Below are 56,834 nucleotides of genomic sequence, written 5' to 3'. Positions count from 1 at the left end.
TGCTCGGCATTCTGCTTCACGGTGGAGGTCAGCTCCTCCATCGATGCCGCCGTCTCTTCCAGGTTCGCCGCCTGCTGCTCGGTACGCCGCGACAGGTCGGTGTTGCCCGAGGCGATCTCACCTGCCGCAAGGTTGATGCTGGATGCACTGGCCTGGATGCGACCGACGATCTGCTTGAGCTGATCGACCGTGGCATTGCAGTCATCACGCATGCGCGCGAACACACCATGGAAATCGCCCTGCATGCGCACGGTCAGGTCACCGCGCGAGATGGCCTGCAGCAGGGTCGAGACCTGTACCAGGTTCTCGTCGGTGGTCTGCATCAGGCGATTGAGCCCCGCCACCATGTCGCGGAAATCGTAGGCGAAGCGATCCTCGTCACCACGCAGGCTGAAGTCACCTGCCGCAGCGGCGGTTGCCAAGCGGCGGATCTCGCTGTTGATCGCCGACAGGCTGCTCTTGGTCTCATCCATCGCCTGGGTGATCGCCGCCTTCTCGCCGGGCAATGGATCCATGTCCACCGACAGGTCGCCACGCGCGTAGTGCTTCATCACCTCGATCAAGCGGTTCTGCACCTGCACGTGCGAGCCGACCAGCGCATTGGTCTCGTGCACCATGCGCCCGTAGTCGCCGGGGAACGCGCTTTCATCCATGCGGTAGCTGAGGCTGCCGGCATCGTGCTGGCGGGCCAGCTCGCCCTGTGCCGCCATCACCGACTGCAACTGTGCCTGCATGCGCTGCATCGACTTCAGCAGCTGGGTCACCTCGTCATTGCCGGTGGCGTCGATGCTGCTGTCCAGACGGCCATTGGCGATGCCATCGGCCAGCTTCACCGCTCCTTCCAGCGGGCGGGTCAGGCTGCGGGTGATCGCCCAGGCCGCCAACGTGCCCAGCAACAGGCTCAGTGCCCCGAACGCGATCGATAGCGTGCCGGTCCACGATTCTGTTGCGCGGTACTCTTCGCGGCTGCGTTCGGTCAGCGTTTCCTGATGGCGCAGCAGGGCCGAAATGGATTCATTCCAGGCCGTTGCCAATCCGTGCTCGGCCAGCAGCTCCTTCGCTGCGCCATCAAAATCCCCGGACTTCATGCGCTCATGCAGTTGCTGGGTTGACGCATCGGTGGCCTTGCGGGCGGCCTCGATGCGTGCAACCAGGGTGTCGCCGGTAGCATCACGCGGAATCTTGATGTACTTGGCCCAGATACCGTCATAGGTCCGCGACAACTCCTGGGCACGCTGGTAATCCTTGTCGAACTCGTCACCACGCTTGATCACCATCAGGCGGCGATGCATCAGCACCGCGTTGTTGGTATCAAGCATGTCATTCAACAAACGCATCTTCACCATGTTGACGTCCACCACTTTCTCGAACTGGGCGGACTTCAGGTGATTTCCATACAGCACGAGGCCGACGATGGCCATGATGAACAGCAGCAGCAGACCGAAGCCGGCGCCAAGCCGGGATCCCACACGGAGATTACGTAAGGCAAGCATCTCAATTCCCTTGATCGTGGCCGTACGTTCGATGGCGGCGCAGCGACGGGAAACTTTACGGGACTTTATATATGGACCGATCCAAATACATAAAACTGTGCAGGTAGTCAGAAAATAAAGAAGCGGATAATGGCGCCATATCATTTATCGAATACCGCTGACACGCCAGCGCCCGATGAAAATCACATGGATTTAACGCCATAATCACGCCAGGCCCTGTGCACGATGACCCTGGATTATCTGCACATGACAGAACTGTCCCGGACCGGGCATGTCATGGCATGGCGACGCCCGGGACGGCTACAGTCGGCAGATGACCCGGATCCTGCACATCGAAGGCGCGTCCATCAACGACATCGCCAGTCTCTACGTGGAAATCAATCGCGTGTTCATGGCCGACGAAGACTGGCAGCTGGGACCCAGCCTGGACGCGTTGGATGATCTGCTGTGGGGTGGCTACGGCGCTCTCGCTGGTCATGCCTCCACCACGGTTGTGTGGCGCGACATCGAGCACAGCCGCGAAGCACTGGGCCGCAGGACCACCCAGGCCTGGCTGCAGTCAAAACTCGATCAGGCCGGCACCTTCAACACCGCGGTGATCGCCGACCAGCTGGCGGCGCTGCAACAGGGCCAGGGACAGACCTACTTCGAGATCGTGATGGAGATCTTCAACGGCCACCCGCAGGTCACGCTGGTCCCCGCCTGAGCACGCACCAACCACAGCGTGTTCGCCTCAGAGCTTGGCCAGGGCCTCACCCAGCCGCTTCGGGAACGCGACCTCGCTGGCCAGATGCCACGCGCGCGCATCCGCGCCCAAACGGCTCCACTCCAGCGCATCCATCGCCAAGGCACGCTCGATGGCCTGTTCCAGCGCCGCCTCGTCCACGTGCCAGGTCCTGGACAGGTGGCAGGGCTGGCCCTCATGGGCAGCAACGAGGATGCCACGACTGTCGTCGATCATCTGGTTCATCGGCGCGCCATCGCAGGTGATCACCACCGCCGCACAGCTCATCGCCTCCACCAGGTAGTGGCCCCAGCCTTCCGTCTGCGACAGGCACAGGTGGAACGCATGTTCGTTCTGCAGGCGCCGCACTTCCTCATCGAGCAGGCGCTCGCGGACGATCCGCAGGTTCGCGGCACCGCCCTCGTCCTCGTCCGAAGGACCACCCCGCAGGACGGTCAGCAACGGCCACTCCGGATGGCGCTTCCAGACCTCGACCAGCGTTGCCGTGCCCTTCATGCGACTGGTACCGGCTGCATGCAGGAAGCTGCGCGGCTTGCGCGGCACCGAAGGGTCGTGACGGTCACGACTGCAGAAGCCGACCTCCAGCGCGCGCAGGCCAAGTGCATTGAAGATGCGCGTGGCTTCTTCGGTCTTGGTCAGCAGTGCATCGAACCGCGGCAGGATGCGCAGGCTGCGTGCGGACACCCATTCCGGATTCGGAATCAGCAGGTTGACCTTCGCCAGGCCGAAGCTTGCCGGCCGGACATGCTCCAGCGAGATGTTGATGTCGAACCGTGCCGGCTTCCGGCCCAGGCTCAGCCACGAGGCCAGCAGCCTGCGCAGGCGCATCCCGCGCAGCTTCCAGGCGCCGCCATTGCGCACTGCATCAAGACGGCTGACGGTCACCTCGTGCCCGAGCTGCTGCAGCGAGCGCTCGATCACCTGGATGTCATGGGACAGGCCACGCTGGTTGTCGGCGGCCAGCAGATGGATATGTGCCATCAGCGGGCACTCCCTTCCCGGTGCAGGTTGCGCGCAGGCAATGCGGTCGCCAGCATGAAGCCCAGCACCAGGTAGAAATAGAACGAATGCGGCATCGCCCGGTAGAACACGTTGTCCGTGAACGCCGAGAGTGCGTAGACAATGACCACTGCGAGTCCTGCGGTGGCGATCATCGCGGTCGTCTCATCGGCATGGCCGAGACGTCGCGCGAAGTGGATGCCGGGCAGGATGAAGATCAGCAGCATGATCACCAACAGCGGCACACCACCGGTCGCCGCCGCTTCCAGGTATTCGTTGTGCGGGTGGTTGTAACGTACGATTGAATCGGAGACCTCGCCGCGGGCGATACCTTCGCGTGCATAGGTGCCGAACTGGTTCAGGCCGACACCGGCCAACGGGTGCTCCGCGAAGGCGTCGACCGCCACGCCCCACATTGCAATGCGCTCGCGGACCGAGCCGACCTCGTTCTCCTGGCTGAAACCGGAGATTTCGCCACTGACCTCACCGAAGCGCTGGATGACCTGGTGGTTCAGCACGCTGGTGGCACCGGCCACGCCGATGACCAGCGCCCCGACAAAGGCCAACGCGCCGCGCCAGCGCCGGGTGCGCCGGACGTGCACGGCGATCACCATCAGCATTGCGGGAATGAACGCCAGGATCGGCCCCCGGCTCTGCGCCAGGATCGAACCGTAGACGCCCACCGTGATGGCGATGCCGTGCAGCCAGCGCTCGGCCGGATGGACGTTCGGCTGGATCAGCCGGATGACCGAAAACAGCGCCATGCACAGCGTGACCATGGTGAACTCGATGGCCGTCCACTCACCACCGCTGAAACCATGTGCGCGTTCCAGCCCCATCATGTGGTGCTGCACGATGCACGAGCCACCGAAGATCAGGGTCGACAAAGCGAAGATCTTCCAGATCAGTCGCCAGTCCAGGGCGGTGGCGAACACCGCGGCCGTGCCCAGGTAGATCAGTGTCTGTGCCGGAAGGTCCAGTTCGTTCCAGCGCAGGCCGTGCCAGCCGATGCTGTAGAAGGCGTAGGCCAGGCGCAGCAAGCAGACGATCACGATGAACCGGGCGATGTGGTAGCGCAGTCGGACATCGGGCTGGCGGCGGATCAGGACCACGCCGGTGACCAGCAGGGCCAGCAGCAGCACCGCCTTCAGCAGGTTGTAGGGTGCGGATCCGGCAAGCGGGACAAGGGCGACCAGAATGCTGAGCAGGACGGTACGCCAGGTGTAACGAGGTTCGGCGGCCGTGCTGGCTGCAGTCATGCTTGTTCTTTCCATCAACGCCCGCCCGGGGATGAGTTGCCCCGGTTTCCATGGAGGCCGTTTGGCGGAAATCGCCGGGGCTGACACTACCGTGGGGGCCTACGGAAATCAACCAAACCACAGGTGTACGGGCGTGTGGCGTTGGCCTGCAGACAGCCCGGCCAACGGCCCTGCCCGGAGCACCGACGCTGCGGATCACCGACCGCCCCAGGTCGCTACACTAACGGCCCTGCCGGCCGTGGTCGCATGGCCACGCCCCGACGCCCTGCCCAAGACGCGAAACGCCCCAAGTGACTGATACAAAAGACAACACCAGCAACGCCAAGGCGTCCAAGGACCACACCCCGCTGATGAAGCAGTTCTTCGCGGCCAAGTCCGACCATCCGGACCTGCTGCTGTTCTTCCGCATGGGTGACTTCTACGAGCTGTTCTACGATGACGCCCGCAAGGCGGCACGGCTGCTGGACATCACCCTGACCCAGCGCGGCAGCTCCGGCGGCGCGCCGATCCCGATGGCCGGCGTACCCGTGCATGCCTACGAAGGCTACCTGGCACGGCTGGTGGCACTGGGCGAATCGGTGGCGATCTGTGAACAGATCGGCGACCCGGCCCTGGCCAAGGGCCTGGTCGAACGCAAGGTGGTGCGCATCGTCACCCCCGGCACGGTCACCGACGAGGCCCTGCTGGATGAACGCCGCGACACCCTGCTGATGGCGCTGTCGCGCAGCAAGCAGGGTTACGGCCTGGCGTGGGCCGACCTGGCCGGTGGCCGCTTCCTGGTCAACGAGGTGGAAACCGACGACGCACTGGAAGCCGAGCTGGCACGGCTGGAACCGGCCGAACTGCTGGTGCCCGACGAGGAAAACTGGCCGGAATTCCTGCGCCAGCGCACCGGCGTGCGCCGCCGCGCACCGTGGCTGTTCGACGCCGACAGCGGGCGCCGCCAGCTGCTGGCCTTCTTCAAGCTGCATGATCTGAGCGGCTTCGGCATCGATGACAAGCCGCGCGCCACTGCAGCAGCCAGCGCCCTGCTCGGCTATGTGGAGGAAACCCAGAAGCAGCGCCTGCCGCACCTGACCTCCATCGCGATGGAAACCGCCGGCGAAGCGATCGCGATGAATGCAGCAACACGCCGCCATCTGGAACTGGACACGCGCGTCGACGGCGATACCCGCAACACCCTGCTGGGCGTGCTCGACAGCACGGTGACGCCGATGGGCGGACGCCTGCTGCGGCGCTGGCTGCATCGCCCGCTGCGCCTGCGCGAGGTACTGGTACAGCGCCACCACGCAGTGGAAACGCTGATCGACCGCGGCAGCGATGCTGACATCCGCGAGCAGTTCCGTCGCCTCGGCGATCTCGAACGCATCCTCACCCGCGTCGCCCTGCGCTCGGCGCGCCCGCGCGACTTCTCTACCCTGCGTGATGGCCTCGGCCTGCTGCCAGCCGTGCGCGACGTGCTGGCACCGCTGGATTCGCCGCGCCTGCAGGCCCTGCACGCCGCACTCGGCGAGCACGACGAATGCGCGCACCTGCTGGCCAGCGCCATCGCCGAGATGCCGCCGCTGAAGCTGAGCGATGGTGGCGTGCTGGCCGACGGCTTCGATGCCGAGCTGGATGAACTGCGCCGCCTGTCCACCCATGCCGACCAGTTCCTGGTCGACCTGGAAGCACGCGAGCGCGAAAGCAGCGGTATTGCCACCCTGAAGGTGGGCTACAACCGCGTGCACGGCTACTACATCGAAATCAGCAAGGGCCAGTCCGATCGTGCCCCGGTGCACTATACCCGCCGGCAGACGCTGACCAATGCCGAGCGCTACATCACCGAAGAGCTGAAGGCTTTCGAGGACAAGGTGCTGTCCGCGCGCGACCGTTCGCTGTCGCGCGAGAAGTACCTGTACGAGCAGCTGCTGGATACCCTCGGCGGGCAGCTGGAACCGCTGAAGCAGTGTGCTGCCGCGCTGAGCGAACTGGACGTGCTGGCCGGCTTCGCCGAACGCGCGCAGGCGCTGGACTGGGCACGCCCGGAACTGCAGGCCGAGCCCTGCCTGAAGATCGAGCGTGGCCGCCACCCGGTGGTCGAGGCGGTGCGCGAGCAGCCGTTCGAACCGAACGACCTGGACCTGCATCCGGACCGTCGCATGCTGGTCATCACCGGCCCGAACATGGGTGGTAAATCGACCTACATGCGGCAGAACGCGCTGATCGTGCTGCTGGCCCACATCGGCAGCTTCGTGCCGGCCAGCCGTGCGCTGATCGGCCCCATCGACCGTATCCTCACCCGCATCGGCGCCGGTGATGATCTGGCACGCGGGCAGTCGACCTTCATGGTCGAGATGGCCGAGACCAGCTACATCCTGCATCACGCCACCGCGCATTCGCTGGTGCTGATGGACGAGATCGGTCGTGGCACCTCCACCTACGACGGGCTGGCCCTGGCCGATGCCGTGGCGCGCCACCTCGCCTATGAGAACCGCTGCTACACGCTGTTCGCGACCCACTACTTCGAACTGACCGCATTGGCCGACGAGCAGCACGAAGGCGGCCGCAGCGGCATCGCCAACGTGCACCTGGATGCGGTCGAGCACAGTGAGGCGCTGGTGTTCATGCATGCGGTGAAGGATGGCCCGGCCAACCGCAGCTTCGGCCTGCAGGTGGCCGCGCTGGCCGGTCTGCCGCGCGCCACCGTGGCGCAGGCACGGCGCCGCCTGGCCGAGCTGGAGCAGCGCGGCGGTGAAAGCCATGCCGCCGAGCTGGCGCCGCAGGCGCTGGATGCACCGCAGCAATTTGGCCTGTTCGCGGCACCGTCGAGCAAGGCACAGGAAGCACTGGCCGCGATCGACCCCGACGAACTGACCCCGAAGCAGGCGCTGGAAGCGTTGTACCGGTTGAAGGCGCTGCTGTAACCGCAGCGCACGCCCATGGCCTCCCGCCGCCTTGCGGGAGGCCCATCGAAAGGTTGCGCAAATCTGATTCTGCGTTCCAATTGACAGAATCTATCAACCTGAATGAATCATTCGATTATTCATTTCATCTGGCCATAGCTAAAGTCGAGTGAAGATGTTTCTCCCACGTCTTCACCGCCACCAGGAGCCAGCCGATGAGCCAGTCCGACAACAACAACGCCAAGTGCCCTTACCACAGCGCCCCGTCGCCTGAGGAAGGCGCCCAGCAGCAGCGCGAGCTGAGCACCACGCCGGAGCAGAAGCATGGTGACGATCCGGTCACGCCGATGACCACGGCCTTCGGCGCACCGGTGGTGGACAACCAGAACAGCAAGACCGCCGGCCCGCGCGGCCCGCTGCTGATGGAAGACGTCTGGCTGCTGGAAAAGCTGGCCAACCTCAACCGCGAGATCATTCCCGAGCGCCGCATGCACGCCAAGGGCTCGGGCGCGTTCGGCACCTTCACTGTCACCCACGACATCAGCAAGTACACCCGCGCCAGGCTGTTCGAGAAGGTCGGCAAGCAGACCGAGATGTTCGCCCGCTTCACCACGGTAGCCGGCGAGCGCGGTGCCGCCGACGCCGAGCGCGACATCCGCGGCTTCGCGCTGAAGTTCTACACCGAAGAAGGCAACTGGGACCTGGTCGGCAACAACACCCCGGTGTTCTTCCTGCGCGACCCGCGCAAGTTCGCCGACCTCAACAAGGCGGTCAAGCGCGACCCGCACACCAACCTGCGCAGCGCGCGCAACAACTGGGATTTCTGGACGCTGCTGCCCGAAGCCCTGCTGCAGGTGACCGTGGTGATGAGCGACCGCGGCATCCCGCGCAGCTTCCGCCACATGCACGGCTTCGGCTCGCATACCTACAGCTTCACCAATGCCGACAGCGAACGCTTCTGGGTCAAGTTCCATTTCGTCAGCCAGCAAGGCATCGAATCGCTGACCGACGCGCAGGCGCAGATCCTGGTCGGCCATGACCGCGAAAGCCACGGCCGCGACCTGTTCGCCGCCATCGAGAAGGGCGACTTCCCGAAGTGGAAGCTGTTCATCCAGGTCATGCCGGAGCTGGATGCGGAAACCTACCGCGTGCATCCGTTCGACCTGACCAAGGTGTGGCCGAAGAGCGACTACCCGCTGATCGAAGTGGGCCAGTTCGAACTGAACCGCAATCCGGTCAACTGGTACCAGGACGTGGAGCAGTCGGCGTTCGCACCGAGCAACCTGGTGCCGGGCATCGGCCCGTCGCCGGACAAGATGCTGCAGGCACGCCTGTTCGCCTATTCCGATGCGCAGCGTTACCGTCTGGGCGTGAACCACCACCAGATTCCGGTGAACGCGGCGCGCTGCCCGGTGCACAGCAACCACCGCGATGGTGCGATGCGCGTGGATGGCAACTACGGTGGCCTGCCGCACTACGAGCCGAACAGCTACGGCCAGTGGCAGGAGCAGCCGGCATACCGCGAGCCGCCGATGAAGATCCGGGGCGACGCCGACTTCTGGAACTTCCGTGAGGACGACGCCGACTACTTCAGCCAGCCCGGTGCGTTGTTCCGCAGCTACAACCAGGCCCAGAAGGACCGCTTGTTCGCCAACACCGCCCGCGCCCTTGGCGATGCGCCGGACTTCATCAAGCAGCGCCACATCGACAACTGCAACAAGGCCGACCCGGCCTATGGTGCCGGCATCGCTGCGGCCCTGAAGGCGCTGGCTGGCCAACCGTCCGACCCGTTCAAGCCTGCACAGCCGGACGCGGACTTCCCCGCTGCGACCCCGGGTGCGGAAGACATCGAGCTCTGATCGCCCTCCCCTGCGTACGGCACGCCGCCTCCCCGTGAGGCGGCGTCGCCGTTTTAACGGTCCGCGTCGTACCTTCTGCACGCCCAACCCCAATCGAGGATTCCCCAGATGAGCCTGACCGATGAACTTCTGACCAAGTTGCAGGGCGCCCCGCTGCAACAGGTGTCGCAGCAGCTTGGCATCAGCGATACCCAGGCTTCCGGCGCGATCAGTGCCGCGCTGCCGGTGCTGATGGGCGCGCTGGGCAACAACGCCTCGCAGCCACAGGGCGCACAGGCGCTGCTCGGCGCATTGCAGAACAACCACAGCGGCCTGGACCTGGGCAGCGTGCTCGGTTCGGTGCTGGGCGGTGGCGGCGGCGGTGCGGCCAGCGATGGCGCCGGTATCCTCGGCCACATCTTCGGCGGCAGCCAGCAGAAGGTGGAAACCGGCCTGGCCCAGGCCACCCAGCTCGACAGTGGCCGCACCAGCCAGCTGCTGCAGATCCTTGCTCCCATCGTGATGGCCTTCCTGGCACAGCGCCTGGGCGGCGGCCAGGCCGATGCCGGCTCGCTCAGCCAGGCCCTGGGCCAGGAAAAGCAGCAGGTGCAGCAGCAGGGTGGCCTGCTCGGCAGCCTGCTGGACCAGGACGGTGACGGTCAGCTGGGCGTGGGCGATCTGCTCAAGCTGGGCGGCAACCTGCTCGGCGGCAAGCGCTGACGGAAAGCCTCGCCGGGCATGGGCCGGCGCTATCGGCATCTCCATGGGTAGCGCCGGGCCATGCCCGGCGGCTTACTGGTTGCCCGCCTTCAAACGCTGCAGGATCGGTGCGAACAAGGGCGCCTGCATCAAGCGCGGCGGCTCGACATGGCGGCCCTTTTCCTGCGCCTGCCAGTACGACCACGGCAGCGGCTTGTCGCCCAGTTCGTAGTCCATGCCGTCCCAGCCATCCTCGCGGAAGGCGTAGAAGGCCCAGTGCACCTTGTCCTGTTCCAGCACCTGCAGCACATCCTGCAGGTAGCGGCTGCAGTCCGGCCATCGCCGCATGCAGCCGAATTCGGCCACCACCATGCGGTTGGCACCGACACCATGCGAGGCGGCCCACGTCATCGGCTGCTGCAGGTAACGGCGTACACGCGCCGCATCCCAACGCTCGCTGCCTCCACCGAACGGCACCTGTGCCGGATAACGCCAGGGCTTGGCGCGCGTCTGGTTCGGCGCACTGGTTGCCGCGTACGGCTCGTACATGTGCACGCTGTACAGCAGCTTCGAATCCGCCAACGGTGCCGGCCAGTAGTTGAAACCGTCGGCGGCGGCGTACCAGCCCGCATCCAGCATCAGCGGCATCGCGGCGTCGACCTCGCGGATGCTGGCGATCAACCCGGAATAAAAGCGGCGCAGGTCGCGTGGGCCGTCCTGCACACCGGCATACCACTGCTTCATCGCCTCGCTGGACGCATGCTCGGCCAGGCCTGCACCGTATTCGGGCACCGGTTCATTGATGAGATTGTAGGCGGCCAAGGCAGGATGATCCTTCAGCGCCGTGGCCAGATCGTGCCAGAAACGCCGGGCGGGCTCCTGGTTGTCGAAGGACTGCCACAGGCGCTGGTCGACCACATCGCCGTTGTGCTGCTTCCAGCGCAGTAACGGCAGCGACAGCGGCGTCAGCACCACTTTCAGCCCGGCCGCATCGGCGTCATCCAGCACCCGCCGCAGCGTGGCCAGGTCGGCCGGAACCAGTCCACGATAGTCATCGGCGTTGCCGATCAGAAAGTCACGACCGCCCTGCCCCTTCCACTTGTCCGGCACCAGCCGCACCCAGGTCGCACCGGTCGCACGCAGCGCCTCGAAGTATTTCCGGTCCGGAGGCGACATGTTCATGCTGTTGCCACCGCGTTGCGGTACGTCCCAGAAGGTGATGTCGGCAGCGTGCAGTGGCGCAGCAGCAAGCAGGGACAGGCATAACAGCAGACGCCGCATGGGCAGGCCTCCGATAGGTGAAAAACCAGCCTGCCCAGCGCAATCCGAACGCACCGTGACCGGCGCCCTCTTTCGCACCGCGATAGGAACAATCCGTTGGAATCAGGATTTCGCTACAGCGCGTCGATGTCGCCCAACGCCCGGATCAAACGCCGCGCGCGCTTGTCCGGCTTGTGTTCCGGCGGCTGGAAACCATCGCGTGCCGCGATGCGCAGTGCACGCTGTTCGGCACGGCGCGCCTTCGAAGCCTCGCTCTCGGCATACAGCTGCTGTGCCGTTGGCGCCGGCCCGCGCTGGTCGCTCAGGCCCAGCACCTGGATCTCGAAATGCTCCTCGCCACGATCCACCTGCAGCTGCTCACCCACGCGTACCGCGCGCGAGGACTTCGGGCGCTGCCCGGCCACGCTGACCTTGCCGGTCTCGATGGCCTGCTTGGCCAGGCTGCGGGTCTTGAAGAAACGGGCCGCCCACAACCAGATGTCCAGGCGGACACTGGGCGACAACGGGGAAAGCTCAGGCATCGGTGCGGACTACTCCGGTGGCTTGTTCAGAGGGCGCGGATGGTCGGGGTCGGTGCGGCAGCCGCTGCCCCCGATCAACGTGGGTACACCGGCGGACAGGTCCTGCCGCTGGCTGCCGACCAGGCACTCGGGACGGTCGGTCGGCCGCACCTGGGTATCGCCCAGCCGGTCACCTGTCGAACATGCGGCCAGTACAACGCCGATCAAGGCCAACGCCATGCTCCGCTTCACCCGCAGTCGTTGATGCATTGCCACATCCCGCAAACCGGCTTGGTGCTAGTGTGCGCCTCCCGGGATTCGATCACCACTCCATGGCCAAAGCGCCGCTTGACCTGACCTCCGGCCCGATCGGCCGCAATCTCCTGCTGTTCTCCCTGCCGATCCTGGCCGGCAACATCGCGCAGTCGCTGAACGGTTCGGTGAATGCGGTATGGGTGGGGCGCTTCCTCGGCGAGGCGGCACTGACCGCCACCGCGAACGCCAACAACATCATGTTCTTCCTGATCGGCTCGGTGTTCGGCTTCGGCATGGCCTCGACCATCCTGATCGGCCAGGCCATCGGTGCGCGCGACATCGCGCAGGCGCGGCGCGTGGTCGGTACCAGCGCCACCTTCTTCATCGGCCTGTCGGTGATCATCGCCATCGCCGGCTGGTTCATGGCGCATCCGCTGCTGGCAGCGATGGGCACGCCGGCTGCCTCGCTGCCGCTGGCCGAGGCTTACCTGCAGATCATCTTCCTGGCGATGCCGACGCTGTACGCGTTCGCCTTCCTCACCGCCGCGCTGCGCGGTGCCGGTGATTCACGCACGCCGTTCCGTTTCCTGATGGTGTCGGTGGCGCTGGACATCGTGCTGAATCCGGTGCTGATCTTCGGCATGGGACCATTCCCCGCGCTGGGTATCGCCGGATCGGCCTGGGCCACGCTGGTCGCGCAGACGCTGTCGCTGGCCGGCCTGCTGCTGTACATGCGGCACAAGCGCCACACGTTGTGGCTGGGCCGTGCCGACATGCGCCTGCTCAAGCTCGACCTGACCATCCTCAAGGCGCTGGTGATCAAGGGCGTCCCGATGGGCCTGCAGATGGTGCTGATCTCACTATCGGTGATCCTGTTGATGACCATGGTCAACCAGTACGGCACCGACACCGGGGCCGGTTACGGCGCCGCGCTGCAATTGTGGAACTACCTGCAGATGCCCGCGATGGCAATCGGTGCGGCGTGCTCGACGATGGCCGCGCAGAACGTCGGCGCACAGCGCTGGGACCGCGTGCGCGGCACCGCGCGGCAGGGCGTGCTGTTCAACTTCCTGCTGACCGGCGCGCTGATCCTGCCGCTGGTGCTGTTCGATCGGCAGCTGCTGGCGCTGTTCCTGCCGCCGGCCAGCGAGGCGCTGGACATCGCCCGCCACCTCAACCATGTGGTGATCGGTTCGTTCCTGTTCTTCGGCGTCAGCTTCGTGATCTCCGGCGTGGTGCGCTCCACCGGCGCGGTGATTCCGCCGCTGCTGATCCTGGCCGGCTCGCTGTGGGGCGTGCGCGTACCGTTCGCCGAGCTGCTGCAGCCGTACTGGGGCGCCGATGCGATCTGGTGGAGCTTCCCGGTCAGCTCGCTGGTGTCGATGCTGCTGTCGCTGGCGTATTACCGCTGGGGTGGCTGGCGCAAGGCCACGATGATCGGCAAGCCGTCGCATGCCGAAGAACTGGCCACGCCGTCGGAGATCCCGGCCTGCCCACCCTCGCCGGTGGCCGACCCGGATGCCGCACTGGAGTCAGCGCCGCCACGTTAGTACTGACCGCCGGTGATTACCACGGTAGTGCCGGCCGCTGGCCGGCAGCTTCATGCCTCTCCGGAAGCATCGCGCAACAGCCGGCCAGCGGCCGGCTCTACCGCTTCTTTTTCGCCGCGTTGAACTTAGCCGCTTCGCGCAGCAGCGCCTTCAACGCTGCGGCATCGGGCATCGCGCCTTCATGGATGTCGATCGCACGTCGCCTGTTGCCTTCCAGGCTGGCATTGAACAGGCCTTTCGGGTCGGCCAGCGCCGCACCATGGGCGAAGGTCAGCTTCACCGCCTGTTTGTAGGTTTCGCCAGTGCACAGGATGCCGTCGTGCTCCCACACCGGCGTGCCGCGCCACTTCCAGGTTTCCTGCACGTCGGGCAGCGCTTCATGGATCAACGCGCGCACGCGCGTCAGCGTTTCGCCACGCCAGTCGCCCAGCTCGGCGATGCGTGCATCGATCAGTTCGGCAGCCGGGGTTCCGGCATCATCAGGGTTCGGCGCGTGCGTGGCCATCAGCGGTTCTCGTCGGCAAGCAGATCGGAACGGTGGGCTTACATGCGCTCGCCGGGCAATGCCGCGGCCTGGCGCACCCAGTCAAGGAATTGGGCTTCATCCAGCACGCCGTCCTGTGCAATGTGCAGGTAGCGCGTGTCTGCGCTCCTGGACGGCTCGGGCGGTATCGGCTTCAGTGCGGCGCCCCGGAAAAATGCCACCTTGATGTAGCGGGTGAAGCAATGGAAGCTGAGGAACCAGCCCTCGCCCTTGGCAACCGCATACATCGGCGAATTCCACTTCACCGCCTTGTGCACGCCGGGCACGGCCTGCTCGATCAGCGCATCCAACCGCGCGCCGAGCGGTCGCTTCCAGTCCGGCATCGCCGCGATATAGGCCTGCACCGTAGCATCGCCCTCGCCCTTGGCGATCTGCGGGTTACCACCGGACAGCAGCTTGGGCGCGGTGGAGGGTGCGGTTCGCTTGGCAGGCATCGCACGGCACGTCCATCAGGATGAAGCGGCAGCCTAGCGCGACGGGTGCCTGTCGGTCATGGCGCGGTGCGCCATCGGCTCAGTCCGCCTGACGGGCCAGGAACTGCCGCCAGTCCGGTAGCTTGCGGTGGCGTCGCAGCGAGCGCATCAGGGCCGCCATCACGATACCGAACAGGGCACCGGCCAACAGACCGGCCAACAACAGCAGCACCAGCGGGCGCTCGCTGCCCTGCCACAACATCAGCCACATCAGTCCGGTCCAGAACAGCCCGAACAGCAGGCCCTGCACCAGTGCGTTGGTGGCGAAGCCGGCCAGGATCGGCGGCGGCAGTGCGATGCCCATGCGCCACAACAACCGGTGCAGCAACGGTGCCGACTGCACGCGCGCCAGCCCCTTGCCGTCAAGGAAGCGCAACGCCGACTGGATCACGGCGGGATAGCGTGGGTTGATCTCGTTCATCGCCTGATCGTGGCCGATGCGATGCCGGAAACGCAAACGGCCACCCGAAGGTGGCCGTCGCGGCAACAACCGAAGTTGTTTATCAGGCCTTTTCGGCCAGACGGGCAGCCTTGGCGGCAGCAGCGGCAGCCAGGTCTTCCTTGATGCGGGCAGCCTTGCCTTCCAGGCCACGCAGGTAGTACAGCTTGCCGGCGCGGACCTTACCACGACGCTTCACTTCGACCGAGTCGATGATGGCGCTGTGGGTCTGGAAGACGCGCTCGACGCCGTAGCCGTGCGAGATCTTGCGGACGGTGAACGAGGAGTTCAGGCCGCCGTTCTTGGTCGCGATGACAACGCCTTCATAGGCCTGCACGCGCTCGCGGGCACCTTCCTTCACCTTCACGTTGACGACAACGGTGTCGCCCTGGCTGAACTTCGGCAGTTCGCGGGTGATCTGGGCGGATTCGAATTCCGCGACGATGGACTTGTTCAGCTTGCTCATGGGTTACACCGATTCTTGTTCGGGTGGGCGTGTCGTTTCGACAACGTAGGCTGATGCAGTCACTGGACTGTGCTGCACGTTTGTTGTGGGTACTGCGCGCGCCGGCCGAAGCTGGCGGTAATTGCCCATGATAGCCGAAAAAGCCAGCCCTGCGCTAGGGGCTGGCCTTCTGTTTCCGGGCTTGGCGGGCCTGGTCAAGGAGTTTTCGGTCGGCCTTGCCCAGTACCTGTTCATCCAGCAGGTCCGGGCGCCGCTGCGCGGTCCGGACCAGCGACTGCTGGCGGCGCCAGGCGGCGATGGCCGCATGGTTGCCCGAGCGCAGCACCTCCGGCACGTCACCCAGCGGATGCTGGGCCGGCTGGCTGTAATGCGGGCAGTCGAGCAGGCCCAGGTCACCTTCGAAGCTGTCCTGGGCGGCCGATTCAGCATCGTTCAGGGCACCGTCCTGCAGACGGGCCACGGCGTCGATGATCACCGCCGCGCCCAGCTCACCGCCGGACAGCACGTAATCGCCAAGGGAAATCTCCTCGTCGACATTGGCTTCCAGGAAGCGCTCGTCGATGCCCTCGTAGCGGCCGCAGAGCAGGACCATGCGCGGCAACGCCGCCAGTTCCCGCACTTTGGCCTGGGTCAACGGCGCACCCTGCGGGCTGAGATGGATCACCCGCGCCGGGGTCGGATCAGCATCGCGGATCGCCTGCAGGCAGGCCTGCAGCGGCTCGATCAGCATCACCATGCCCGGGCCACCGCCGAACGGACGGTCGTCCACCCGGCGGTAGTTGCCTTCAGCGTAATCACGGGGGTTCCAGCCGTGCAGGCTGAACAGGCCCTTCTCCTGCGCACGCCCGACCACGCCCAATCCGGCGGACTGGGCGAGGAACTCGGGGAACAGGGTGATGACGTCGAAACGCATGCTCACACTCAGAACTCGGGGTCCCAGTCGACCACGACCAGGTTGGCCTCGAAGTCGACCGACTTGACGAACTCCGGCAACACGAACGGAATCATCCGCTCACGATCGCCGCGCACGACCACCACATCGTTGGCGCCGGTGCTGAACAGGTGCGAGACCTGGCCCAGGGCAACGCCCTCGGTGGTCTTCACATCCAGGCCTTCAAGGTCGACCCAGTAATACTCATCGGCATTCGGCGGTGGCAGTGCACTGCGGGCCACGTAGACCTCGGTGCCATGCATCGCCTCGACCGTATCGCGATCTTCGATGCCCGGAAAACGGGCCACCAGATGCTTGCCGCTGTCGCGGCCACGGGCGCCTTCAAGCGTCGATTCCTGCCCGTTGGGGCTGCGCAGGATCCACGGCTGGTAACGGAAAATAGCGGAACGCGGCTCGGTCCAGGACTCGAGCTTTATTTCGCCGCGCACACCAAAAGCGCCGACAATCCTGCCCAGCAGGATGCGGCGCTCGTTATCTTTCATCTGCGTTCAACCAGACGGGCCGCGCCAGGCGCGGCCCTTCGGGATCAGGCCGCAGCGGCCTGGGACTTGGCCGCTTCCTTGATCAGGTTGCGGACCTTTTCAGTCGGCTGGGCGCCGTTCTTGACCCAATGGTCAACACGGGCCAGATCCAGCTCGATGCGCTTCTCGCCACCCTGTGCAACCGGGTTGTAGAAGCCGACGCGCTCGATGTTGCGGCCATCACGGGCGCTGCGAACGTCGGTCACGATGATGTGGTAGAACGGACGCTTCTTGGCGCCGCCGCGGGTCAGTCGAATCTTGACCATGGTCTTTTTTTTCCTATTGCCCAGTCGCCAGGATGGCGCGGTAAGCCGGCGATTATAGCGGCAGTGTCGGCCGGAGCCAACCCCGGGGTTGGCCAGCCGGGGTCAGATCCCTTTTGCAGGGGACAAGGGATCTGACCCCAATCCCCGCCAGGGCACCGCCGCCAGCACCGCCCTGCCCTGTTCCGCCAGCGCCTGCGAACCCGGCAGGGCATGCCCGTCGATGGCGTCCAGCGCCCACAGGCCGCTGGCGTTGCAGGCGAAGGCCGCCTTCACACCCCCCAGTTCAGCCAGCGCCAGCGGTCGCGTGGCCTGTGGGCCGGGCCAGTGCTGCTTCAGCAAGGCCTCGGCGGTACCGCGCAGGGCTGGCGCCTGCGGCCAGAGCAGCCGCTCACCATCGTGCAAGGCCAGGTTCCAGGTGCTGCCTTCACCCATTTCGCCATCGGCGGTCACGAACAGCACATCGTCGAAACCGTCAGCCATTGCCGCGCGGCGCTCGGCGAACAGGCCGAAGGTGCCGACATGCTTGATGTGCGGCAGTTCGCGCTGCCAGGCCACGCTGCACACACGCTTGGGTGCGGCCAGCGTCACCGGCGAGGACACCGCCACCAGTACGTCCACCGGTACCACCGCCAGCGGATTGCGGAAATCGAAGTGGCGCGAGTACACCGTCACCCGCAGCGAGGCATCAGCCAGCCCAGCCAGCTGCAGGGCCTGCGCCATCCAGGCCTGCAGCTGCACCACAACCAGTTCGCTGCCGAACAGTTCACGGGTAGCGTGCGACAACCGCGCCAGATGCAGGTCCAGTCCCTGCACCGCCCCACCCCGCACCTGCAGCGAGGTGAAGTGGCCGTAGTTGACCAGCGCTGGCAGCAGATCCTCGACCTGTGCTGGCCGGCCGTTGCAGGTCACCGTCATTTCAGCAATGCCTGCGCCTGGCTCCACATGTCGTGCAGCACTTCGGCGGCCGGTCGTGCCGGCGCCATCCATGCCGATTGCCCGGCCCAGGCCTGCATTGCGGCCAACCGGTTTTCCTGCGCTGCCTGCTTGCGCATCGGCGCGGTCAGGCCGCGCTGCACCGGGTACGGGCGCGGCGCCGGCGCACCTTCGGCGGCGGCAGCGCGCACGTAGGCCGTGGCAAGGCCGCGACCCAGGCGGCCACTGAAAGCACGGGTCGGCCAGGTGTCTTCTGGTTCGCTGGCCGCCAATCCATCGGCCCACGCCGAAGCGATCGCCGCTTCGGGCGTGCGCAGGAATGCAGTGCCGATCTGCACCGCGCTGGCACCCAGGGTGAGCGCGGCGGCAATGCCACGGCCATCGGCAATGCCACCGGCGGCGATCACCGGAATCTGCAGGTGGTCGGCCAGGCGTGGCAGCAGCGCGAACAGTCCAACCAGCTGACGCTCGGCCATCGCCGGATCAAATGAACCGCGATGACCACCGGCCTCCACGCCCTGCGCCACCACCGCGTCGGCGCCAGCATCCTGTGCAGCACGCGCTTCAGACAGCGTGGTCGCGCAGGCAATCCAGGCAATGCCCGCATCCTTCAGTTGCTGCACGTGGCGCGGCGAAAGCACGCCCATGATGGTCGAGGCCACCTCCGGGCAGGCGGCCAGCAGCGCTGCGAACTGTTCTTCGAAACCGGCGGGCGTGGCGTCGGCAGCACTGGCCGGTACATCCGGTCCCCATTGCGCGAGGAAAGCACGACTGGCTGCCTCGGCGGCGACGTCACGGGTCGCTGCCGGGTCCGGCAACCACAGGTTCACCTGCGCCGGGCCGGTGGAGACGGCGCGGAAGTCATCCATCCAGCGGCCGATATCGACTGGCGACGACAACACCGCGCCCATCGCGCCCATGCTGCCGGCATTGGCCAGCGCGGCCGACAACGGCACCGGGCAGGCACCGGCCATCGGTGCCAGCAGGATCGGAACGGAAACGTCGAAGCGCTGGCAGAACGCCTCGGCGCGGGAAGCAACAGCGGACATCTGCATGGCGGCCCATCGTTTCGGACAGGCCTCCATGGTGCGCGCAGGACGGGGGTAGAGTCGAGCTTGCTCGACTGTTTGATGCGGCGCCTCGGCGCCGCCGCCCGAGCATGGGCTCGGGCGCTACATCAGAGTGCGGACGGGGCCCGCATCAACGGAACGGCATGCCGCGGCCGCCCATGGCACCCATCATGCCCTTCATGCTTCGCATCATGCCCTTCATGCCGCCGCCGGCCATCTTGCTCATCATCTTTTCCATCTGCATGTACTGCTTCATGAGCTTGTTGACGTCAGCCGGGGTCACGCCCGAGCCCTTGGCGATGCGCGCGCGGCGCGAGCCATTGAGCAGGTTCGGGTTGCGCCGCTCCTTCTTGGTCATCGAGCTGATGATGGCGATCATGCGCGGCACTTCCTTGCCCTGGCTGACCTGCTGCTTCAGGTGGTCGGGGATGTTGCCCAGGCCCGGCAGCTTGTCCATCAGGCCGCCGATGCCGCCCATGTTCTGCATCTGCTCAAGCTGGTCACGCATGTCGTTCAGGTCGAACTTCTTGCCCTTGGCGACCTTCTCGGCCAGCTTGGCGGCCTTGTCCTTGTCGACCTGCTGCTCGACCTGCTCGACCAGCGACAGCACGTCGCCCATGTCGAGGATGCGGCTGGCGATACGGTCCGGATGGAACACGTCCAGGCCTTCCGGCTTTTCGCTGACACCGACGAACTTGATCGGCTTGCCGGTGATGTAGCGCACGCTCAGCGCGGCACCGCCACGCGCGTCACCGTCGGTCTTGGTCAGCACCACGCCGGTCAGCGGCAGCGCATCGCCGAAGGCCTTGGCGGTGTTGGCCGCGTCCTGACCGGTCATGGCATCGACCACGAACAGCGTTTCGGCCGGGTTGACCGCCGCGTGCAGGGCCTTGATCTCGGCCATCATCGCTTCGTCGATGGCCAGGCGGCCGGCGGTATCGACCAGCAGCACGTCGACGAACGACTTGCGCGCATCGTCAATGGCGGCGCGGACGATGGCTTCCGGCTTCTGGTCGGCGCTGGACGGGAAGAACAGCACGCCGACCTGCTCGGCCAGGGTCTTCAGCTGTTCGATCGCGGCCGGACGGTAGACGTCGGCCGAGACCACCATCACCTTCTTTTTGCGCTTTTCCTTCAGGTGCTTGGCCAGCTTGCCCACGGTAGTGGTCTTGCCGGCGCCCTGCAGGCCCGCCATCAGGATGATCGCCGGGGCCGGGACATTCAGGTTCAGGTCGCTGGCTTCGGCGCCCATCACCGCGGTCAGCTCGTCGCGCACGACCTTGATCAGGGCCTGGCCCGGGGTCAGCGACTTCAGCACTTCCTGGCCGACCGCACGCACCTTGATGCGCTCGATCAGGGCCTGCACCACGGGCAGCGCGACGTCGGCTTCGAGCAGCGCGATGCGGACCTCGCGGGTCGCCTCGCGGATGTTCTCTTCGGTCAGGCGGCCGCGGCCACGCAGGCGCTCGATGGTGCCGGAAAGGCGCTGGGTCAGGGACTCGAACATGCGGTACGACCTGTCTGAAAACGGGGGACAATAAGGCACACAGTATAACGGGTCCGCCCTGCCCGCCGGACTGCGACGCTGCGGCCGTCGCCACCACCGCGGGGGTATGCGAAACTGCAACGATGACAATCGTTCTCATCGCCGTCCTGCTCTACCTGGCTGCCAGTGTCCTGCTGGTGCGCGCGCTCGGCCGCGATGAAACCACCGGCTCCCCGGTCTGGCTGTGGCCGGCACTGCCGGCGATGCTGCTGCATGGCGGCTACCACGTGATGGTGGCGATGCGCACCAACGGCGGGCCGGACATGCACTTCTTCGCCGCACTGTCGCTGGTCGGCCTGGGCATGGCCTGGCTGACCTCGCTGGTCGGTGCGCGCGGGCGCATGTCGGCACTGGGCGTGGTGGTGTTCCCGCTGGCCGCGGTACTGCTGCTGGCCTACCACGGCTACGGCCACGAACCGAGCAGGGTGCTGGGCTGGCGCCTGGCCAGCCACGCCTGGCTGGCGCTGCTGGCCTACGCCACGCTGAGCATCGCCGCGCTGCTGGCGATCATGCTGTGGCTGCAGGAGCGCGCCCTGCGTCGCCGCGAGTTCCGCCCGTGGCTGCGGGCGCTGCCGCCGCTGGCCGACCTGGAATCGCTGCTGTTCCGGGTGATCACCGTCGGCTTCGCGCTGCTGACCCTGACCCTGGTCACCGGCGTGCTGTTCGTCGACGACCTGCTGGCGCAGAAGCTGGTGCACAAGACCGTGCTGAGCGTGCTGTCGTGGATCGTATTCGGTGTGCTGCTGATCGGCCGCCGACGCTACGGCTGGCGCGGCATGAAAGCGGTGCACTGGACGCTGGCGGCGATGCTGTTGCTGTTGCTGGCGTTCTTCGGCAGCCAGTTCGTGATCGAACTGGTGTTCGGGCATTCGCGATAAAGGCGTGCCGGCCGCTGGCCGGCAATCGCACATGGAGTAGCTCCACGCCATGCGTGGATGCCGTCGGCAGTTCAGGGCACCGGCTGGGCCAGGATCCTGCGTACCGAACGACCGCTGTTGGTGAGGATGTCGTCCACCTGCCAGCAGCCCTGGCCTTCGCGCACCATCGGCAGGCGGGTCAGGTAGGCCGTATTCCATACCGAATAGCGCATTTCAACCTGGCCCGTAGTGGCCGAGATCTCTTTCCAGCTGTATCGCACCGGGCTGTCGATGTCACCATCCTGGGCGTCCAGCCACGGATCGGAATCGATGGTGCAGATGCCTTCCTCACGCGTCTGGCAGGCGCGCTCGCCACGCAGGGCCTTGACGAAGGCCGGGCTGACCAGCGCCGGCGGCGGTTCCAGCAGATCGCCATTGCCGGTGGTTGCCTCGTAGAAGGCACGGGCCACAGCCACTGGTTCCTGGCAGGCCGGCGCGGCCTGCACGGCGGGGGCCAGCAGCAGCCCGGCGATCACGAACATCCCTGTCTTTCGCATGTATATCTCCTTGAGGTAGTGCCGGCCGCTGGCCGGCAACACAGGATCTCATGGCGTTGCCGGCCAGCGGCCGGCACTGCCCGATATCACGCTTACAACCCGTAACGCTCGATCACGTCCAGGTGCGGCTGGCGATCCTGGTCACAGGCCTCGGCCAGGCGCAGCCAGCAGTGCGGGTGCGGCCACTTCGCGGTCTCCTGCTGCAGGAGGCGGTGCAGCGCCAGCGGCGCATGATCCTGCGGCTGGGCGACGGTGAACAGCACGCCTGGCAGGGTGCCCTCCTCCATGTCCGGATCGGTCACGGTGTAGTCCGCACGGCTGTGCGACCACACCTTCCAGCCCTGCGCCTCGGCGGCTTCGACGAAGGCATTCCACGCGTCTTCGCCCGGGTGCGCGCCGTCGACCAGCCAGCTGCGGGCAAAGCCGCCGCGCTCCAGCACATGCACCTGCGCATAGGTCGGGATGAAATGCTCGCGCGCTTCCTCTTCCTCCGGCGCCGGATGCACCAGCGCAGCGTCGAACACCACCCAGTCGCCCACCTGCTGCGCACGATTGGCCGGCGCGTTCTCGACGATGCGTGCGGTCACCGGGCCACTACGGCGTGCGTAGTACTCCATCGGCTCGCCGTTCTCTTCGCTGCGGATGATCACCCAACCCCACGGCTCCTCGACCACGCCGTCCTGGCTGGACAGCTCCATGCCGATCGCCGCCGCCGAGCGACGCACCGCGTCCCAGTCGCGTGCCGCGCTGGCCGCACTCATGTGGTCCCAGTACGCGGCGCTGGGTTCTTCCAGCAACTCCACCAGCTGCGCATAGCTGGCCTGCGCCTCGCTGAAGCGACCGGTTTCCATGTACATCCGCGCCAGCGTGCCGCGCGCGCCATGCGAGCCCGGCGAGGCCGCCAGCAGCGCCTGCGCGGCCTGCTCCAGCGCCGGCCAGTCCGACACGCGGCGGGCGCGCTGCACCTCGCACCAGTGCGCAAACACCGGCACACTGCCGCGATAGGTATCCGCCAGCAGGCGCAGGCCGTCGTCGTCGCCCTGCTCGGCCAGCCAGCGCATCAGCGTGTAGGCGGCCGGGCCATCATCCTGCGTGTGCGCGCGCACGAAGCGCCACAGCAATGCGCGCGCTTCCGTCTGTGCACCACAGGCGCTCAGCGCGGAGGCGGCCATTTCTGCCAGCGCCTCATCATCTGGCAGCTGCGCCTGTGCCTGCAGCAGCCACTGCGCCTCACGTTCGGGATCGCGCGACTGATTCTGCTCCCCCTGCTCGTTCAGCCAAGCCAGCAGTTCAGCGGCCGGCACCGGCAGCGGTGCGACCTCCGGCAACGCATCGATGCGCGCAGCCAGGCCCGCCACCAGCGCAGCCGCACCGCGGTCCTGGCGCAGCTGCGCCAGATGGCTACGGGCAAGCTCCAGCTGGCGCTGCGCGACCCAGCGCGCGCCACGCTGCAGGGCCAGCTCCAGGCTCAGCGCGGCCACCTCGATCAGCAGGCGGTGCGAGCCGACGCGGGCGAAGTGTTCGATGATGGTATTGAAGCGCGTGCCCAGGTCCCAGGTATTGCGCGTCGGATCACGCTGGCATAGTGCGGCAGCTGTGTTCGCCCACAGCCGCCAGTATGTCGGCGTCAGCTCGCTCCACGGCACCAGCTGCTGCAGCGCCTCTTCGTCGCGGCCCAATTGAGCCAGCGCCCAGGCTTTGGACAAGCGGCGCGGCACCGTACAGTTGGCCGGCTCGTACTCGCCGGACGCGGCCACTTCGGCCTCGCGCTTCTCGATCAGTACCAGCGCTTCTTCGGCGCGGCCCATGCCCAGCAGGATCTTGATCTGCATCTCCGGGAAGCTGTCGAACACTTCCTTGCCGCAGGCTTCGATCGCATCCGACTGCACCTGCAGGTAGTCCAGCGCGTCCTGGCCGCGACCATCGTCAAGCAGTGCATCGGCCTTCTCGCAACTCAGGCACTGGAAGCAGGCCCAGCTCGGGTCGATGCGACCCAGTGTTTCATCGCACACCTCGATACGTTCCGGCACCCAGCCCGGGCCATCGATGTTGCCGTAGCAGGCGGCCAGGTCCTGGGTCACGCAGATCGACTGCGGGCACTCCAGGGTGTCCTCGCGGTGTGCACGCTCGAACAGCGCCACGGCTTCGCCCAGCGCGCTTTCGCCTTCGACGCGGTTGCCGACGCGGTTGCGCAGTGCCCAGTGGCCGACGTAGACGTCGACCCAGGGGTTGTCCAGCGCCTTGCCCAGCGCACGCGCTTCGGGCAGCAGTGCGTCGACGCGGTCGACCTGCAGTTCGCTGACCTCGTCGGCGAGGCGGTTCAGCAGGTGCGCGTTCTGCGCCTGGCCGGCCTGGCGCAGGTCACCCTGCAGTTTTTCGACCCAGTTCCAGATGTCCATGGGGTAAATGCTCCTGTCTAGCGAAGGCTGGATGAGAGGGGGGGTGCTCAGCGCAGCATCTGCTGCAGGGCACCGGCAATATCGGCGAAGGCGCCATTGAGATCCGGGCCCGGCGTGGCAGCCGTGCGGGCCAGCGGACGGCCCTGCGCGGCGACAATGATCTTCAACGAACGCAACAGGCGTGCAGCGGCTTCGGCCTGCGGATGGCCGTCGCGCTGGGCGCGCAGCAGGGCCTGCACCGCCGGGTTGTCGAGATTGAGGTACAGCCGCGACGGCGCACGCGATTCGATGCGCGCGGTGAACTGCCGGGCCAGGCGCAGCGCCGCCATTGAAACGCGCTTGTCGTTCTCGTCGTCTTCCAGGCGCTGCTTCAGCTCGGCCTCGCGGTCGGGCACCACCACCACCGGCAGCGCCTCCGGGCTGAAGCGTGCCGGCAGCAGCTGTTCACCATCGCCCAGCTGCTCGCGCAGCCACGCCAGCTGCGTCTCATCAAGGCTGTCATCGGTACGGAACAGCGCGCGGTTGCCCTGCTCGGTGCCGAGTTCGACCAGACGCAACCCCTTGGCCTGGGCCCAGCGCCGCAGGAACGGCACCACCGCATAGCGATGGCCGTGTGCCACCGGTACGCCCATTGCGCGGAACAGCATTTCCTCGAAGCCGCCGCCGTTGTCGAGGATGACGTGCACCGCGCCACGCGCCGGCAACGCGCTGGCCGGCAGGTCGCCTTGCGAGGTCGGCACGCGCACATGCTCCAGCAGCAGTTCGAACAGGCGGTCATCACACAGCGCCGCGCCCAGCAGTGCCTCGTTGTGGCGGCTCAGCACGCGCCGCCAGGCTTCCGGCTGTTGCCGTGCAACGTCGGCCAGGCCATCGATCAGCGCTTCCAGCAGTGCATGCTGCACGGCGCGGTACTGGTCGTCACGCTGCAGGTCTTCGCGGCTGGCGGTGGGCGTCAGCCGCGAGGATTCAATCACACCGCCAATGAAGCCGGCCCACGGCGGCAGCAGGTCGCGCGCATCGTCGTCCAGCAGCATCCCGCGCACGAACACCGACAGGTTGCGATTGTCGCTGGTGCCGTAGGTGGCACCGTCCTGCACCCATAACATGCCTGTGGCATCGCTGCTGCCGTCCGCGCGCAGCGGCACGGTCACGATGGGCTCGAAATCATGCTCGAAGCGCGCCGCGAACTGCAGCGCCTGGCGCCGCGCCTGCACCGGATGCACGGCGACCTCCCCCTGGCCGCGCCACGGCGGCGGCTCAGGGTTGAGCGCCTCGGCCCCGGCACCGATGAAGATCGGCTCGGACAGCAGCGCGCAGTAGCGGCCCAGCACCTCGTGCAGGCGTGCTTCGTTGGCCAGCGGCAGGAAATCCGGATGCAGCTCCAGCTCCACCTCGGTGCCGACCGCACGCGCCGGCATTTCGCTGACGGTGTACTGCTCGGCGTTGCTGGACACGTACAGGTGCCCCAGCTCCGGCGTCTGGTACGAGGTAGTGCGCACGCTGACCCGGCGCGCCAGCACGAAGGCAGAGAGGAAGCCGAGGCCGAACATGCCGATCAGGCCTTCATCGTCCTCGCCGCCCTGGCGCAGGCCACGGGTGTAGCCAACGCCGACAGTGGCCAGGTAATCATGGATCTCCTGGCGGGTCAGGCCGGCGCCGGTATCGCTGATGCGCAGCACGCCAGCGGCGGCATCGACCTGCACCGAAATGCGCGAGGGCACCTCGACGCCAGGCTGTTCAATGCGACGGCGGATGATCGAGTCGTGCGCGTTCTGCACCAGCTCGCGCAGCGCCACCACCGGGGTGGAATACAGGTGCTTGCCCAGCACCGTCATCAGTCCATTGAGATCGACCCCGGCGCGACGAATTTCGGCGTTGGGGGCGGTGAGTGCGGTGTCCTGCATGTAATCGGTTACTCCTGGGCACGGAAAGACGCCAGAGGGCGCCTTCGTCGAGCGGGAAAAACTAGCACAGGGAGGCTGACCGTTGCCGTGTTTGAGGTCGTATTCCAGATCCGCGCCGCGTCGATGGCCTCGGACAGGCGCTCCACTGCGATCACTTCCATGCCCTTCACCGAACCACCCTTGGGCGCATTGGCCTTGGGCACGATGGCGCGCTTGAAACCATGGGTGGCGGCTTCGCGCAGGCGGTCCTCGCCGTTGGGCACCGGGCGGATCTCGCCGGACAGGCCGACTTCGCCAAAAGCAATCGTCTTTTCCGCCAGCGGGCGGTCCTGCAGCGAGGACAGCACCGCCAGCAGCACCGGCAGATCGGCCGCGGTTTCCTGCACGCGGATGCCACCCACGACATTCACGAACACGTCCTGGTCGCCGACCAGCACGCCGCCGTGGCGATGCAGTACCGCCAGCAGCATCGCCAGGCGGTTCTGCTCCAGGCCGACCGCGACACGGCGCGGGTTCGACAGCGGCGAGGCATCGACCAGCGCCTGTACTTCCACCAGCAGCGGCCGCGTGCCCTCGCGGGTGACCATGACGCAACTGCCCGGCTGGTGGGTACTGCCACCAGACAGGAAGATCGCCGACGGGTTGGAGACCTCCTTCAGGCCCTTGTCGCCCATCGCGAACACGCCCAGCTCGTTGACCGCACCGAAGCGGTTCTTGAACGCGCGCAGCAGGCGGAAGCGGCTGCCGCTCTCGCCTTCGAAGTACAGCACGGCATCGACCATGTGCTCCAGCACGCGCGGGCCGGCGATGCCGCCCTCCTTGGTCACGTGGCCGACCAGGAACACGGCGGTGCCGGTCTCCTTGGCGAAGCGCACCAGCCGTGCCGCGCTCTCGCGCACCTGGCTGACCGAACCCGGCGCGGCTGTCAGGCTCTCGGTCCACAGGGTCTGCACCGAGTCGGCCACGATCAGCCGCGGGCCGGCCTTGGACGCGTGCTGCAGGATCGATTCGACCCCGGTCTCGGCCAGCGCGTTGACGCCGTCCAGCGGCAGTTCCAGGCGATGCGCGCGGCCGGCTACCTGGGCCAGCGATTCCTCGCCGGTGACGTACAACACCGGCAGCACGGCCGCCATCCTAGCCACCGCCTGCAGCAGCAGGGTCGATTTGCCGATGCCCGGGTCGCCACCGACCAGCACCACCGCGCCCTCGACCAAGCCACCACCCAGCACGCGATCGAACTCGCCGATGCCGGTCGAGACCCGGCGATGCTCGGTCTGCTCGACGTCCTTCAGCGCGGTGATCTTTGGCGGGTCGATCTTGCCGGCCCAGCCGGCCCGGCGCGAGGCCGGCGCCTTGGCCGCCGCCGCGCTTTCCAGCACGATTTCCGACAGCGAGTTCCAGGCATTGCACTCGGTGCATTGGCCCTGCCACTTGCTGAATTCGGCGCCGCATTCATTGCAGACGTAGGCGGTGCGGGCTTTAGCCATCGGATGATTTCCAGCAACGGGAACAGGCGTGGCAGGATAGCCGAGCCGGGTCGCAGCTGCTGCGACCGCTCAAGTCCCGCCCACCTGCGCCGATAGGGGTCGCGGGCGTGCGCCTTGCGGGCGCCCCTCCCTCCCCCACTGGATCCGAAATGACTGGCAGTTACAGTCAGAGCCTGGTCACCATCTCCCTGCTGGTGGCCATTCTTGCTTCGTACACGGCGCTGGACATGGCCGGCCGGCTGGCCACGGCCGAAGGCCGCGTGGCGCGCTGGTGGCTGGCCGGTGGCGCGGCGGCGATGGGCCTGGGCATCTGGTCGATGCACTTCATCGGCATGCTCGCCTTCGACCTGCCGATCCCGGTCGGCTACGACCTCGGCATCACCCTGTACTCGCTGGCAGTGTCGATCGGTGCTTCGGCCTATGCACTATGGCTGGTGTCGCGGCCCAGCCTGCCCTGGCGACGGTTGCTGGCCGGGGCGGTGCTGATGGGGCTGGGCATCGCCACCATGCACTACCTGGGCATGGCCGCGATGCGCATGCAGCCGGGTATCGAATATCACCCAGGCTGGTTCGCCGCCTCCATTGCGGTGGCCATCGGTGCCGCAGGTGCGGCGCTGTGGATCGCCTTCCGGCTGCGGGCCGAGCAGCGCAACACGCTGCGCCTGCGCGCCCTGGCCTCGCTGGTGATGGGCCTGGCCATCGTTGGCATGCATTACACCGGCATGGCCGCCGCACGTTTCCCTGAAGGCAGCATCTGCGGCGCGGTCGGCAGTGGCGGCATCGACACCCGCTGGCTGGCGGTGCTGGTGATCGTCACCACCGTGGCCACGCTGGGCATCGCTCTGGTCGCCTCGCTGTTCGACCGGCAGATGCGCGTGCGCACCGGCCTGCTGGCCGATTCGCTGGCGCACGCCAACGACAAGCTGATCCAGGCCGCCCTGCATGACCCGTTGACCCAGCTGCCGAACCGCATGCTGCTGCAGGACCGCATCGAGCAGGCCATCGAGAAGGCGCACCGTCGTGGCCGCGCGGTGGCGGTGATGTTCTGCGACCTGGACGGCTTCAAGGCGGTCAACGATGCCTACGGCCACCAATTGGGCGACCGCCTGCTGGTGGCGGTGGCACAGCGCATCGGCGGCCTGCTGCGGCCGCAGGACACCTTCGCCCGACTCGGCGGCGACGAGTTCGTGATCGTGCTGGCCATCGATATCCCGGACGACGCGGTGGTGGTGGCCGAACGCATCATCGCCGCCGCCGGCGAGCCGTTCACGCTGGATGCGGCCGAACTGCAGGTCAGCGCCAGTCTCGGCATCGCCCTGTACCCGGACGATGCCAGCAACGAGCGCGAGCTGATGGCGCACGCCGACGCGGCGATGTACCACACCAAGGAAACCGGCCGTAACGGCTATACCTTCTTCACCCCGTCGATGCAGCTCAGTGCCAACCGCCAGCTGCGCCTGCTGCAGGACCTGCGCAAGGCGATCGCGCGTGACGAGCTGCTGCTGCACTACCAGCCGAAGTTCCCGGCCGCCGGCGCACCGGCTACCGGCGCCGAGGCGCTGCTGCGCTGGCAGCACCCGGAACTGGGCCTGCTGGCCCCGGATGTGTTCATTCCCATCGCCGAGCGCAGCGGCCTGATCCTGCCGATCGGCGACTGGGTACTGGACCGCGCCTGTGCGCAGCTGCGCGCCTGGCACGAGGCCGGGCATACGGAATGGTCGATGGCGGTGAACCTGTCGCCGCTGCAGTTCGCCTCGCCGGCGCTGCTGGACAGCGTGCGCGAGGTGCTGCAGCGGCACCGGATCGAACCGGCGCGGCTGACCCTGGAAATCACCGAGACCACGGCGATGAAGGATGTCGACGCCAGCCTGGCGATCCTCAACGATCTGACCGCGATGGGCGTGCATATCGCCATCGACGATTTCGGCACCGGCTACTCCAGTCTGCTGTACCTGAAGCGGATGCCGGCCACCGAACTCAAGATCGACCGCGCGTTCGTGCATGACCTGGAACGCAACGACGAGGACGCAGCCATCGTGTCGTCGATCATCGCGCTGGGCCGCACCTTGCAGTTGCAGGTTGTGGCCGAAGGCGTGGAGACCCAGGCGCAGCGTGAGTACCTGAGCGAACTGGGCTGTGACCAGTTGCAGGGCTACCACCTGGGGCGGCCGATGGAAGCAGACGAGTTCCTGCGCCGGGTGGGTTGACCCGGCGGTTCATCCACGCATGCCGTGGATCTACGGGTAGAGCCGGCCGCTGGCCGGCTTCCCGCAATTGCCGGCCAGCGGCCGGCACTACCACCACATACCTGCCATGCCCGGCGGCATTGATGCGTCGCCGGGCATGGCCCGGCGCTACCAGTAAACAAAAAGGCCGCCCGAGGGCGGCCTTTCTGCGTGGCAACGTCGCGAAGACGTCAGTGCATCATGTGCACGTTCATGTTGTGCATGACCCACAGGGTACCGACCACGATGATGCCGATCACCACCACGGTGAAGGCCGCAGCGTTGACGTTCCAGCGGCTTTCCGAAGAGCGGTCCAGGTGCAGGAAGAACACCAGGTGGACCAGCATCTGCAGTACCGCGGTGATCGCGATCACCACACCGTTGACGGTGCGCGAGAAGTCGCCCGACATCACCATCCAGAACGGGATGACGGTCAGCACCACCGCCAGCACGAAGCCGATCAGGTACGACTTCACGCTGCCATGGCTTTCGCCGCCGGCGGCATGGTCGTGTGCATGGTTGTCATGTGCCATTACAGCGCTCCATTGAGGTAGACGACGGAGAACACGCCGATCCAGATCAGGTCCAGGAAGTGCCAGAACAGGCTCAGGCACGCCATGCGGGTCTTGTTGGTCGGGGTCAGGCCGTACTTCTTCAGCTGCACGAACATCACCAGCAGCCACAGCAGGCCGGCGCTGACGTGCAGGCCGTGGGTACCGACCAGGGCGAAGAACGCCGACAGGAAGGCACTACGGTCCGGACCATAGCCCTGATGGATCAGGTGCTGGAATTCCCACACTTCCATGCACATGAAGCCGAAGCCCAGCAGCCAGGTAATGCCCAGCCACAGGTACATCTGCCCCATCTGCTTGCGGTGCATGGCAATCATGCCCAGGCCGAAGGTCAGCGAGGAGGTCAGCAGCAGCGCGGTTTCCCATGCCACGAACGGCAGTTCGAACAGGTCCTTCGCGGTCGGGCCACCATCGGTACCGCCGGCCAGCACCACATAGGTGGCGAACAGCGAGGCGAAGATGAGGCAGTCGCTCATCAGGTACACCCAGAAACCGAAGACGGTGTTGCCGCCGGTGTCGTGGTGCTCGTGGTCGTCATGGCCATGGGCCGCCGCTTGCGCGGCGTGCCCGTGGCTCAGGGTCGAGGTATTGGTGCTCATGCCTTCAGCTCCGACTTCACCAGGCCCTGGGATTCCAGGTGCTTGCGGTGTTCGTTCTCGATGCGTTCCACCTCGGCAGCCGGGACCCAGTAGTCCACGTCCTGGTCGAAGGTGCGGTAGATGAACGTGGCGATCATGCCGACGAAGCCGACGATGGCCAGCCACCAGATGTGCCAGATCATCGCGAAGCCGAACACCAGGCTGAAGGCACCGATGACAACGCCCGTGCCGGTGTTGCGCGGCATGTGGATGTCGGTGTACTTGGCCGGCTTCGGCCAGGCTTCACCACGCTGCTTGCGCTCCCAGAAATCGTCCAGCTCGGTGACTTCCGGCAGGCTGCCGAAGTTGTAGAAGGCCGGCGGCGAAGAGGTTTCCCACTCCAGCGTACGGGCATCCCACGGGTCGCCGGTCAGGTCGGCGGTCTTCTTGCGGTCGCGGATCGACACGGCCACCTGGATGATCTGGCACAGGATGCCGGCACCCACGATGAAGGCACCTGCGGCAGCCACCAGCAGCAGCGGCTCGTAGGCCGGGTTGACCGTGCTCTGCAGACGACGGGTCATGCCCATGAAGCCCAGCACGTACATCGGCATGAAGGTCACGTAGAAGCCGATGAACCAGCACCAGAACGCGCACTTGCCCCAGAACTCATTGAGGCGGAAGCCGAACATCTTCGGCCACCAGTAGGTGATGCCGGCGAACATGCCGAACACCACGCCGCCGATGATGACGTTGTGGAAGTGGGCGATCAGGAACAGGCTGTTGTGCAGCACGAAGTCGATGGCCGGGATCGCCAGCATCACGCCGGTCATGCCGCCGATGGTGAAGGTGACCATGAAGCCGATGGTCCACAGCACGGGCGTGGTGAACTGCACGCGACCGCGGAACATGGTGAACAGCCAGTTGAAGATCTTCACGCCGGTCGGGATCGAGATGATCATCGTCGTGATGCCGAAGAAGGCATTGACGTTGGCACCCGAACCCATGGTGAAGAAGTGGTGCAGCCACACGATGAACGACAGCACGCCGATGCAGGCGGTGGCGTAGACCATGCCCTTGTAGCCGAACAGCGCTTTGCGCGAGAAGGTCGCGATGACTTCGGAGAACACACCGAAGGCCGGCAGCACCAGGATATAGACTTCCGGGTGACCCCAGATCCAGATCAGGTTGATGTACAGCATGGCGTTGCCGCCACCGTCATTGGTGAAGAAGTGCGTACCCAGGTAACGGTCCAGGGTCAGCAGCACCAGGGTGATGGTCAGCACCGGGAAGGCAGCGACGATCAGCACGTTGGTCACCAGGGCAGTCCAGGTGAACACCGGCATCTGCATCAGCTTCATGCTGGGGGTACGCATCTTCAGGATGGTGATGAAGAAGTTGATACCGCTCAGCGTGGTACCCAGGCCTGCGACCTGTAGACCCCAGATGTAGTAGTCCATGCCGACGCTTGGACTGTATTCGATGCCCGACAGTGGTGGGAACGCCAGCCAGCCGGTGGCAGCGAACTCACCGATCCACAGCGACAGCATGATCAGCACCGCGCCGGACACGAACAGCCAGAAGCTGAGCGAGTTGACGAACGGGAACGCGACGTCGCGCGCACCGATCTGCAGCGGCACGGCCAGGTTCATCAGGCCGGTGATCAGCGGCATCGCCACGAAGAAGATCATGATCACGCCGTGGGCGGTGAAGATCTGATCGTAGTGGTGCGGCGGCAGGTAACCCTCGGACCCGCCGACGGCAAGGGCCTGCTGGGTACGCATCATGATCGCGTCGGAGAAACCGCGCAGCAGCATGACGAAGGCGACGATGAGGTACATCACGCCGATCTTCTTGTGATCCACCGAGGTGAACCACTCCTTCCACAGATAGCCCCACAGCTTGAACTTGGTGATCAGGGCCATCACGCCCAGGCCACCCAGTACTGCGCCGATCAACGTCGTCAGGACGATCGGATCGTGGGGGATCGACTCAATAGAGAGTTTTCCCAACATGTTCATTCTCCCGAGCCCGCGTGGCCGGCATGGCCTGCGTGTTCGTGTTCGTTGGCATCCAGGTTTTCACCCGATTCCTTGGAATCATGTGCATCACTGGGGGCATGGCCCTCGTGCGCTTCATGGCTGGCAGCATCGGCAGCGGCGGCACCGGCGTGCGAGTGCTTCATGCCGTAATGCTTGTTGTCGCCCATGTGCTTGGCGAGGACCCAGTCGAACAGGCCTTCTTCGGTCTTGCCGAAGTAGGTGACCGGATACCACTCGGCGTTGCGCGCATCACCCAGGGCCTTGAACGAAGCCTTGTCCAGGGTCTGATCGCCGGCGCGGACCTGGTCCAGCCACTGGCGGTATTCGGCATCGGTGACCGAGTAGGCGGTGAAATGCATCTTGGCGAAGCCCGCGCCGCTGTAGTGCGAGGACATGCCCGGGAATTCACCGGTCTCGTTGGCGATCAGATGGAGCTTGGTCTCCATCGCAGCCATCGAGTAGATCATGCTGCCCAGGTGCGGGATGAAGAAGGCATTCATCACCGTATCGGACGTGATCTTGAAGTTCAGCGGCGTGTTGACCGGGAACTTGATTTCGTTGACGACCGCCACCTTCTCTTCCGGATAGATGAACAGCCACTTCCAGTCCAGCGAGATCGCCTCGATGGTGACCGGCTTGACGTCCGATTCCAGCGGCTTGTACGGGTCCAGCGCGTGCGACGAACGCCAGGTCAGGACCGCCAGCACCAGCACGATCATGCAGGGAATGGACCACACCACCACCTCGATCGCCGTCGAGTGGGACCACTTCGGCTCGTAGCGGGCCTTGGTGTTGGAGGCGCGATACTTCCACGCGAAGGTCAGGGTCATGATGATGACCGGGATGACGACCAGCAGCATGAGCACGGTAGCCGTGATCAGCAGGGTCTTCTCATCATGGCCGATCTGGCCCTTCGGACTGAGGATGGCCACGGCATCGCAGCCGGTGAGCATCACCAGCAACGACAGCAGCAGGCCCGGGCGCAACCAGCGCCCAAGGGTTTTCAACGGAATCATCGGTCGATCCAATTGCGAGGGAATGCCGTTCCCCGTCCTGCCTGTTCCGGCCAAAGCCGGTCCCACCTGTCCGGAAGACAGGCAGGGAGGTGGGGTCGAGTCAGCCTTTCAATTTTAGGCCGTCACGCACCATTTAAGAAAGGCATTGACAATGATCGAGCGCAGGAAAGGCCTGATTCTGACTGCGACACGTTGTCGCACTGCGTGGCATGGCGGGCAGAACGCCCGAGCGCAGCATCCTGGCACCGGGCGATGGCGGGGGCTCCGACCGGGTTCGGCAAAGTCGACTGAACCTGTTCAGGCATGTTTGCCGGGGCATGGACATGGGATGCTCCACGCAGGAGGAAGGCCCATGGACAAGATCGACTTCAAGCGACGCGATCGCGCGCTGTACCAGCCCCCGGCGGGCCGGTTCGTGACGGTGAACGTACCGCCGCTGCCCTACCTGATGGTCGACGGCCTCGGCGACCCGAACACCGCCCCGGCCTACCTGCAGGCGGTGCAGTGGCTGTACGCGGTGAGCTATGCGCTGAAGTTCGCGTTGAAAGCCGACGGACAGGACTACGTGGTGCCGCCCTTGGAAGCGCTGTGGACGGCTGAGGATCCCGCCAGTTTCGTGGCACGCCGCAAGGATGAGTGGGTGTGGACGGTGATGATCCGTACGCCGGAAGGGATCAGTCCAGCGCAGCTGGAAGCAGCCCTCGGCAAGGCGCGGAAGAAGCTGGGTGAGGCGCCGGCCAGCCTTCGCCATGAAACGCTCGAGGAAGGTCTCTGCCTGCAGACCCTGCATGTGGGTGCCTACGATGACGAGGGGCCGATCCTGGCGCATCTTCATGACGAGCTGATGCCTGCACTGGGATATGCCTTTGCCGGCCCCCATCACGAGATCTACCTGAGCGACCCGCGCAGGACCGAAGCTGCTCGGTTGAAGACCGTGCTGCGGCAGCCGGTGCGCTTGCGCTCTGGTGAGGGCTCACGCCCATGACACAAGGAACGCCATGCGCCTGATTGCCAGACTGCTGCACTGGACCACCCTGCCCGCTGGGCGCCGCGTGATGGCTGTGCTCGGTACCCTGCTGGTGATCGTATTGGCCTGCAATCCGGATCTGCTGCCGTTGTTGCCGGTGATGGATGCGCTGGGGCTGGATGTGCTGGCGCTGTTGCTGGGTGCACAGGTGATGGCGATGCTGCCTTGGTTGCGGGAGGCTGGCCTGCGATCGGCGCGCGTGTTGCGGCGGTTGCTGCTGGGTGTGCTGGCCGGTGCTGTGGGCGGGTACCTGCGGCAGCTCGCGTGCTGGTTGGCGCGGGATGCGGTGATTGTGAGGCGCCAATGAGGTCGTATTCCCATCGACCAAGCCGTTGACTAGCGATTGCCTCAAATGCTTAAACAGAAAGCTCCGACCAAGGCCGGAGCTTTTCGTTTACGACCAAGATTGTTGCGCCCAGAGCGAACCTAGCTAGCTGCGGATCCATGTACCGCTGCTGCATGTAGCTCAGCCCGGTGGCCGCATCGCTCACATGCCCGGTGTACCCCGGGCCATCCGTGACCTGACCGCCTACCACTGCCCCGTAGGGCTCATAGTCATAGCGCTTGATCACGTTGCCGTTGGCATCGCTCTCAGCCACAACCGAGCCCAGCGCGTCCGTGTGGATGTAGGTGACCGTCTGGGCACCGGCAGAAACCACAACACTCCATGTAGCCGCCAGTTCAGTCACCACTTAATCTGAAAACCGATGAAATTCGAACGGACTCACAGGTTCTACGGCACGTATACCAAAACCACCTCGTATCGATATCCATCGCCAACTTCGTACACATGAGCCTGAAGCACAAGATCGCTCCTCCCCTCCTCTTCTGTGTAAAGATCAACCAGAACATTCCAAAAATCTCCATACCAAATGCATACGGAAGAGTTCCAGGATTCGTCTGGCAACCTTTTCAAGTGTGCGCCATACGCGCGAATGCTCTCTTGCGCGCCTGCCCACACATCTGGGGCCTGAAGGGTTACCTGCGGTAGCGATGGTTCGCCCCCTTGGATCAGCGCATCAACGATGGCTGCGAACGTGGGCCGCCAAGCTTGCGGCACCGCAATCTCGTTCTCACCATCTTTAGCTATGGTCACCTCATTCATTGCTAATCTCTCCCGTGCAATTGCTTGTGGCAGTCCAAACAGACCTCGGCATGATTGGAGGATGTTGTAGGACCACCGTCGGCGTGTCGCTCGACATGATGCCCGGCGGAATTGCTCCGATCAATTGACGTCCCGCAGCCCGTCGCGCACTGTCCACCTTGTGCAGCTCGCTTGGATTCTCGTGCGGAATCAGTGAGCAACCGCTGTGGGTCTCGTTGTGCTACTGGAACTGACCCCGGCCCCGTGGGTGGCTTTGGAAGATCTCCAACCATCTTGCCCGCGCCGCCGAATTTGTCTGCTGTGCGCGCACCGTCAACAGCCTTCTCAAGTCCCCTGGCGGCCTTGATTGCCGCACCCGCGCCTCCGCGAACAAAGGACACTGCAGCTGCCGTCGCATCAATCGCCACGCCGATTGAGTCGACAATACCCGCCCCAACATTACCTTGGCTAAAGTTCGAGTAGGCACAGGTCGCGCCCATTACGATGTTTGCAACGTCCCATACGGTTTTGACAATGCGCCGGTCAGGATCTTTGAACTTGCAAGGATTCCCGTTCGCATACCGGTATCGATTGAACTGTCCAACAGGCTGTTCATACGCCGTCACCGGATCCACCGACAGGAACACCCCAAACTGCGGATCCATGTACCGCTGCCGCATGTAACTCAGCCCGGTAGCCGAGTCGCTCACATGCCCTGTATAGCCAGGCCCGTCCGTGACCTGACCGCCTACCACTGCCCGGTAGGGCTCTTAGTCATAGCGTTTGATCACGTTGCCGTTGGCATCGCTCTCGGCCACAACCGAGCCCAAGGCGTCCGGGTGGATGTAGGTGACCGTCTCCTGGGCGATTGCGGCTGGCGACAAGCCAAAGCCGATCAGCAGCACGCAGCACAGCCAAGCACCTATGGCGCCAAGCTGGCGAATTCGATCTTCAAATCCCCTAAAGCAGTGTAGGCACACCGCCTGCAGCTCCCCCGAACCTGCGCATCCTTCCAATCCCTGAAAGAGCCTTGAAGCAAGGCTGGGCATTCATCGCACAGGGAATATCTTGCCACGCAGCACTCGCACATCAAGCACCGAACATGAACATGACAGCGTTGCCAGTTGAAACACAGGAGATAGAGCCACCCAAAGATAGTCCAGAACCAGCCCCCCCCTCCATCACGACTTGCCAGACAGAGCTCTCAAGCTCCATATCCTCGTCCGTGACAGCCAATTCGAGGACTGAATCATCCATAGAAAGAACAAGCCGACCTTCGAAATCGAGCTCTACACTAGATATCTCAACTCCAATCTTTTCATAGACCCTGGGGAGAAATGCCGCCCTCCCCACAAAGAAATCAAGTTTCGCTACATTGCCGGAAGAGATGCCACAATCACGAACAATGGCCGCGCATGAGAAGCTCATATCCACGTAAAGCAATCTACCAGGGCACGCCGAGGTGTTGATCAACCTCAACGTTATATTGAGACTACTTACGTTGAATGAATCAAGATATGAACCAAGCAGCATCCCCTCTAGGCTCGAGCGTGCGGCCACCACATCAACTTCCATCTTCTTGATTTTCGCCATCACGGCTTCTCTCGATAGTAGATATGACTTCTCGTGCGCTGCTCACCCTTGGGAATATTGCCGAAGTTCTTCCCATTTTCAGGATTCACGGGCTGACGCGGATTACCTTCTCGGGTCACCGATATTCTAGGTGAATGCTTCGGCCCTCCATCCATGACTCTAACGTCCATCTTCATAGACGGCACATTGTGAAGCGTTCCCGATTCCGTGCCTGCTTCGTTTGATATCCGTGTACCCATGAACCCAGCCTCCTCCAGCGCCAACCTGGTATCAGCAGGGCTATCCCCAACCTTCACTCCAGCAACGGTGCGACCTCGCATCTCTGCTGCGGCAGCCCTGGCAAAGGGGGCAGCGATCGCTCGAAGAATGCCTGGTAGCGTTGGACCACCTATGCCCACAGCTATGAGAGCCTTCCCATTGTAGTGAAAAGCATCGTCTCCGAGCTCATTCCCGAAGCCAGGGTTCCCCATCTGATCAACGTTTGAGAACCACTCTTCATCACGACCGTCCGGGTCGATGAATTTGTATGGATTGCTCAAGGCGTAAGCGTATCGATTGAACTTCGCACCAGACCTCGCATCAACCACCACCGGATCAACCGACAGGAACACGCCCAACTGCGGATCCATGTACCGCTGCTGCATGTAACTCAGACCAGTGGCCGAGTCGCTCACATGCCCGGTATACCCCGGTCCATCCGTGACCGGACCACCCACCACGGCACCGTAGGGCTCGTAGTCATAGCGCTTGATTACGTTGCCGCTGGCATCGCTCTCGGCCACAACCGAGCCCAAAGCGTCCGTGTGGATGTAGGTGACCGTCGTCTGAGCAACTACGACTGGCGACAGGCCAAGGCCGATCAGCAGCACGCAGCACAGCCAAGCACCTATGGCGCCAAGCTGGCGAATTCGATCTTCAAATCCCCTAAAGCAGGTAGACACGCTGCCTGCAGCTCCCCCAAACCTGCGCATCCTTCCAATCCCTGAAAGAGCCTTGAAGCAAGGCTGGTATTCATGGCACAGGAATGGCCAGCTGCGGTTTCCGGGTCAGGAACAGTGCTAGGAGCTAGGCTCCTGAGAAGCCGGGGGGCCAGCAGGCCGCGAGGTTCGGGAATCGCGGGCTGCTAGCCATGGGCTGGCACTACTGGGGGTGCCGGCCAACGGCCAGCACTACCAGAGCACAAAAAAAAGCCCCAACTAGAGGCCGGGGCTTTTCATTGCAACTGGTGCCGGAAACAGGAGTCGAACCTGCGACCCAGCCGCCTACGACTCCAAATAAACCATTGCCTAGTCGCTGGACGCATCAGTCTGATTAGCGATAGCGCCAACGAAATCGATGATCTCTTCGATCTCGACGCCTCGTTGATTAGGCTCATCGTCAGATCCCAAACCGGTCTCCGAAAACTCTTGCACTAATGCATCGATCAGCGACTCGCGGTCCTGTTTGACAAGGTGCTTGATGCCCTCTTCAGGCAAGTGAAGGCTGTGCTTCGCTGCGATTTCAACCAACAGAGAATGCAGACGGGACGAGATAGACCGTTTCATTTCACTTCACCTTCGGGTCTCTCAACCCATCGCTGCTTCTTGGAATGGCAGTTATGACCTTCCCCTCACCATTCAGGACTACCTTCGCATCTTTCCCGGTGTAAGCAGTCCTGCCACCGACCTGCTCGGCGACCTTCGCAGGGTCTTTTACCGCCGATAGTATGGCCTTTGCAGAAACACCTCTGCCACCATCGCGGGAGATCGCCTGATTCAACCCATGCTTCGTGTACCCGGTGATCTTTCCCGCCACCGCGCCAGAGGTGCCCGTGACACCAGCAGCTCCTGCACCAATTTCGGCTGCCGTGGCAACTGCTCCTGGATTTGCCATTGCGACCAGACCTACCTCTGCCAGCACTGGAGCGGCCAGAACTGCTGTCAGTGCAGCGCCAATTGCCGGCCCGAGTCTGTCGCTTGGATTTTTGGGCGGTGGAGTAATCGGCTGCCCATTCGTGGCGTCGTTGACTACCTTGAAGGCTGCACCACTCTCCCGCCCGTCTGGATCCGTGAACCTGTACGGATTCCCGTTCGCGTACCGATAGCGATTGAACTGCCCAACCGGTTGCTCATACGCCGTCACAGGATCCACCGACAGGAACACACCCAGCTGCGGATCCATGTACCGCTGCTGCATGTAGCTCAGCCCGGTGGCCGCATCGCTCACATGCCCGGTATACCCCGGTCCGTCCGTGACCTGACCACCTACCACGGCGCCGTAGGGCTCGTAGTCATAGCGCTTGATCACGTTGCCGTTGGCATCGCTTTCAGCCACGACCGAGCCCAACGCGTCCGTGTGGATGTACGTGACCGTCGTCTGGGCAACTGCGGCTGGCGACACGCCAAGGCCGATCAGCAGCACGCAGCACAGCCAAGCGCCTAAGGCACCCAGCTTGTGAATTTGATCTTCAACTCCCCTGAAGCTGGTCGACACACCGCCTGCAGTTCCCCCGAACCTGCGCATCCTTCCAATCCCTGAAAGTGCCTTGAAGCAAGGCCGTGTATTCATAGCACAGGAATGGCCGGGTGCGGTTTCCAGATCGGGAACAGGGCGCGGCGCTAAGCGCCTGGGAAGCCGGGCTGGCCGCGAGATTCGGAAATTAGGGGCTGCCAGCCATGGGCTGCCACTACTGGGGCCGGCATTCCGCCGGGCATGGCCCGGCGCTACCAAAGCACAAAAAAAGCCCCGACCAAGGCCGGGGCTTTTCATTGCAACTGGTGCCGGAAACAGGAGTCGAACCTGCGACCTACGCATTACGAACCCAGCCTAGCCCCCCTCGGCAAGGCAAATAAACGTTACACATCAATGCATTGACCATCGAATACCTCCCTGCCTGGGCCGGAAAGTGCCCCTTAAGCCAAGTACCAATCCCGCGCAAAGCATCGCCGGAGAGATACTTAGCAACCCAACGAACCGCCTACACGCTAGTCAGCCGTCTTTACCTTTGTATCGAAGACTTGAAAGCATACCGTTATCCGCAGCCCAAGTGCTTACCAACTCCTTCAACGTGAAAAGATAGTCCGCATTGGGAGGAAGTTTCGTTTCAGGGAAGGGCTCATGCTGCTCGCTCTCTAACAAATCACCCAGGAGCACCTGCACACGCTCAGCGAGCAACTCGTCGTCAGCGACCCTCCTGTACGTGTTCAAAGGCTTGTCCTTTGACTCCTCTGACCCGCCAAGGAACCGCTCGAAATCGGGAATACTGACGCGGTGCCTGACTTTTACACCATCAGCTCGAGCTGCGATGATTGCATCGTGAATCCTCCCGTTCTGCGTCCACATGCCATTCGCGTTGCCCTCGGAGGTGTACGGCGGATCGCAGTCGTGCACTACACCGAAATCAATCTTGAAATGGCGCATGATGGAAATTAAAGCCACAAGAATGGCTTTCCCTCTAGCTCGCACGATGGTGACCTGCTCCATCAGGCGGTGCTGCGCCTCGACGATAGATGCTAGAAACGCGGCGTGCTCGGTATCGCCCTCAACTAAAACGGGGTACGACCCGAAAAAAATCTCCGCAAGGCTAGGATCAATGTGCTGCAGGGCCTGAAGCCTTTTCTTGTCATCACCCTCAAATTGTATGGAATCTGACCTATATGTTTTCGGCTCAATTGGGCTACTGTCATTTCCCTCTTTGCGTTCCAACCGTACAATAGTAGTGTGATCTTCGAGAGGATTTACAAAATACGGAGAGTGCGTCGTCATCATGACCTGCCAATCTGCGCTCTCTGCAAGCTTGTAGAGGTGACGTTGTGCAGCGCGCGCAGCCATCGGATGAAGCGCATTCTCCGGCTCGTCGATCAGCAAGAGATACCCAGGCAGCGCGGGATCATCGGGGCTTTGTGGTATTGCCGCACCTTCCTCATGAGCGGCAAGGAGAGTTTGCAACTCACCGATCCTTACATCATCCGCATTCGCCTTCTTTTTCCTCTCCTCTGCTATCAATTTCTGCAAAGATTTTTTGTACTCATCCCGCAGCTCCCTTTCTCGCGTCATCTCGTTATGGACTTGTAACATCGCCCAAAACAACGCTCGCCGCGCTCCGGTTCCTTACTGACTCAAAGTAGTATTCGCATTACCATCTTTGATGCGAAGACCAGAGCCGTCTTTGACCAGGGAATCAATCTTCGGCGCAAACGGCGCCGCCCCTACTTCCAGTCGAACATCCAACTTCGGGAAAACGCGCTTAAAGCCAGTGGTGAGATTCCCGGCAATGGCGTTGAAGTGGTTCTGATGGGTCGCACTTATACCATTGACCTTGGTCGCGACTTCATTGATTGCTCTTGCCAGTTCGGACTCTCTGTTGCTTCGCTCTTTTTCAATCATTGCCAACAGTGGTGCCAGCGCCAATGTCAGCAGACTACTCTCCGTCTTTTCCGCGTCATCGAGCGAACCTATGCGGAGAGGACGCGGAAGTCTGGCGCTGAACACATTATCAGCCCCCCCGGCTTTGCCATCCTCGGCCCAGCCGCCATTTCCATCGGGCCCACCTTCGGGGTCCCACGTCGTGCGGACAGGCTTGAAATCAGGCGCGGCCCACTGCCAACGACTACGAACCACCAAGAGATCGCCTTGCTTAGTCTTCCACTTAGGATCTACATTCCCGATGCCTTCCGGAATGTGGACTTCGAGCTCGACTTCAGATGCCTCCTGCGTGGGTGCTGAGAGGCAGCGATCCCGAGACGCCATAAAGGTCTGCGACCCCTTTGCAAGCTCGTACGCTCTCAGGATTGTGGACTTGCCCGCATTGTTGCGCCCCACCAAGCACACAACATCATCAAGTTGGATTTTGACGCCACTGCTGCCAATGCATCCAATATTGCGCACAGTCATGCGCACCAGCTTTGATCTATTCGACATATGCCTGTCCCTGCATTTATCACGCATGTACTTTAGCTGGGTAGAACGTATGCTCGCCAGCCGTTTCTGTACCAAACCAAATACGAATGAACCTCATCCACCTTGATCGAATTTCATAGAGACCGCGCGAACGACCCGCGCAGTACTGATGCAGTTACTCATGGCACCACAGATGGTCATGCGTCCTTTTGGATCAACGACTTAGCCAACCCCAACTGGCAACCAGGGTGCCGATAAGTGCCTTGTAAGCCAAGTAGCCGTCACTTTGAGCCGATTCGGGCCCGTGAAGCCCCATGGAAAGCCAGGTTGGACTCACACCTACTTTCAAGGCGGACAGCGGCTTGCGGTGTATGCGCCTCGAGACCGAACCTACGTGTAGTACCTCTCATTGACGTTACGGTTGCAGGCGAGACACTTTCGATATGCACCAAAACGCCCAGGACGCTCCCGTCCCAGTAAGCCACCGCATTCGCAAACCAAAGCGCTGCGCCCTTGATCCCAGCGCCAAAGCCTTAGAGTAGCGACAAGTGCAAGGGTGACCGATACCGCGATAGCCAACGCAGGGAGCCATCGCGCCATCGCATACACCCCTGCAAGCACCGGACTCTCCCGGAGCATTCCCAACGGCAGCATCAGCAGCAACCCCAGCGCCAAGGCCCCAAGTGCGGGCGCATACATCCTTACTATCATCCACGTCCAACGATCCATGTAGCCGTCCCGCTGATTGTTTTATGCATCCTTGAGCATATCGGTCGCAGGGGATGAGACTTGAAAGGAACACATTCTTTACCGCCCGTACAAGATCGAACACCACCGTACGCTTCATACATGGCCACCACGTCTTGCGGTTGCAGGCACGAGCTCGTACACCGCCGCCCACACGTTGCACGTTAGGCTTAGGGCACATGGACTTTGATAGCGCTTCGTATGCGCTTTACATCCGCATGCGGGACCTCCAAAGCGCGCTTTCACGACCAAGTCCCCGTGCAACCTCGTGGCCAATTTCGCCGTGGATCAATGACAACTGCGGTTCACAACAATCGACATGATCATCCGGGTAGCCATCGAATCGACCATGTGTCATGTGGATCGTCATAAACACTGCATACATGGGCGAGCAATCTATACATCACAGTGATTGCCGGGAGGTTGCGCTCATAAGCGGCCTGCAGGATGCTCGCCAGGGCTCACCAGAAGCTCGCTGAGCGCGCTGCAGGACCGGCCAGCGACACCCCTACGCAAACACCGGTGGGATTCAACACAGAGGCTTACAGGTCATCCTCAATGACTCCGAGGCGCGCTCTCCACACAACCCCGGCTATAATTTTCTGCGCGTCCCCGAAGGGGCGCGCATCTGGACCCGAGGTGCGAGGGCCGAAGGCCCGAGTACCGATGGGACCAGTCACGGGACATCAACGTTGGCATCCCAATAAATATCTACCTTCTCAAAGAGAAGGTAGTTGCTCTTGATTTATAGCTCTTATGGGGCCGCTGACAAGCAAGCTCGTTTGCGCTCATAAGACCTTATTGGCGCTCGCTATGCAGCCAGTTTTCGCCGTTGCTCCTCGCGATGCTTGCGCTGGCTGTTCCGGTTCTGCTCACGCCTCCTGTCCGCACGGGGATCGCCAGAGGTGCCTGCCGCGTTCAGCGCGCGTGTCACCTTCCGCTTTACGCTCGAGCACTGCACGGCGAATGGGCAGTTGTGACACGGCATATCCCGCACGTCGTTACGATTGCCGATGCACGCCGGAACGTATCCTTCAGGCGCTTCGTTGACCTCAGCAGGCACGGCGACCATCGCTAGCGCATCCCGGACCATGTCTGCTTCAAACATCGCCTTGGCACGCGCCTCTGTCAGCGGTCCACCAGCCCCAAGATACCGCGCCAATCGGGCGGGGCGGTCCTTTGCGTGCAGCACATCGGCACTCAATGCCCGCATTGCCGCAGCATGCACGGGATCTTCTCCAGACGGCTCCATAAAGAAGCGCCGATCCCAAGCGGGCAAGAACAACCGTTCACTAGTCTCAGCCCAGGTGGGGTGTCCTCGCATCCATACACCGAACAACTTCCCGGAAGTCAGCTGGTTTGGCAATGGTGGGCGCTTCGCCTTCCGGCCCACAATCCATCGTTCCATGACGACCTCGCAGAACAGATCGTACGGCATTCCCAGTTCGTCAGCCTTCTGACGGGCCCGCCACAAGCTGGTAATAACCGACCTGTCGTTCAATGCGAGACTTGGCATACAGGGCTGCTTGTGCGGCGCTTCGGAATAGTCAAAGTGACGCGCCCAAGCAGCACGGTACGCAGCGATGTATGCCTCCGTGAACGCCTGCGTGGCCTGCACCGGGGACATGTAGCGGTTCCCGATCCAACGGGTGCGAAGCAACAATGCCTCTTTGGCAAGCAAGCCTTTATCGATGTACGTGCGCTGGAAGACCAGCTCTCCCACCTGTCGCTTCACGGGATCAGCCGACTTCAGCGCGCGTTGATACGAGGCATCCCTGCTCTGCGCCTCCATCACGCTCTTCGCAGACGCCTTCTTTCGGGCCGGGTTAGGCCGTTTCACCTTTACCTTCCCGCCCGTCGCGCCCGACTTCTTGTTCCTAGCCATTCTCCTGCCCTCCTCGATAGAGACAGTGTTATACCGACCGGGTCGATGAAATCGCCGGTCTTCTTATGTTCACTAGCGCACGGCGCGCCCGAACGCTTCCGCTGCGGGCGCGCAATGGATTGACGCGAGTCAGATGAGGGAACGACCCCCAAGCGGTTGGATGGCGCTATCGCCAAACGTGACAGCCTGAACTTCACCTGGTCCCAGGCCATCCCTAGCCATCACGCTCCTTAGTGCCGTTAGGCGCAGAGGGTCCCCTCCGCACCCAACATGGTCGGCAAGGGCCGCTACCGGCTCGGACCTCAGCGACTGACGGCGTCGAGCTCCATCACGTGCAGCTGCACTTCAGCAGAGACAAGCATTGCGGGAGTGATGCGCTTCTTGCCGCAGTGGCGCAGGTAGGTCACAGCACGCCGAACGTAGTCGCGGTAGTTGATGCCCGTCATGTCAACCAGCTGACGGGCCCTCCAGATAGCGCGAAACATCGGTTCGTCGCAGACACGCAGGTCGTAGCGACGATCAGCGGCACCCGTGTTGAGCTGGATCACCTTGGCGAACTCCATCGTTGCCTCAAAAGCAGTCATGTCGCGACACGCAGAATCCCGTCGCGCCTTGCAGCAATCTTCCGCAGAAAGCGATTCCGGGCCCATGATTTCCTCAGCAATGCTGTACTGGGCGACGCGAGATGCCTCGTTACCTTCGCGCTGCGCAGCAAACAGGCGGGTCGAGCGCTCGATGCAGCTATTCTTCTTCATTGAATTTTCCCTTCTTTTGTCGCGGTTGCCGGCGGCCTCCGTCGAAAGCAATATTGAGGGCGAATAATTTGGGGGACTCATTGAAGTCGAATAGTCCGCCAACCTAAAATGCGGTATGGCAACCGCACCCTACACCCCCCTATCGCATGCTGAATTCAAGGAACTCCTGATCCTTGCTAATGACTTGACCGGCGAGTTGGATGCAGAGCTATTGCTATACAAGCCCATCAAGCTCTCCACCCCCGCGTTAATGGTGCTAGATGCGATAGCTCGGGCCGATTCCTCCAAGGCAAGACCACTGACCCGAGCCAGCTTGGCCCGGCTCATGAAAGTTGCGCCTTCGTCGATGTCGTCTCTCGTCGCCCGATTGATCAGAGAAGAACTTCTAGAGGACAGGCCGTTGGATGACCGGTCTCGTGGACTTCAAATCAGGCAGGAGGGGCGAGTCCTGCTTGCCCAGGCAGCTGCTGACTGGGAGGATTGCTTCGAGAGGGCCAAATGCGATCTGTCGCCGCTAGAGTGGCAACAATTGTTCGAGACGATCAAAAAGCTCAACACTGCACGGGAGAAAAGGCGGATTGAGGAGAGGGCAAAGTACATGCGGGCTCCCTGATGTCGCAGGCATACACGTAGCAGGCGATCGCACGACAGTCAGCACGGTGCGTCATGCTATGTATGGAGTGATTCTGCCGACGACGCCACTTCGCCGCTTATGCACTGCGACTTTTGCGAACCACCTAGGACTTCGTGTTTTGGACGCAACTCATCCGCATCCGCACTAAAAGCCCAATGTCTGCCAATGCGCCAATCGCTGCACAAGGCTCGCCTGGTGAAGCAGCTACACCCCTGCATCGACAGTCCTCGGACAGCCCCACATTGATCGGTAGCGCGATCCTAGAGCGCCTACTCGATGCTGCTAACCCGGCGACTGAGACAGCAGCCAGATGGTGCATCAACTGACATAGAAAGGCCCGCTGACGTTGCCATCAGCGGGCCCGGTTGGGATGTATTTAGTCGCTCAACGAGGGCGGATACCAAGCCCCAGGAACACAGCCCCAGCAATGGTCAGTGCTTGCCCCACTGCGAGCGCATGCATGTTGGCAATATTGCCGTAACCGTTTGCTGAGGGGTTGATCAGGAAGTAGAGCCCAATGGCGAGTGCGACTAGCCCCAATGCCACACACGCCGCTGTCGAGCCACGCTCTTCCCGGGCGTTCGCGCTCGCACGATTCGATTCAACAATTGCCTTGGGCAGGTCCGCATAGCACTTAGGACACTTCGCGGATGATCTACCCGAGGGGATGGCAGCACGGCAAGCCGGGCATTGATAAAGGTTAGTTGCTGGATCGCTGGTTTGCATGTTCTCTCCTCCATGATGGGATGTGCGGGGGTTTCCGACATCAGCCACCGGTTGAACTACCCATCTGCGCGTCTTTGACCAGATCGCGCAGCGCAGCGCGCTGCTCGTCATCTAGGCTGTATTCGGTATCGCAGACCCGGACCTCGATCCTTTTGGCACCAGCGAAAGCCCCTGCTTCTGCCAAGGTCATCTTCTTGCCGAAGGAAAGGATGGCGTACTCATATCGATTGAAAGCGGGCATGTCGCTGGGAAGCGAAACAGCCCTTCCGTCCACGAGCATGTCAAAGCCCGTACCGGCACAGCGAACGTCATAGGACATGTTGAAGGTGACGATGGCCGAAACGGTGAAAGAGTCCGACTTCGTTACAGCGCGGTCTCCGTCTACCACGCTCTGCAGGCTCAGAGAAATGCCCCTGCTGGTCTTGGACAGCTCCGATAGCTCCACTTTGGCCTCGTACGAGGTTCGATCCTTGAAACGGTCGTATGACCGCTGTTGTTGAGCCACTACCTCCCCGGGAACAACAGCAGTCAGCACCAACGACATGACGGCAAAATGCGTAATCCGGTTCTTCATCCCAACGTCCCCGACTGAGCGCTGACGGGCCCGGCCACCCCTTGCGGCCAGTCATACCTCGCACAACGCCATATACTGATATGGTAATGACTTCTACTGATCAGGTATATGGCCCATGCTGCTGCAGGTTCACAGACCGTTACCTCCGCGTGCCCTCGCCCACTGTCATTACTGCAACGTTTTCCAAGCGGCTCTCCGAAGCTCGAGCACTGCGCGGGCTGTCCCAGCGCGCGCTGGGGGCGCTGGTGGATAGGGATCAGGACAAGAACCGGGGTGCCGTGCTGATCAACAGGTACGAGCGCGAACGAAACCAAGCCGACATGACCAAGGCTGCGGAGTTAGCCAAGGCATTGGATGTACCGGTCGCCTATCTATTCGCTGAAGACGATGACCTGGCTGCAGCGATCTTGGCTTTCGCCAAGCTTCCCTCTGGGGAGCGCCAAAGGATGCGGGAAGAGCTCGAGCGTTTGGCTGGCGAGCAGCGGGAATAGCGCTCTCACGCCGCCAACTTGGCAACAGCCGCCGCCAAAGTGTCAGGGGCTAAGTGTGCGTAGCGAAGAGTCATAGTGATGTCTGCATGGCCTAGCAGTTCGCGCACAGTGTTTAGGTCCACCCCTGCCCGCACCAGACGCGATGCGAAGTGGTGCCGCAGGTCATGGAACCGGAACTGTTCAATGCGGGCATCTGCAATCAGCTTGCGCCACCCTTTTTTGATATCGGTCACGTCGAACACCTTGCCCGCACGTCGCTCACCCGCTTGACCGGCCCAACGCTGCAGGACTTCCATGGCTTCGGTGTTCAATGGAATGTGACGCTGCCTACCGGACTTCGCGTTCTCTGCGCGAATGGTCAGCATCTTGGCTTCCCAATTGATATCAGCCCATGTCATCGACAGCAGCTCACCCCGCCGCATGCCGGTATTGATGGCTGTAAGGACCACCGGGGTCAGGTGATCGACATAACCGTCCATCGGCAAGTCAGGCAGAACCGCTTGCCGGTACTTACGTCGGGCCGCATTCGCGTTCGCCCTCCCCTCAACCCCAGCTAGATCGCGCGCTGCCAGCGCGGCCCGGAGCATCGCTTCTTCATCCGGGGACAGGAACCGAACGACCTTGCGGCTCGCGGCTGATCGCTGACGCATGCCCATCAAGGGGTTCGTCTCGATCAGCTTCCACTCAACGGCCCGAGACAAGGCAGACCGCAGGCAAGCAAAGTCGCGCGCTGCGGTAGCCTTGGTGACTGCGTCAGGGCCAGTGACACGACCGCGCCACCATCGCTCCATTGTGGGAACGTCAATTTCGATGATCTGGCGACGCAGCAGCCACGGGAACACCGATCGGATGCGGTCCGGGTACTGACGACCACCTTTGAGCTCAGCTATCGCCCAGGGTTCGAAGTGGTCGTTAAGGAGCACTTCGAGAGTGCAACTGGTGGGCTTGGTCTTTGCGAGCGCTGGCAATCCCGACTGAACGTACTCAGCAACGGCCTGCCGGGCTTGGTCACGGGCCTGATCAAGTGTCAGATGTTCGACCGACCCCAAGGTACGACGCTTACCGTGCGCCCAGGTCACGATCCAAGCCTTATGCCCTGAAGGCTGCACACGCAGGATCAGGCCGCGAACCTGAGCGTCCCTGAGCTCATAGGGGCGCTCTCGGGGCTCAGCGGTGAGAACGATGCGCTTGGTGAGGACGGATGACATCGGGCGGGTTGTCCGTAAGTGGCGATAGAGCCAACTTAGGACAGGATGCGAGGCGGTGTTTGGATGAGGATCGTCCGCAGTGCCGCGCACCTAAATCCCCAAAAACAGAACAAGGGGCTCGGCAACTTGACCGCCGTCACAGTTCATGCCATAACGCGAATGATCTTGGGTGAACCGTGCCGGGCCGCCGAAGCCAACGGATCGTACTCAAAAAAATCCAGACCTTCCGACCTATTGGGAAAAACCAAATGGGTGTGAGCCCACTGGCGATGGGACTACTCAACTCCGCAATGGCAATGAGTGCTTGGTCATTGGAGCAAGTGATTCAGTAGTGAGAAGCACTGACGGCAGGTCCAAACTCAGCAACAAGATATTCGTGCACTTGCTCTGTTAACGGAAGAACCGCTTGCCCTTCTCAAACGGACAAGCTTGGATCTGAAGGAATCGCGATGACCTCTAATGAACCAGTAACACTTTCGATGGCGTGGAAGGTCACCCAGACGCAACTGGAATCTGTGGGTGCGATTGATGTGACACTCAATTGTGACACCAACCTCTTCATCGACCCACTCCTTCTGGATGATGCATCAGACGACGAGTTTGCTCAGTGCGCAACCGAAGCGTACACCTCGAGGTTTGAGAACATATGTGCCCTGCTTGCAGAATCGAAGCAAGGCGGCGACCTCGCAGATAGGTCCGCCAGAAATCTACTGAAATTTCACGAAGTCCCCTACACTCATCTTGGCTACTCGAGCGGGACTTCCGGCTCGGGGTTTGGCTCGCAACTTATAGACAACTTGGCTATCAACGCCAAGCAAGCCATTTCCATTGGAGTTCGGGATCCCAACCTTTTCATGGTTCTCTGCTTGTTTGAAGCAGGAGTGGGCCCAGACCGCATCAGCGATATGACGACCAACATACTGGTCGACTGCTTAGCTGCATTTACACTTAGGGCATGCACGCAGCTCGAAATCCAAGTTCAAGCTTTTACGCTGGCCGGCAAGAAGCACCAGCTCCCGTGGAACCCGCTTAAGCCCAGCGAGCCAATCCTCCTGGTTCCGCGCGACATCGTTAGAGACCTTCCGATTGCTGCCGACTGGAGCGCGATAAGCGAAGCTGCTCAGGTAACCGAAGACCTTAAGAATAGAGTGAGCGCTCAGATTGGCGACATCTGGCGGGCGAAAACGAGACGCGACAAGGATGAGACACTTAAGATCGCCCTTAAAAGCAAAACCTCTTTTGAAATGCTTCTGGACTTGGTTCGCGCTGCGGCGGATGCCCCTTACGACCTGAAGAATGACCATCGCGGCGAGATATATCCGGCAGAGCTAAGAAAGCGCATAGCAGCCACAGAGCCATTGTCACTGCATCAATACTCTGGACGGACGTTAAATCTGGCCGAAGCGACGGATGCCGTGACGAAAATAATCGACAAGTTCAAGTCGCTAATTGAGGACAAGGGACTCTGGAAAGAGCTGTGGAACGAAAAATTGACAACAGCCCGCTTAGAGAAGGCAATGCAGCGCCTATTTTACGCAGTCGCGGCTGCTTACTGCGAGGCGAACAACCTCGACCTATCCCCCGAGTCAGACGCAGGATGTGGGCCGGTAGACTTCAAGATGTCCAACGGCGCCAATGTTAAGGTTCTCGCTGAACTCAAGCGATCCACAAACTCAAAGCTTGTTGCTGGCTACACAAAGCAACTTGAAGCTTACAAAGGTGCGGAAGGGACGACCCAAGCGTTCTACATTGTGATTGACATCGGCAACCTAACCTCTCGGAAGATGTCCGAGCTGAGTCAAGCTAGGTCTGCCCGACTTGAAGCTAACCTCCCTGCATCCGAAATAGTAATTATCCACGGGCAACCGCAGAACTCAGCGAGCAAGCGATAGCGTTGGTGGCTCGCGGCATAGCGTATTGAGCCAGATCGCGAACCGTCACTGTCCAGCTACTTCAGTCGCTTGTTTCAGCGCGCAACGAGTGGTCAGCAAGGCCATAGCCGTGCGGTTCTCTTACAAGCAGAGGAGCTAGTGACGAACGGAGACAAAGGCCTCTGTCCCCGCGAGCCCTAAGCGAGCCTGAAGCCAAGGTGCTCGCGGCTGCTGTAACTGTTCAGTACGGCTACACGCCATCCACAGTTGACTGCAATTGAGTTAATGCGCGCGACGACTCGAATCAAACCCCTCGCCAATCAATGATTTCCAATACCCACACAAGCAAAAAAGCCCCGGCCAGGGCCAGAGCTCATCGCTATAACTGGTGCCAAAGCAGGAGTCGAACCTACGCCCTCATCCCAAGCACTGCCAGACGCCAGATCGTACTCAGCCCGGCCAATTGTTATACCTCAACCTCGCCCTGCAGGCTTGCTTAAGACATTTTGCATATGGTCTCGAGATTCGTTGACGACCCCCGCAACGTTCAGAAGTACATCCTTGCCCGTATCTTCACCAAGACGGCGGCTGGAAATAAACCCCACCATCACACCAGCACCAAACGCAAGAGGAATTCTAAACCTCTTCTCTTCGGCATCTTCGAGAAGCGCTTTTAGCTCTCCATTCTCCTCGATGCTTTCAGCGAATTGCTCCCAAACTCGAAGCTTGGCTATCTCGGCATTGTCCGCTGCGGCTATCTCTTTAAACTCTTGAGACGCTGCATCATCGCCAATGATCACCACCTCTGTTAAGCAAGTGTAGGGCTCGTATTTTGGGATTTGGATGAAGGTGGCTTTTATGGCGACATTTCCATTATCGTCCAAACCGGAGCTGATAGACCAGTCAACGTGGTAGGTATCTTCCTGCACCCTAGAGAGCGACGCATTAGTTACCTTTGCAATTCCATCAACTACGGCCTTCAATCCTTCATCAAAGTTCGTGCGGAAGTCGGCATAGAACTTGCCTCGTGCAAATATGGGTATATCGCAATCTCGAAGAAGAACTGGCATCACTACGACTCTCTTTTCTTCAAGCTCTCGCAGCAGGCCCGCCGAGAGCTCTCGTTTGCACCATTCCGACTGCACCGATTCCGGAGAAAGGACAACGAGCAGAGCGCTCGCGCCCTCAACTGCCTGTTGGACTTTGTCGATGAGTGAGTCACCTACGCTAAGCTCCCATCGATCGACCCACACGTGCACATTTTTCTGCACCAGCTGCACTGCCAATTGATCTACGAAATCCTTGTCCTGATGCGAGTAACTTATAAATACAGGCATTATCCATCTTCCCATTAGTTACAGGAGCTTGATCAACCTTCACCACGAAGAAAGTTCGACTTTAATTACTTATCACCAATCACCGGAGGCGATTCTTGAGATCATCAAGATCATCGAAAGATCGCTGACTCATCTTCTTGGCGAACGGCATAAATCTATCGATGATATCTATGACAGTTGGACCGAGAGACTCCTTAAACATAAGCTCGTCTATTCGATTTGACTTTAGCGAAAATCTGACATGCTCAAAGTAGTTTAGGACGAGAATGACGGAATTCTTTAGATCCTCATCCCCCTCAATTTCCTCTATGAGCTGGTTGTTTGATTTTTCGTCCCTCAGCGCCTTGTACTTTCGGGTCAGCTTGCGAGCCTGAAAGAGGTGAGGATCATCCCAGCTAGTTAGGAGATCAAAGGTGTTATTTATTTTTTCCGAACGTCTCTGGACAAAGGCATTCACGGCAGTGAAATATGTAGAAAGAACGACACCAGCTCCCCCCAAGCAAAGCAGAAATGCTTTTGTTGCTTCGAAGAACTGAGTACTACTCAACGGTGCTGGCTGGCTGTAAACGGTTCTAGCAACCACAAAGGCCGCCAAAATAAGCACTGCCGCTACAGCCCAAAAAACACCCCACATCAATCGCATGCCCCCCCCCCTGTGATTGCCGACTGACTAATAGCAGGATTCCAGACTCGGCTAGGCGACTCACCCAGGGCACGCCGTATAGCGCTCCCTCCCTGCTACGCCTCGATTTTATGGTTACCAAGGTCGACAAACAAGCCGGTGCTTATCCGGACCTAAGCGTACTGGCAAGACGGTGGGCTTCGCTCGTTGACATCTTGAAGGAGCGACCGGCATGGGGAACGATACGACTGATCTCCTTCGCCTCCACGCACAAGACTCCTGGCATTCATGACGCGCCGCCAACGTTATCTTAGTAAGAGGACCGAGCAGGCCTTTGGTTTCTGATGACGAGGTTACGCAGATTTTCGCAACCGCAGGCATCTTTCCTTTGTCGGGGTCAATGACATCGTGGAATTCGCGAATCACTTGGCGACTGCCGGATCGCGCACTTCATCACTTCGCTAATCGAGGTCTCTTCTGTGGGAAACAGCACCCGATCAGGAATTCAGAGCATCATTGCATGAGCACCGCCCCTTCCTGCCGGGCTAGAGTCTGTAGCTGACCAATCGTCGAGCCTTGTGAGACGAAAGGTCTTCACTGTTTCCGCCTGTAAGACTCCAGCGACCTAAGTTGTACTGAAGCCGATCGATCACACGTGTTCCGGGGTGTTGCGCGGACAAGAACGATCCGCAACCTGTTGAGTGAAAGCTCAACCAGCGTTCGGCCCGAAGTGAATCCTTTTCCTATCAATAGGTTCCAACATCCGTCCAAACAAAAAGCCCCGGCCAAGGCCGGGGCTTTTCATGCAACTGGTGCCGGAAACAGGAGTCGAACCTGCGACCTACGCATTACGAATGCGCCGCTCTACCAACTGAGCTATTCCGGCTGAGCCCGCGATTTTACGGGCTGGGCGCCCCGGCGGTCAATCCACCCGGCTCAGCCTGCCTCCACCCGGTTCGCACACACCCGCCCCGCCGCGAAATCCCGCAGATTCCCCAGCGTGATCGCCGAGATCTCCTGCAGCGCCTCTACGGTGAAGAAGCCCTGGTGGCCGGTCACCAGCACGTTGGGGAAGGTCATCAACCGCTGGAAGGCCTCGTCGTCGATGATCTCTCCGGACAGGTCCTGGAAGAACAGCGCGCTCTCCTGCTCGTACACATCGATGGCCAGATGACCCAGCCGGCGCGACTTCAGCGCGCGGATCACCGCATGGGTATCGACCAGCCCGCCGCGCGAGGTATTGACCAGCATCGCGCCCGGCTTCATCCGCACCAGTGAGGTGTCGTTGATCAGATGCTGGGTGTCCGGTGTCAAAGGGCAATGCAACGACACAATGTCTGCGCGGGCCAGCAGTTCCTCCATGCCCACCATCTCGCCCACATCCGCAAAGCCTGCCGACGGATACGGATCGTGCCCCAGTACGGTGCAGCCCATACCCTTGAAGATGCGTGCGGTGGCCAAGCCTATCTTGCCGGTGCCGACGATGCCGACCGTGCGGCCATGCAGGGTGCGCCCAAGCAGGCCATCCAGCATGAAATTGCCCTCGCGCACGCGGTTGTAGGCGCGGTGGGTCTGACGGTTGAGGGTCATCACCAGTGCCAGTGCATGCTCGGCCACCGCTTCTGGCGAATAGGCCGGCACGCGGGCAACAAACAGGCCAAGCGCCTTTGCCGCTGCAAGATCTACATTGTTGAAGCCCGCGCAGCGCAGCAGCACTGCCCGCACACCCACTGCATGCAGGGCGTGCAGCGCCGGTGCATCAAGTCGATCATTGACGAACACACAGACCGCCGCGCAATCCTGGGCCAGAGCAGCCGTATGCACATCCAAGGCCGCATCGAAGTAGACAAACACGAAGCCCTCTCCAGCGGCGTCGCGCTGGTTGGCTTCCTCAAGGAAACGACGATCGTAAGGGCGGGCGCTGAAGACGGCGATCTGCATGGAAGAGCCTGGGTGGGATGCCACGCCGACCATACCGCAGCAACGCGCCTTCTGGGGACGGCACCGGCGATGCCTTCATCGCCGGTGCCGTGTGCCACTTAGAACTTGTAGCCCAGCCCCAGCATCACGCCATTCTGGATCTGCCCGTCGCGGCGCTCGCCCACATAGTCGGCCATGATCGACAGACGTTCGCTGGCCCGGCTGGTCACACCCAGGTTCCAGGCCAGCACCTGCTCGCCCACGGCCTGGCTGCTGGCACCGAATACCAGATCCGGTGCAGCGGCGAAACCGGTGCTGTAACGGGCCTGCGAGTCGCCCAGTTCCTTCTGCCAGACCACGCGGGCGCGCGGCGTGATGCGCTCGCCGTTGTTGCCTTCAAAGGTCTTGAACAGCTGCAGGCCGGCACCAACGCGGATGCTCTCCAGGCTGCCGCTGCGGCCAACCAGCGCACCGGCGCCCTGCCCTTCATTGAAACGAGTGGCCGAGGTGCGCGCGTAATCCACCACCGGCAGCAACGGCTGGATCACCAGTCCCCTGCCGGTGGTGAAGGAGAACGCGTGCTCCACCCGTGCGGAAATCGCATCGTTGCTGTACCTGGCGCGCAGCGGCTGCTGCAGGCCATCGATACCGCCGATGCTGCGACGGGTATCGTGGCGCAGGTCGGTGTAGCGCACCGCTGCCGACAGGTAGCCCCGCGAGTAGGTCGCATCCAGGTAGCCGCCCACGTCCAGCGCGCGCACATCGCCGGTGAACCCGGAGCCGTCAATGGCCTTGGTCGACATGTCGGCCGCTGCCACGCTGACGCCGAGGGTAACGCGGTCATCGGCCACGCGGGTGTCGGCACCGATCACGATGCCGCCGATGTTGTGGCTGAGCCCCGCCACGCCACCGTCGGCATCGATGCGGCCATGGCTGGCGAAACCGCGGGCCCAGATGCCATGGTTGCGTCCAGCATCACCGCTGCCCGCAGCGCTGCCCGACGCCGGCTCGACCAGATGCATGGCGAGCTGGTTGAACAGGCTGCCATGGCGCATGCCCGGTTGAGATGAGACCGACTGCGCGGCCTGCGAAGCCAGGCCGTCGGCGTCCCCGCCGCTGCGCATCGCGGCC

General features: G+C 62.6%; 54 protein-coding genes, 1 tRNA gene and 1 pseudogene (2 of these 56 cut by a window edge). 12 read left to right on the top strand and 44 right to left on the bottom strand.

The genetic code is table 11. The features are described 5' to 3' along the window. On the bottom strand, positions 1-1,493 hold the 5' portion of the coding sequence (locus DI041_RS08960; protein WP_046983260.1) for a methyl-accepting chemotaxis protein. 730 nt of this gene lie to the left of the window's left edge; only the first 1,493 of its 2,223 coding nucleotides appear in the window; it begins with the start codon at positions 1,491-1,493; its stop codon lies off the left edge, out of view. 313 nt (positions 1,494-1,806) lie between these two features. Between DI041_RS08960 and DI041_RS08955 the strand changes: the two genes are divergently transcribed. Next, positions 1,807-2,199: a barstar family protein gene (locus DI041_RS08955; RefSeq protein ID WP_046983261.1), complete on the top strand. Its 393-nt coding sequence runs from the start codon at positions 1,807-1,809 to the stop codon at positions 2,197-2,199. A gap of 27 nt (positions 2,200-2,226) precedes the next feature. Here DI041_RS08955 and DI041_RS08950 read toward each other — a convergent pair whose 3' ends face one another. After that, on the bottom strand, positions 2,227-3,219 hold the full coding sequence (locus DI041_RS08950; RefSeq protein ID WP_046983262.1) for a glycosyltransferase family protein: 993 nt from the start codon (positions 3,217-3,219) through the stop codon (positions 2,227-2,229). After that, a complete protein-coding gene (locus DI041_RS08945) occupies positions 3,219-4,496 on the bottom strand; it encodes an O-antigen ligase family protein (RefSeq protein ID WP_136638318.1) in 1,278 nt (425 codons plus the stop codon). Before DI041_RS08945 ends, DI041_RS08950 begins: the two co-directional genes overlap by 1 nt. A gap of 350 nt (positions 4,497-4,846) precedes the next feature. On the opposite strand from DI041_RS08945, the gene mutS reads away from it, so the two are divergent. The 3 genes from mutS to DI041_RS08930 all read left to right on the top strand — a co-directional run bounded on the left by mutS (position 4,847) and on the right by DI041_RS08930 (position 9,939). Continuing rightward, positions 4,847-7,402: a DNA mismatch repair protein MutS gene (gene mutS / locus DI041_RS08940; RefSeq protein ID WP_248298435.1), complete on the top strand. Its 2,556-nt coding sequence runs from the start codon at positions 4,847-4,849 to the stop codon at positions 7,400-7,402. Positions 7,403-7,596: 194 nt separating this feature from the next. Continuing rightward, positions 7,597-9,240 (top strand): catalase, encoded by a 1,644-nt coding sequence (locus tag DI041_RS08935; RefSeq protein ID WP_136638320.1) that lies wholly within the window; start codon positions 7,597-7,599, stop codon positions 9,238-9,240. A gap of 108 nt (positions 9,241-9,348) precedes the next feature. Next, the gene (locus DI041_RS08930) at positions 9,349-9,939 is read left to right on the top strand and encodes a DUF937 domain-containing protein (RefSeq protein ID WP_136638321.1); all 591 of its coding nucleotides are present in this window, start codon (positions 9,349-9,351) and stop codon (positions 9,937-9,939) included. A 72-nt stretch (positions 9,940-10,011) separates the two neighbouring features. Here DI041_RS08930 and DI041_RS08925 read toward each other — a convergent pair whose 3' ends face one another. The 3 genes from DI041_RS08925 to DI041_RS08915 form a co-directional block, all read right to left on the bottom strand. Continuing rightward, positions 10,012-11,199, bottom strand: coding sequence for a glycoside hydrolase family 5 protein (locus DI041_RS08925; RefSeq protein WP_136638322.1), 1,188 nt, complete (start codon positions 11,197-11,199; stop codon positions 10,012-10,014). A 113-nt stretch (positions 11,200-11,312) separates the two neighbouring features. Then, entirely contained in the window at positions 11,313-11,720 is a 408-nt protein-coding gene (locus DI041_RS08920) for an RNA-binding S4 domain-containing protein (protein WP_004149153.1), read from the bottom strand. Between the two features lie 9 nt (positions 11,721-11,729). Continuing rightward, positions 11,730-11,969, bottom strand: coding sequence for a hypothetical protein (locus DI041_RS08915; protein ID WP_012510442.1), 240 nt, complete (start codon positions 11,967-11,969; stop codon positions 11,730-11,732). 62 nt (positions 11,970-12,031) lie between these two features. Here DI041_RS08915 and DI041_RS08910 point away from each other — a divergent pair, with 62 nt between their 5' ends. Continuing rightward, a complete protein-coding gene (locus tag DI041_RS08910) occupies positions 12,032-13,504 on the top strand; it encodes an MATE family efflux transporter (protein WP_046983268.1) in 1,473 nt (490 codons plus the stop codon). A gap of 97 nt (positions 13,505-13,601) precedes the next feature. On the opposite strand, the gene DI041_RS08905 is transcribed toward DI041_RS08910, so the two are convergent. The 10 genes from DI041_RS08905 to ffh all read right to left on the bottom strand — a co-directional run bounded on the left by DI041_RS08905 (position 13,602) and on the right by ffh (position 20,675). Further along, on the bottom strand, positions 13,602-14,009 hold the full coding sequence (locus DI041_RS08905; protein ID WP_136638323.1) for a DUF1801 domain-containing protein: 408 nt from the start codon (positions 14,007-14,009) through the stop codon (positions 13,602-13,604). A gap of 38 nt (positions 14,010-14,047) precedes the next feature. Further along, on the bottom strand, positions 14,048-14,482 hold the full coding sequence (locus tag DI041_RS08900; protein WP_136638324.1) for a DUF1801 domain-containing protein: 435 nt from the start codon (positions 14,480-14,482) through the stop codon (positions 14,048-14,050). A 79-nt stretch (positions 14,483-14,561) separates the two neighbouring features. Further along, a complete protein-coding gene (locus DI041_RS08895; RefSeq protein ID WP_012510438.1) occupies positions 14,562-14,942 on the bottom strand; it encodes a DUF6404 family protein in 381 nt (126 codons plus the stop codon). An 82-nt stretch (positions 14,943-15,024) separates the two neighbouring features. After that, complete coding sequence (gene rplS / locus DI041_RS08890) at positions 15,025-15,426, bottom strand: 50S ribosomal protein L19 (protein WP_004149090.1); 402 nt, start codon at positions 15,424-15,426, stop codon at positions 15,025-15,027. Between the two features lie 154 nt (positions 15,427-15,580). After that, complete coding sequence (gene trmD, locus DI041_RS08885; protein ID WP_136638325.1) at positions 15,581-16,339, bottom strand: tRNA (guanosine(37)-N1)-methyltransferase TrmD; 759 nt, start codon at positions 16,337-16,339, stop codon at positions 15,581-15,583. A gap of 8 nt (positions 16,340-16,347) precedes the next feature. Beyond that, positions 16,348-16,860, bottom strand: a complete 513-nt coding sequence (gene rimM / locus DI041_RS08880; protein WP_004149035.1) for a ribosome maturation factor RimM — start codon at positions 16,858-16,860, stop codon at positions 16,348-16,350. 44 nt (positions 16,861-16,904) lie between these two features. Then, complete coding sequence (gene rpsP / locus DI041_RS08875) at positions 16,905-17,165, bottom strand: 30S ribosomal protein S16 (RefSeq protein WP_004149033.1); 261 nt, start codon at positions 17,163-17,165, stop codon at positions 16,905-16,907. Between the two features lie 102 nt (positions 17,166-17,267). Then, a complete protein-coding gene (locus tag DI041_RS08870) occupies positions 17,268-18,080 on the bottom strand; it encodes an aminotransferase class IV family protein (protein ID WP_136638326.1) in 813 nt (270 codons plus the stop codon). Beyond that, positions 18,077-19,153 carry an NAD(P)H-dependent flavin oxidoreductase gene (locus DI041_RS08865; RefSeq protein WP_136638327.1) on the bottom strand — a complete coding sequence of 359 codons (1,077 nt, stop codon included), beginning with the start codon at positions 19,151-19,153 and terminating at the stop codon, positions 18,077-18,079. Before DI041_RS08865 ends, DI041_RS08870 begins: the two co-directional genes overlap by 4 nt. 145 nt (positions 19,154-19,298) lie before the next feature. Beyond that, positions 19,299-20,675, bottom strand: a complete 1,377-nt coding sequence (ffh, locus tag DI041_RS08860) for a signal recognition particle protein (protein ID WP_004149025.1) — start codon at positions 20,673-20,675, stop codon at positions 19,299-19,301. 122 nt (positions 20,676-20,797) lie between these two features. On the opposite strand from ffh, the gene DI041_RS08855 reads away from it, so the two are divergent. After that, positions 20,798-21,592 carry a cytochrome C assembly family protein gene (locus DI041_RS08855; RefSeq protein ID WP_136638328.1) on the top strand — a complete coding sequence of 265 codons (795 nt, stop codon included), beginning with the start codon at positions 20,798-20,800 and terminating at the stop codon, positions 21,590-21,592. 71 nt (positions 21,593-21,663) lie between these two features. Here DI041_RS08855 and DI041_RS08850 read toward each other — a convergent pair whose 3' ends face one another. The 4 genes and pseudogenes from DI041_RS08850 to radA form a co-directional block, all read right to left on the bottom strand. Then, positions 21,664-22,128 carry a YqhG/Tai3 family protein gene (locus tag DI041_RS08850; protein WP_136638329.1) on the bottom strand — a complete coding sequence of 155 codons (465 nt, stop codon included), beginning with the start codon at positions 22,126-22,128 and terminating at the stop codon, positions 21,664-21,666. Positions 22,129-22,220: 92 nt separating this feature from the next. Further along, positions 22,221-24,527, bottom strand: a complete 2,307-nt coding sequence (locus DI041_RS08845; protein ID WP_136638330.1) for a tetratricopeptide repeat protein — start codon at positions 24,525-24,527, stop codon at positions 22,221-22,223. A gap of 47 nt (positions 24,528-24,574) precedes the next feature. Beyond that, the gene (locus tag DI041_RS08840; RefSeq protein WP_136638331.1) at positions 24,575-26,431 is read right to left on the bottom strand and encodes an ATP-binding protein; all 1,857 of its coding nucleotides are present in this window, start codon (positions 26,429-26,431) and stop codon (positions 24,575-24,577) included. Between the two features lie 113 nt (positions 26,432-26,544). Next, positions 26,545-27,918 (bottom strand): annotated as a pseudogene (gene radA, locus DI041_RS08835) (DNA repair protein RadA); the annotation flags it as partial. A 149-nt stretch (positions 27,919-28,067) separates the two neighbouring features. Between radA and DI041_RS08830 the strand changes: the two are divergent. Beyond that, positions 28,068-30,125, top strand: a complete 2,058-nt coding sequence (locus tag DI041_RS08830) for a putative bifunctional diguanylate cyclase/phosphodiesterase (RefSeq protein ID WP_136638332.1) — start codon at positions 28,068-28,070, stop codon at positions 30,123-30,125. Between the two features lie 209 nt (positions 30,126-30,334). Here the strand turns inward: DI041_RS08830 and cyoD are convergent, their stop codons facing one another. From cyoD to cyoA, 4 genes are read right to left on the bottom strand one after another with little or no spacing between them, the layout of a single operon-like run. Then, on the bottom strand, positions 30,335-30,676 hold the full coding sequence (gene cyoD / locus DI041_RS08825; RefSeq protein WP_004148769.1) for a cytochrome o ubiquinol oxidase subunit IV: 342 nt from the start codon (positions 30,674-30,676) through the stop codon (positions 30,335-30,337). Beyond that, complete coding sequence (gene cyoC / locus DI041_RS08820; protein ID WP_012510428.1) at positions 30,676-31,314, bottom strand: cytochrome o ubiquinol oxidase subunit III; 639 nt, start codon at positions 31,312-31,314, stop codon at positions 30,676-30,678. The genes cyoD and cyoC overlap by 1 nt, the downstream gene beginning before the upstream one ends. Then, positions 31,311-33,308, bottom strand: coding sequence for a cytochrome o ubiquinol oxidase subunit I (cyoB, locus tag DI041_RS08815; RefSeq protein WP_012510427.1), 1,998 nt, complete (start codon positions 33,306-33,308; stop codon positions 31,311-31,313). The genes cyoC and cyoB overlap by 4 nt, the downstream gene beginning before the upstream one ends. Positions 33,309-33,310: 2 nt before the next feature. Continuing rightward, the gene (cyoA, locus tag DI041_RS08810; protein WP_136638333.1) at positions 33,311-34,351 is read right to left on the bottom strand and encodes a ubiquinol oxidase subunit II; all 1,041 of its coding nucleotides are present in this window, start codon (positions 34,349-34,351) and stop codon (positions 33,311-33,313) included. A 352-nt stretch (positions 34,352-34,703) separates the two neighbouring features. Between cyoA and DI041_RS08805 the strand changes: the two genes are divergently transcribed. Further along, positions 34,704-35,336 carry a GyrI-like domain-containing protein gene (locus tag DI041_RS08805; protein ID WP_136638334.1) on the top strand — a complete coding sequence of 211 codons (633 nt, stop codon included), beginning with the start codon at positions 34,704-34,706 and terminating at the stop codon, positions 35,334-35,336. A gap of 13 nt (positions 35,337-35,349) precedes the next feature. After that, positions 35,350-35,685 (top strand): hypothetical protein, encoded by a 336-nt coding sequence (locus tag DI041_RS08800; protein ID WP_136638335.1) that lies wholly within the window; start codon positions 35,350-35,352, stop codon positions 35,683-35,685. A 49-nt stretch (positions 35,686-35,734) separates the two neighbouring features. Here DI041_RS08800 and DI041_RS08795 read toward each other — a convergent pair whose 3' ends face one another. From DI041_RS08795 to DI041_RS08745, 12 genes are all read right to left on the bottom strand, one after another. Continuing rightward, the gene (locus DI041_RS08795; protein ID WP_345775779.1) at positions 35,735-36,067 is read right to left on the bottom strand and encodes an RHS repeat-associated core domain-containing protein; all 333 of its coding nucleotides are present in this window, start codon (positions 36,065-36,067) and stop codon (positions 35,735-35,737) included. Between the two features lie 44 nt (positions 36,068-36,111). Continuing rightward, positions 36,112-36,483 (bottom strand): DUF7668 domain-containing protein, encoded by a 372-nt coding sequence (locus DI041_RS08790; protein WP_136638336.1) that lies wholly within the window; start codon positions 36,481-36,483, stop codon positions 36,112-36,114. A gap of 2 nt (positions 36,484-36,485) precedes the next feature. Further along, the gene (locus DI041_RS08785) at positions 36,486-37,142 is read right to left on the bottom strand and encodes an RHS repeat-associated core domain-containing protein (protein ID WP_248298436.1); all 657 of its coding nucleotides are present in this window, start codon (positions 37,140-37,142) and stop codon (positions 36,486-36,488) included. A gap of 90 nt (positions 37,143-37,232) precedes the next feature. Then, complete coding sequence (locus DI041_RS21455; protein WP_248298432.1) at positions 37,233-37,511, bottom strand: hypothetical protein; 279 nt, start codon at positions 37,509-37,511, stop codon at positions 37,233-37,235. A 40-nt stretch (positions 37,512-37,551) separates the two neighbouring features. Next, positions 37,552-38,055, bottom strand: a complete 504-nt coding sequence (locus tag DI041_RS08775; protein WP_136638337.1) for a hypothetical protein — start codon at positions 38,053-38,055, stop codon at positions 37,552-37,554. Further along, positions 38,055-38,924, bottom strand: coding sequence for an RHS repeat domain-containing protein (locus DI041_RS21450; RefSeq protein ID WP_430543742.1), 870 nt, complete (start codon positions 38,922-38,924; stop codon positions 38,055-38,057). The genes DI041_RS08775 and DI041_RS21450 overlap by 1 nt, the downstream gene beginning before the upstream one ends. A 417-nt stretch (positions 38,925-39,341) precedes the next feature. Further along, positions 39,342-39,599, bottom strand: a complete 258-nt coding sequence (locus DI041_RS08765; protein ID WP_046983285.1) for a hypothetical protein — start codon at positions 39,597-39,599, stop codon at positions 39,342-39,344. Position 39,600: 1 nt separating this feature from the next. Further along, the gene (locus tag DI041_RS21445) at positions 39,601-40,527 is read right to left on the bottom strand and encodes an RHS repeat-associated core domain-containing protein (RefSeq protein WP_248298434.1); all 927 of its coding nucleotides are present in this window, start codon (positions 40,525-40,527) and stop codon (positions 39,601-39,603) included. A gap of 495 nt (positions 40,528-41,022) precedes the next feature. Next, complete coding sequence (locus tag DI041_RS21320) at positions 41,023-42,111, bottom strand: ATP-dependent nuclease (protein WP_211195180.1); 1,089 nt, start codon at positions 42,109-42,111, stop codon at positions 41,023-41,025. Between the two features lie 33 nt (positions 42,112-42,144). Continuing rightward, the gene (locus DI041_RS21315) at positions 42,145-42,927 is read right to left on the bottom strand and encodes an AAA family ATPase (RefSeq protein ID WP_211195181.1); all 783 of its coding nucleotides are present in this window, start codon (positions 42,925-42,927) and stop codon (positions 42,145-42,147) included. Between the two features lie 1,564 nt (positions 42,928-44,491). Beyond that, positions 44,492-45,565, bottom strand: coding sequence for a bZIP transcription factor (locus DI041_RS08750; RefSeq protein WP_136638339.1), 1,074 nt, complete (start codon positions 45,563-45,565; stop codon positions 44,492-44,494). A 302-nt stretch (positions 45,566-45,867) separates the two neighbouring features. Beyond that, the gene (locus tag DI041_RS08745) at positions 45,868-46,320 is read right to left on the bottom strand and encodes a hypothetical protein (RefSeq protein WP_049398948.1); all 453 of its coding nucleotides are present in this window, start codon (positions 46,318-46,320) and stop codon (positions 45,868-45,870) included. 115 nt (positions 46,321-46,435) lie between these two features. Between DI041_RS08745 and DI041_RS08740 the strand changes: the two genes are divergently transcribed. Further along, the gene (locus tag DI041_RS08740) at positions 46,436-46,933 is read left to right on the top strand and encodes a MarR family winged helix-turn-helix transcriptional regulator (protein ID WP_136638340.1); all 498 of its coding nucleotides are present in this window, start codon (positions 46,436-46,438) and stop codon (positions 46,931-46,933) included. A gap of 405 nt (positions 46,934-47,338) precedes the next feature. Here the strand turns inward: DI041_RS08740 and DI041_RS08735 are convergent, their stop codons facing one another. Beyond that, positions 47,339-47,680 (bottom strand): hypothetical protein, encoded by a 342-nt coding sequence (locus DI041_RS08735; RefSeq protein ID WP_136638341.1) that lies wholly within the window; start codon positions 47,678-47,680, stop codon positions 47,339-47,341. A 40-nt stretch (positions 47,681-47,720) separates the two neighbouring features. Next, a complete protein-coding gene (locus tag DI041_RS08730; protein WP_136638342.1) occupies positions 47,721-48,254 on the bottom strand; it encodes a hypothetical protein in 534 nt (177 codons plus the stop codon). A 149-nt stretch (positions 48,255-48,403) separates the two neighbouring features. Here DI041_RS08730 and DI041_RS08725 point away from each other — a divergent pair, with 149 nt between their 5' ends. Beyond that, positions 48,404-48,745, top strand: a complete 342-nt coding sequence (locus DI041_RS08725) for a helix-turn-helix domain-containing protein (protein ID WP_136638343.1) — start codon at positions 48,404-48,406, stop codon at positions 48,743-48,745. A 5-nt stretch (positions 48,746-48,750) separates the two neighbouring features. Here the strand turns inward: DI041_RS08725 and DI041_RS08720 are convergent, their stop codons facing one another. After that, positions 48,751-49,953 carry a site-specific integrase gene (locus tag DI041_RS08720; RefSeq protein WP_136638344.1) on the bottom strand — a complete coding sequence of 401 codons (1,203 nt, stop codon included), beginning with the start codon at positions 49,951-49,953 and terminating at the stop codon, positions 48,751-48,753. A gap of 449 nt (positions 49,954-50,402) precedes the next feature. On the opposite strand from DI041_RS08720, the gene DI041_RS08715 reads away from it, so the two are divergent. Next, positions 50,403-51,845: a DUF8370 family protein gene (locus DI041_RS08715; protein WP_136638345.1), complete on the top strand. Its 1,443-nt coding sequence runs from the start codon at positions 50,403-50,405 to the stop codon at positions 51,843-51,845. Between the two features lie 452 nt (positions 51,846-52,297). On the opposite strand, the gene DI041_RS08710 is transcribed toward DI041_RS08715, so the two are convergent. From DI041_RS08710 to DI041_RS08690, 5 genes are all read right to left on the bottom strand, one after another. After that, on the bottom strand, positions 52,298-53,161 hold the full coding sequence (locus tag DI041_RS08710; protein WP_053092122.1) for a toll/interleukin-1 receptor domain-containing protein: 864 nt from the start codon (positions 53,159-53,161) through the stop codon (positions 52,298-52,300). 79 nt (positions 53,162-53,240) lie between these two features. After that, positions 53,241-53,804 (bottom strand): DUF4760 domain-containing protein, encoded by a 564-nt coding sequence (locus DI041_RS08705; protein WP_211195182.1) that lies wholly within the window; start codon positions 53,802-53,804, stop codon positions 53,241-53,243. A gap of 789 nt (positions 53,805-54,593) precedes the next feature. Beyond that, positions 54,594-54,669, bottom strand: a tRNA-Thr gene (locus DI041_RS08700). Between the two features lie 50 nt (positions 54,670-54,719). Next, entirely contained in the window at positions 54,720-55,724 is a 1,005-nt protein-coding gene (locus DI041_RS08695) for a 2-hydroxyacid dehydrogenase (protein WP_136638346.1), read from the bottom strand. 98 nt (positions 55,725-55,822) lie between these two features. Further along, on the bottom strand, positions 55,823-56,834 hold the final stretch of the coding sequence (locus DI041_RS08690) for an autotransporter outer membrane beta-barrel domain-containing protein (protein WP_136638347.1). The gene runs 1,862 nt beyond the window's last position; only the last 1,012 of its 2,874 coding nucleotides appear in the window; its start codon lies off the right edge, out of view — the gene reads right to left on this strand; the stop codon is at positions 55,823-55,825.

The organism is Stenotrophomonas maltophilia, assembly GCF_004920835.1.
Classification (GTDB): Bacteria; Pseudomonadota; Gammaproteobacteria; order Xanthomonadales; family Xanthomonadaceae; genus Stenotrophomonas; species Stenotrophomonas maltophilia_AQ.
Note: the sequence above shows the minus strand (reverse complement) of the source record. Positions and strands in the feature narration are given on the sequence as shown.

Excerpts from the sequence above, each read along its gene's own strand:
- DI041_RS08710 (WP_053092122.1), bottom strand. The coding sequence starts at position 53,161 with ATGCCTGTATTTATAAGTTACTCGCATCAGGACAAGGATTTCGTAGAT.
- DI041_RS08930 (WP_136638321.1), top strand. The coding sequence starts at position 9,349 with ATGAGCCTGACCGATGAACTTCTGACCAAGTTGCAGGGCGCCCCGCTG.
- DI041_RS08775 (WP_136638337.1), bottom strand. The coding sequence starts at position 38,055 with ATGGCGAAAATCAAGAAGATGGAAGTTGATGTGGTGGCCGCACGCTCG.
- DI041_RS08840 (WP_136638331.1), bottom strand. The coding sequence starts at position 26,431 with ATGCAGGACACCGCACTCACCGCCCCCAACGCCGAAATTCGTCGCGCC.
- cyoB (WP_012510427.1), bottom strand. The coding sequence starts at position 33,308 with ATGTTGGGAAAACTCTCTATTGAGTCGATCCCCCACGATCCGATCGTC.
- DI041_RS08695 (WP_136638346.1), bottom strand. The coding sequence starts at position 55,724 with ATGCAGATCGCCGTCTTCAGCGCCCGCCCTTACGATCGTCGTTTCCTT.
- DI041_RS08870 (WP_136638326.1), bottom strand. The coding sequence starts at position 18,080 with ATGACGGTGACCTGCAACGGCCGGCCAGCACAGGTCGAGGATCTGCTG.
- DI041_RS08945 (WP_136638318.1), bottom strand. The coding sequence starts at position 4,496 with ATGACTGCAGCCAGCACGGCCGCCGAACCTCGTTACACCTGGCGTACC.
- DI041_RS08705 (WP_211195182.1), bottom strand. The coding sequence starts at position 53,804 with ATGCGATTGATGTGGGGTGTTTTTTGGGCTGTAGCGGCAGTGCTTATT.
- DI041_RS08910 (WP_046983268.1), top strand. The coding sequence starts at position 12,032 with ATGGCCAAAGCGCCGCTTGACCTGACCTCCGGCCCGATCGGCCGCAAT.
- DI041_RS21455 (WP_248298432.1), bottom strand. The coding sequence starts at position 37,511 with ATGCCCAGCCTTGCTTCAAGGCTCTTTCAGGGATTGGAAGGATGCGCA.
- DI041_RS08845 (WP_136638330.1), bottom strand. The coding sequence starts at position 24,527 with ATGGACATCTGGAACTGGGTCGAAAAACTGCAGGGTGACCTGCGCCAG.
- DI041_RS08765 (WP_046983285.1), bottom strand. The coding sequence starts at position 39,599 with ATGAAACGGTCTATCTCGTCCCGTCTGCATTCTCTGTTGGTTGAAATC.
- DI041_RS08895 (WP_012510438.1), bottom strand. The coding sequence starts at position 14,942 with ATGAACGAGATCAACCCACGCTATCCCGCCGTGATCCAGTCGGCGTTG.
- DI041_RS08715 (WP_136638345.1), top strand. The coding sequence starts at position 50,403 with ATGACCTCTAATGAACCAGTAACACTTTCGATGGCGTGGAAGGTCACC.
- DI041_RS08920 (WP_004149153.1), bottom strand. The coding sequence starts at position 11,720 with ATGCCTGAGCTTTCCCCGTTGTCGCCCAGTGTCCGCCTGGACATCTGG.
- DI041_RS08740 (WP_136638340.1), top strand. The coding sequence starts at position 46,436 with ATGGCAACCGCACCCTACACCCCCCTATCGCATGCTGAATTCAAGGAA.
- DI041_RS08720 (WP_136638344.1), bottom strand. The coding sequence starts at position 49,953 with ATGTCATCCGTCCTCACCAAGCGCATCGTTCTCACCGCTGAGCCCCGA.
- DI041_RS08925 (WP_136638322.1), bottom strand. The coding sequence starts at position 11,199 with ATGCGGCGTCTGCTGTTATGCCTGTCCCTGCTTGCTGCTGCGCCACTG.
- DI041_RS08955 (WP_046983261.1), top strand. The coding sequence starts at position 1,807 with ATGACCCGGATCCTGCACATCGAAGGCGCGTCCATCAACGACATCGCC.
- DI041_RS08790 (WP_136638336.1), bottom strand. The coding sequence starts at position 36,483 with ATGAATGAGGTGACCATAGCTAAAGATGGTGAGAACGAGATTGCGGTG.
- DI041_RS08805 (WP_136638334.1), top strand. The coding sequence starts at position 34,704 with ATGGACAAGATCGACTTCAAGCGACGCGATCGCGCGCTGTACCAGCCC.
- DI041_RS08935 (WP_136638320.1), top strand. The coding sequence starts at position 7,597 with ATGAGCCAGTCCGACAACAACAACGCCAAGTGCCCTTACCACAGCGCC.
- DI041_RS08865 (WP_136638327.1), bottom strand. The coding sequence starts at position 19,153 with ATGCAGATGTCCGCTGTTGCTTCCCGCGCCGAGGCGTTCTGCCAGCGC.
- ffh (WP_004149025.1), bottom strand. The coding sequence starts at position 20,675 with ATGTTCGAGTCCCTGACCCAGCGCCTTTCCGGCACCATCGAGCGCCTG.
- DI041_RS08830 (WP_136638332.1), top strand. The coding sequence starts at position 28,068 with ATGACTGGCAGTTACAGTCAGAGCCTGGTCACCATCTCCCTGCTGGTG.
- DI041_RS08745 (WP_049398948.1), bottom strand. The coding sequence starts at position 46,320 with ATGAAGAAGAATAGCTGCATCGAGCGCTCGACCCGCCTGTTTGCTGCG.
- DI041_RS08785 (WP_248298436.1), bottom strand. The coding sequence starts at position 37,142 with ATGCGGCAGCGGTACATGGATCCGCAGTTTGGGGTGTTCCTGTCGGTG.
- DI041_RS08730 (WP_136638342.1), bottom strand. The coding sequence starts at position 48,254 with ATGAAGAACCGGATTACGCATTTTGCCGTCATGTCGTTGGTGCTGACT.
- cyoD (WP_004148769.1), bottom strand. The coding sequence starts at position 30,676 with ATGGCACATGACAACCATGCACACGACCATGCCGCCGGCGGCGAAAGC.
- rimM (WP_004149035.1), bottom strand. The coding sequence starts at position 16,860 with ATGAAAGATAACGAGCGCCGCATCCTGCTGGGCAGGATTGTCGGCGCT.
- DI041_RS21320 (WP_211195180.1), bottom strand. The coding sequence starts at position 42,111 with ATGTTACAAGTCCATAACGAGATGACGCGAGAAAGGGAGCTGCGGGAT.
- DI041_RS21315 (WP_211195181.1), bottom strand. The coding sequence starts at position 42,927 with ATGACTGTGCGCAATATTGGATGCATTGGCAGCAGTGGCGTCAAAATC.
- rpsP (WP_004149033.1), bottom strand. The coding sequence starts at position 17,165 with ATGGTCAAGATTCGACTGACCCGCGGCGGCGCCAAGAAGCGTCCGTTC.
- DI041_RS08905 (WP_136638323.1), bottom strand. The coding sequence starts at position 14,009 with ATGGCCACGCACGCGCCGAACCCTGATGATGCCGGAACCCCGGCTGCC.
- cyoC (WP_012510428.1), bottom strand. The coding sequence starts at position 31,314 with ATGAGCACCAATACCTCGACCCTGAGCCACGGGCACGCCGCGCAAGCG.
- DI041_RS08735 (WP_136638341.1), bottom strand. The coding sequence starts at position 47,680 with ATGCAAACCAGCGATCCAGCAACTAACCTTTATCAATGCCCGGCTTGC.
- trmD (WP_136638325.1), bottom strand. The coding sequence starts at position 16,339 with ATGCGTTTCGACGTCATCACCCTGTTCCCCGAGTTCCTCGCCCAGTCC.
- DI041_RS08855 (WP_136638328.1), top strand. The coding sequence starts at position 20,798 with ATGACAATCGTTCTCATCGCCGTCCTGCTCTACCTGGCTGCCAGTGTC.
- DI041_RS08900 (WP_136638324.1), bottom strand. The coding sequence starts at position 14,482 with ATGCCTGCCAAGCGAACCGCACCCTCCACCGCGCCCAAGCTGCTGTCC.
- DI041_RS08850 (WP_136638329.1), bottom strand. The coding sequence starts at position 22,128 with ATGCGAAAGACAGGGATGTTCGTGATCGCCGGGCTGCTGCTGGCCCCC.
- DI041_RS08950 (WP_046983262.1), bottom strand. The coding sequence starts at position 3,219 with ATGGCACATATCCATCTGCTGGCCGCCGACAACCAGCGTGGCCTGTCC.
- rplS (WP_004149090.1), bottom strand. The coding sequence starts at position 15,426 with ATGAGCAAGCTGAACAAGTCCATCGTCGCGGAATTCGAATCCGCCCAG.
- DI041_RS08750 (WP_136638339.1), bottom strand. The coding sequence starts at position 45,565 with ATGGCTAGGAACAAGAAGTCGGGCGCGACGGGCGGGAAGGTAAAGGTG.
- cyoA (WP_136638333.1), bottom strand. The coding sequence starts at position 34,351 with ATGATTCCGTTGAAAACCCTTGGGCGCTGGTTGCGCCCGGGCCTGCTG.
- DI041_RS08915 (WP_012510442.1), bottom strand. The coding sequence starts at position 11,969 with ATGCATCAACGACTGCGGGTGAAGCGGAGCATGGCGTTGGCCTTGATC.
- mutS (WP_248298435.1), top strand. The coding sequence starts at position 4,847 with ATGAAGCAGTTCTTCGCGGCCAAGTCCGACCATCCGGACCTGCTGCTG.
- DI041_RS08800 (WP_136638335.1), top strand. The coding sequence starts at position 35,350 with ATGCGCCTGATTGCCAGACTGCTGCACTGGACCACCCTGCCCGCTGGG.